A 57,671-nucleotide genomic window follows, 5' to 3' on the forward strand; every position below is an offset into this window, starting at 1 on the left:
CCCCGTTGGCCTCGCCGGCCGGGCGTCGGGGGGCTCCTCCCCCAGACTCCGTCCGGGGGGACCCCCACCCGGCAATCCCCCCGCCAAAAGGGGCTCCGCCCCCTCTGGACTCCCCCGCCCGTATCGGCCCAAGCCCTGGAGTAAGAAGTCCGAGGGGGGCTAGTTCGAGGCCGACATGGGGGGTGGGGGTGGTTTAGGCGACTACTGGGAGGGCTGGGTGTTCGTGGGCTCTTAGCCAGTGGGCGTAGACGGGGCTGGACCAGGCGACCTCTTCGTAGGCTGAGCGCAGGTCGCGGAAGACGGCGTCGCTCTCGGGGAGCAGGGTGCGGCCTGCGCGGAAGCCTACGACCAGGCGGACGCCCAGGGGGTCGCCGCGCAGGGGGACGATGGCCATGCCGGGGCGGGGTTGGGAGGTGGCCTGGCAGGGGGTGACTACTTCGCCGGCCGCCACCAGGTCGCCGGCGGACATGTAGTCGCCGTAGACGATGCGGGGGGCCACGCCCGCGTGGGTGAAGACGCGGCGCAGGCCGTCCCAGTCGCCGTCGACGCTGGGGTCGACCATCCATTGTTCGTCGGCCAGTTCGGTGAGGCACACGTCGCGTCCGGAGGTCGCTGCGGGGTGTCTGGCGGGTACGGCGACGAACTGGGGTTCGCGGTGTACGAGTACGCGGAGTTCTACGCCCTCGGGGACACGGAGGGGTGAGCCCTCCACCTCGTGCACGTAGGCGGCGTCGAGCTGGTTGGCGGCGACCATGCGCAGGAGGGTGTGGGCCGATACGTCGGTCTGGAAGGTGATGTCGGCTTCCGGGAGCCGCGCGTGGAGGCGGCGGAGCCAGCCGGGTACAGCCCTGCTGGCGGTGCTGCCGAGGCGTAGCCGTGCCTCTCCCCCGGCGGCACCGAGGCCGGCTGCGTCCTTGGCCTCGGCTATGAGTTCGGTCATCTGCGTGACGATGGGGCGGGCGCGGGCGAGTACGGAGCGGCCCAGGAGTGTCGGCCTGCTTCCGGTGCGTTCGCGGGAGAAGAGCTGGCCACCGATGGCCTGCTCGATGCGCCGTAGCTGGGTGGTCAGGGACGGTTGCGTCATGCCCAGTTGGCGGGCCGCCTTGTGCACGCTGCCTGTATCGGCGATCGCGCACAGTGCACGAAGGTGCCTCACTTCGAGCTCCACAGGCCGGAGCATAACGGCGGCGTCGCACGTCACACCAGATGTCCCGGGGGCAGCCTTACGGGGTGTGAACGCCCCTGCGGCATCGGGGGATTGAGCCGTCCTATCCCCAGTTGGCATCATCACGGGCCGCGCGGTCTCGAACAGACTCTCCGTCAGCAGGAAACCGTCCGGAGGGACCGGTACCGCCCCCCACTCCCACAACCTGTGCGGTGCCGGTCCCTCGGAACATGAGGAGACCCCCCATGAGATACCGCAGAGCGGCTCTTTCGGCGACGGTCGGCCTGGGCCTGACCGTGGGCCTGGGCCTCGGTGCCGTGCCGGCGACGGCTGCGCCGGACAGCCACGACACCACCCCCCGCAGCACGACGCAGGGTTACACAGGCGAGAACCAGAAGAACAACGAGGCGTTCTTCAAGGCCGTCGTCAAGGCCGCGATGAAGAAGCAGGCGGAGAAGCCCGGCATCCAGCAGGTGACCGTCAACTACCGTGCGAGCAGCGCGCCGACGTTCCGCAGCCAGATAGCCAACAGCACCTCGGTCTGGAACTCGTCGGTCCAGAACGTCAAGCTCGCCGAGGGCGCCGGAGCGACCTTCGACTACCGCGAGGGCAACGACCCGCGCGGTTCGTACGCGTCGACCGACGGACACGGACGCGGCTACATCTTCCTCGACTACGCGCAGAACCAGCGCTACAGCTCCAACCGCGTGGTCGCGCACGAGACAGGGCACGTGCTTGGGCTGCCCGACCACTACTCGGGCCCGTGCTCCGAGCTGATGTCGGGTGGCGGACCCGGCACTTCCTGCACCAACGACAGGCCGAACGCGGCCGAGCGCTCACGGGTCGAACAGCTGTGGGCCAACGGTGTGGCGAGCGTTCTGATGGAGCGTGCCACCTTCGGCTGACCCCCGGGTACGGCCTCCTTCCCCGCTTCCCCGCAGGCCGTACCTCTCCGAGGACGGGCGTCAATGCCTGACCCATACGTCGGCCCCCCGGCTCCCGACCGGGGGGCCGACGCACGCGCGTACCGGCTCAGCGTGCGCCGGCCGCCTCGTCGGCCGCCTGCGCGTTCAGTGCGCGTTCCACTCCGGCCCGCGACTCGGTGACCAGGCGGCGCAGCGCCGCGCTGGGCTCGGCCGAGGCGAGCCAGGCGTCGGTGGCCTCCAGCGTCGCGCGGGAGACCTGGAGCGTGGGGTAGAGGCCGATGACGATCTGCTGCGCCATCTCGTGGCTGCGCTGCTCCCACGCGTCCTTGACGACGGCGAAGTACCGCTCGGTGTACGGGGCGAGCAGCTCGCGCTGGTCGGTCTGGAGGAAGCCGCCGATGACGGCCTCCTGGATGGCGTTGGGCAGGGTGTCGTTCTCCACCACGGCGGTCCACGCCTCGGCCTTGGCCTCGGGGGTCGGGCGCGCGGCGCGGGCCGAGGCGGCGTGCCGCTCGCCGGCCGAGGTCGCGTCCTTCTCCAGTTCGGCGGCGATCTCCGTCTCGCCCGCGCGTCCGGCGGCGGCGAGCCGGTGGAGGAGCGACCAGCGCATCTCGGTGTCGATGGTGAGGCCCTCGACGGACCGGCTGCCGTCGAGCAGCCCCGCGAGCAGGTCGAGCTGTTCGTCGGTGCGGGCAGCGGCGGCGACGGTGCGGGCCCAGGCGAGCTGGTGGTCGCTGCCGGGGTGCGCGGCGCGCAGGTGGTCGAGCGCGGCCTGGGCCCAGCGGGTGAGCCCCGTCTCGCGCCAGGCCGGCGCGGCGTACAGGTCGAGTGCGAGCTTGACCTGCCGCTGGACGGACTGGACGACGCCGATGTCCGACTCCTTGCCGACACCGGAGAGGGCGAGGTCGAGGTAGTCGCGTGCGGGCAGTTCGCCGTCGCGGGTCATGTCCCAGGCGGAGGCCCAGCACAGGGCGCGGGGCAGGGACTCGGCGAAGTCGCCGAGGTGCTGGGTGACGGTGGCGAGGGACTCGGCGTCGAGGCGGACCTTGGCGTAGGAGAGGTCGCCGTCGTTCAGGAGCAGCACGGCGGGGCGCTTGCGGCCCTCGGGCAGCGGCACCTCTGTCCGTTCCCCGTCCACGTCCAGTTCGACGGTGTCGGTGCGCAGCAGCTTGCCGTCGACCAGGTCGTAGAAGCCGACACCCAGGCGGTGCGGGCGCAGTGTGGGTGCGCCCCTGGCCCCGGCCGGCAGCGCGGGGGCCTCCTGGCGGACGGCGAGGGAGGTGAGGGTGCCGTCGTCAGCGGTGGTGATCTCGGGGCGCAGCGTGTTGATGCCCGCGGTCTCCAGCCACGCCTTCGACCAGGTCGTCAGGTCGCGGCCCGAGGTCTCCTCCAGGGCGCCCAGGAGGTCTTCGAGGCGGGTGTTGCCCCAGGCGTGGCGCTTGAAGTAGGCCCGTACGCCCTGGAAGAACTCCTCCATGCCGACGTAGGCGACGAGCTGCTTGAGTACGGAGGCGCCCTTGGCGTAGGTGATGCCGTCGAAGTTGACCAGCACGTCGTCCAGGTCGCGGATGTCGGCCATGATCGGGTGGGTGGAGGGGAGCTGGTCCTGCCGGTAGGCCCAGGTCTTCATCTGGTTGGCGAAGCTGGTGAAGGCGTCGGGCCAGCGGCTGCCCGGCGCGTACGCCTGGCAGGCGATGGAGGTGTAGGTGGCGAACGACTCGTTCAGCCACAGGTCGTTCCACCACTCCATGGTGACCAGGTCGCCGAACCACATGTGGGCCAGCTCGTGGAGGATGGTCTCGGCGCGGCTCTCGTAGGCGGCCTCGGTGACCTTGGAGCGGAACACGTACTGGTCGCGGATGGTGACGGCGCCCGCGTTCTCCATCGCGCCCGCGTTGAACTCGGGCACGAAGAGCTGGTCGTACTTCGCGAAGGGGTACGGGTAGTCGAACTTCTCCTGGAACCAGTCGAAGCCCTGCCGGGTGACGGCGAAGATCGCGTCGGCGTCGAGGTACTCGGCGAGCGAGGGGCGGCAGTAGATGCCCAGCGGCACGCTGCGGCCCTCGCCCTCCCAGCTGCTGTGCACCGCGTGGTACGGGCCCGCGACGATCGCGGTGATGTAGCTGGAGATACGGGGCGTGGCCTCGAAGCGCCAGGTGTTGTCGCTGGGCTCGGGGCTCGGGGAGTTGGAGATCACCGTCCAGCCCTCGGGTGCCTCCACGGTGAACTGGAAGGCCGCCTTCAGGTCGGGCTGCTCGAAGCTGGCGAAGACGCGGCGCGCGTCGGGGACCTCGAACTGCGTGTAGAGGTACGCCTGGTCGTCCACGGGGTCGACGAAGCGGTGCAGGCCCTCGCCCGTGTTGGTGTAGGCGCAGTCGGCGACGACGCGCAGCTCGTTGCGGCCCTCCACAAGCCCTTCAAGGGTGATGCGGGAGTCGGCGAAGACGACGGCGGGGTCACGGGACTCACCGTTGAGTGTGATCTCGCGCACGGTCGGCGCGACGAGGTCGATGAACGTGTCACCGGGCTCGGCCGCGTCGAAGCGGACCGTGGTGGCCGACCGGAAAGTGCCCCCGTCCTGTGCCCCGCTCAGATCCAGCTCGATCTCGTACGAGTCCACATTGAGCAGCCGTGCCCGCTCCTGGGCCTCTTCGCGCGTCAGATTTGTGCCAGGCACTGTGGTGATCTCCCCACTCTCGCGGATCTCGAAGTGTTGTGTCGCAGCCATACTTCCACGCGGTTGCGCCACCCGGCGGCGGGCGTTCCCGCGCTGTTCAGGCAGGGGTCATCCGGGTTGCCAATGCACTCGGGAGGAGGGGGCTCCGCCCCTCTGTTCCCACCCGGGAGACCGTATGTCCCGCAGCTGCCGCTCGCTGTTCCCCGACTCCCCCGCCTCTCCCACCTCACCCGAGGGCTCCCCAGAAGGCTCCCTCGAAGCCCCCGCCGACTCCACCGCCGAGCCCGGCGCCGAGTCCACCGCCGGTGAGTCCGCCGCTCCCCCGCCTCCGGGGAGGACGTGGTACGGGCGCCGCAGGATGCTCGGGCTCGCCGGTACGGCGGGTGCCGCCGCCGCCTTCGGCCTCGTGGGTGCTCCGCGCAGTGCCCCGGCGCGTGAGCGCGTCCGGGCCAGGACCCCGCGCGTCGCCGCACACGGGCCGGCCACGGTGGGCCCGCCGGATTCCGGGACCACCCTCACGCAGGTGGCGACGCCCTCGGGCGACGGACCGTACCGGCGACTGGTGACGGGGCCCGGCTGGGCCCGCGTGGTGCGGACGGAGCTGGCGGACGCCGGGCGGCACCGTGCCGGACGCCGGGTACCGCTGGCCGCCTTCGTCCAGTTCACCGACATGCATCTGGTGGATGTGCAGCACCCGTTGCGCTACGAGTACCTGCGTGCTCAGACGTCGAGCGCGTGGCGTCCGCAGGAGGCGCTGTCCGTGGCCGGCGCCGTCTCCCTCGTCGAGCGGGTCAACGCGCTCGCCGGAGGGCCCGCCACAGGTGCGCCGCTGGCCTGTGTGGTGACCACGGGGGACAACACCGACAACAACTCCCGCGCCGAACTCGACTGGTTCCTCCGCGTGATGAGCGGAGGCCGCATCACCCCGAACACGGGCGACCCGCGACTGTACGAGGGCGTACAGGACAGCGGAATGGCCGACTACTGGCAGCCCGATTCGGATCTGCGCGACACCGACAAGGCCGTCGGCTTTCCCCGTATGGAGGGCTACTTGCGCGCGGCGACCAGCCGGGTGACCAGTCCGGGCCTCGCACTGCCCTGGTACGTGACGATCGGCAACCACGATCTGCTGCCCGGTGGCTGCTTCGCCGCGGGGTCGTCCGGCGGCTTCTTCGCGGACTTCGCGACGGGCGGCAAGAAGCTGATGCGCCTGCCCGAAGCCGCGGGAGCGCGCCTGTGGCACGCCGTCCAGAAGGGCCTGGACCCCAGGGGCGTGCGCTTCGAGGAGCTGCTGCGCACACAGCGCCGCCACATGCGCGAGGTCACACCGGACGCGGCACGGGCGCCGTTCACCGCGCGGGAGTACGTACGGGCGCTGTCCGACCCCGCCGTACGGGGGCGGGGGCCGACCGGGCACGGGTACACGGAGGAGCACGCCGACAGCGGCGCGGCCGACCGGCTGTACTACGCGTTCCGGATCTCCGACGAGGTGAGGGGCTTCAGCCTGGACAGCACGCGCCGGGACGGGCACTACGTGGGCCGGATCGGTGACGCGCAACTGGACTGGCTGGAGGACCAGTTGCGGCGCGAGAAGGACACGTACGCGATCGTCTTCAGCCACCACACCAGCACCACGACCCCCGAGGGCGGCGCCCGTCTGCTGGAGCTGCTGGACCGCACCCCGCACGCGGTGGCCTGGGTCAACGGGCACAGCCACCGCAACAGGGTCACCCCGCACGGCACCTTCTGGGAGATCAGCACCGCCTCGCACATCGACTTCCCCCAACTGGCGCGCGCGGTCGAGCTGGTGGACAACAAGGACGGCACGCTCTCGCTGTTCACCACGCTCCTGGAGTCGGCCGCTCCGCACGCGACCGACTTCACCGACCTGTCCCAGACCGGGCTTGCCGCGCTCTACAGGGAGCTGGCCTTCAACGCGCCGGGCGCCCGCGAGGACCTGGCGGGCGGGTCCGCCGACCGGAACACCGAACTGCTGCTGCGCAAGCCATGACTCAGCCGGCGGCGTCCGGCCCGGCCGCCCCGCCCCTCGGGTCCGACCCGTCCGCCACGTCCGCCAGGAGGGCCGCCACGCACGCGCGCACGGACGGGCTGTCCGCGTGCGCGCGCCAGGCGGCCCGCACCTCCCGGCGCAGGGCGGGGCGTACGGGCACGAAGCGCACTCCGGGAGGGCAGAGGCGCTGCGCCATCTCCGGCACCAGCGCCGCGGTCAGACCGCGGGCCACGAAGGCGAGCTGGGTGGCGTACTCGGTCACGGTGTAGCGCACCTGCGGCTCCAGGCCGCGCACGCGCAGCGCCTGGACAAGCGCCTCGTACGGCTCGGTGCCGGCCGGGCAGCTGGCCCAGACGGCTCCGTCCAGCTCGGACAGGTCCAGCCAGGGCCGCCCGGCGAGGGGGTGGTCCTCAGCGAGCGCCACATGCACGTCCTCGACGGCGAGGGTCCTCAGATGCAGACCCTCGGGCAGGGGCATGGGGCGACTGTGCCAGCTCTCGATGAGCAGCAGGTCCAGCTCGCCGCGCAGCAGCAGGGGCACCATGTCGACGGCCTCGCCGTCCACGACCGTGACGGTGAGCCGGGGATGTGCCCGGGTGAGCCCGGCCAGCACGTCGGGGAGCAGGGCACGCAGGGAGCTGCCGACCCCGCCCAGTCGGAGGGGGCCGAGGATCTCGTCGCCGAGGTCGGCCAGATCGGACTCGGCCTCAGCGAGCTGACCGACGACACGCGCCGCGTGCCCGGCCAGGACGCGCCCCGCGTGGGTGAGGCGGACGCCCCTGCCGTGCGGCTCCAGCAGCGTGTGCCCCGACTCGCGCTCCAGCTTGGCGAGTTGCTGGGACACGCCGGACGGGGTGATGTGCAGGGCGCTCGCGGCGCGCGCGAGGGATCCGTGTACGGCGACCGCGTCCAGGGCGCGGAGCCTCTCCAGGCTGAACACACGAAAGAGGTTAACTCGACAGCAGCGCTCATCAGTACCGGACATAAATCGTCGCTTTTGCTTGTGAGTGCCAGCAGGCACAGTGGCGGGCATGACCACAGAGGGAGCGGAGGCAGGCGGCAAGGTGACGGTTCCGCCGGGCAGCGGACCCGCACACGGCACACCACACGCACGACCCGGAAACGGCGAGGGCGGCCCGCGCGGCGGACGCAGCAGGCAGCACCAGCAGCGTGAACACCGCGAAAGCCGCACACAGCGCAGCCCCGTCGCGCTGGCCGTGATGGGTTCCGCCTGCATCTCGGCCTCGGCGATGTTCGTGAAGCTGTCGGGGGTCGACGCGGGCACGGCGGCCTTCCTGCGCTGCGTACTCGCGCTGCTGGCGCTGCTGCCCTTCGCGCTGGTGGAGCTGCGCAGATACGGCCCGCGCCCGTTCCGCTTCCAGATGCTGGACCTCGCGGCCGGCGCGCTGCTCGGGATCGACTTCGTCTTCTGGGCGCAGAGCATCCACGACGTCGGCTCGTCCATCGCCACGGTGCTGCTGAACCTCCAGATCGCCGTCTTCCCGCTGCTGGCCCTCCTGTTCGGGCGCACCCGCCCCGGCAAGCGCTACTGGCGCACACTGCCCGTGATGGTCCTCGGCGTCGCCCTCGCCAGCGGTGCGCTCGGCAGCCCCGAGCCGGGCAGCAGCCCGGTCTCCGGCGTCCTGTACGGCGCCGTGGCAGGCGTGGCCTTCGCCGGCTACCTCTTCCTCACCCGGCTCGGCGCGGGACACGCGCACACCGTGCATCCCGTATGCGTCTCCACGCTGGCCGCCGGGGTGACCTCCGGCATCCTCGGCTCGCTGTGGACGGGGATCGATCCGGCGCCCGGCTGGGGCCCGTTGGGCTGGCTCGCGATCATGGCACTGTTCGGGCAGGTGTTCGCGCTCATCCTCATAGGACCCGCGCTGGCCCGCCTGGCACCCGTGACGAGCGCGGCGCTGCTGCTGCTCCAGCCGGTGCTGGCCATCGGCCTCGGTGTCGTTTTCCTTGGCGAACGGCCCACCGTGACCCAGTTCGCCGGATGCGCCCTTGTCATCCTCGCGGTTTGGCACTCCAGCAGGAGTGATCACTAAAGTTACGGTCCATGCGCCTGCCGCGTGCCGTCCTCACAGGTCTGATCGCCACAGCAACCGCCCTCGCCCTCTCCGTCGGCTCGTCCGCCGCCGCGGACCGCGGCCACGCCCGCACGCGCGAGGCGATGGACGCCGTCGTCCAGGAACGGCACGCCCCAGGGGTGTTGGGCCACGCCGAGGACGGCGGCGGCGTGTGGAGCGGCAGTTCGGGCACGGCCGATCTGCGGACGCTGCAGCCCCGCATGCCCCAGGACCGCTTCCGCATCGGCAGCCTCACCAAACCGTTCGTGGCGACCGTGCTGCTCCAGCTGGAGTCCGAGGGCAAGGTGCGCCTCGACGATCCGGTGGGCCGCTGGCTGCCGGACGTACCCCTGGGCCGGTACGGCGCGGGCATCGGCGACCGGTCCCGTCCGTCCCGCACCCTCACGGTGCGTCAACTGCTGGGTCACACCAGCGGAATCCCCAACTACACCGCCGACCCGGTCCTGCGCCGTGACTACTTCTCGACACGCTTCCTCACCCGGCGCTGGACCACCCACACCCCCGAGGGACTGAGCGGGGCCGCGCTCGCCCAGCCGCCGCTCTTCGCGCCGGGCACCAAGTGGAGCTACTCCAACACCAATTACCTTCTCGCCGGGATGATCATCGAGCGCGCCACGGGGCACTCCTACGCGCACGAGATCGAGCGCCGTATCGTCCGCGCCCTGAAGCTGCACGACACCTCGCTCCCCGGCACCTCGCCCCGCATACCCGGCCAGCATGGAAGGGCCTATTCCACGCTGTTCGTGCCCAAACGCGAGGCGGAGGTACACGATGTCACCGCTTTCAACCCGTCGTTCGCCGGGCCGGCGGGCGAGATGATCTCCTCGACCCATGACCTCGTGCGCTTCGTCCGCGCGCTGCTCACGGGCGGGCTGCTGCCCCCACGGCAGCTCCAGGAGATGAAGTCCTCGGTCGCCGTACCTGACGGCGACCGCTACGGCCTCGGCCTGACCAGGCGCACCCTCTCGTGCGGCGTCACGGTGTGGGGCCACGAGGGCACCATCCACGGCTCCCGCTCCTCCGCCTTCACCACCGAGGACGGCACGCACACCGCGGCGTTCAACATCAACGGCGACTGGTCGGGCGACACACGGCCCCTGGTCGACACGGAGTTCTGCGGCACCTGACACGGGCGCCTGTCGCGCGGGTACCCGGCTCCGGGGCGCTCTGCTCCGGGCGGCGAGCAGCGGGTGACGGGGCAGGGCCGCGCGGCTCAGGCGAGGTCGGCGGCGGGTGTCGAGACGTCCACGAGCTGCCCGTTGGGGTCGCGGACGAGCATGCTGCGCTGCCCGTAGAACGTGTCACGCGGGGCCTCCACCACGTCGAAACCCCGCTCGACGGCTGTGCGGTGCGCGGCGTTCACGTCGTCCACGACGAAGGTCAGAATGGTGCCCTGGTGCCGCCCCTCGGCCCCCGCGTGGGCGCCGGGAACCAGTTCGTGGTCGCGGCGCCAGATCCCCAGCTCGTTGACGGGCAGGTCAGGGTCCTGGAGGTTCACGAACCAGTCGCTGTCGAAGACGGCCTTGAGGCCGAGCAGCGCGGCGTAGAAGTCACGGGTCTCCTCCATGCGGCCGGCGTCGGCCAGAACGCTGGCGAAAGCGCGGTTCACAGTCATACGGACCACCGTAGGTGCCCCCGGTGACAGCGGCACGTGGAGGGGGGTCAGCGCGGCAGGACGGTGAGGCGCGCCGCGGGCTCGCGCTCCGCCGAGGTCATCAGGGCCGTGCGGACCACGGTGGCCTGCTGCTCCAGCGCGTCCCTGAGCTTGCGCGGGGTGACGTGGACGACGGTCACACCGAAGCGTTCGAGGATGTCGCGCCTGCGCGCGTACTCACTCCAGACGGCAGCCTCCTCGGCGGACTCCGCGGACTCCGCGGACTCGGCCGCTTCGGCTGCCTCGACCGGACCGGCCGCTTCGACCGGACCCGCCGGATCAACCGGGTCGGCCGGCCCCGGGCCCCCGGCGCGTGGTGCGCGGGCGTCGATCTCCACGGCGACGCAGTGGTCGGGCCAGTACGCGTCGACGACGCCCAGCCGGGGGCCGCCCGGCACCCGCAGTTCGACGTTCCAGCAGGGGTCGGGCAGATCGTGGCGCAGCACCATGTCGTAGAGCCGCCCCTCGGCCAGCGCGCGCCCCTCGGCCAGCAGGCTGTCCACGGCGTCCACCACGTGCGCCCGCCCCAGCAGCCTGGCCCTGGCCAGCTCGCGCACCACCGCCTGCGGCTCGCAGTGGCCGCTGCGTACCGACTCCGTGAGCAGCCGCCGTACGACGAGCGCGTCGGCGTCGCCCAGCGCCCGTACCGCGTCGGCCAGCGCGCGGGGCACGGGCGCGACGGGCAGCCCGGTGATCTCCTCGGGCTCGGGAAGGTTCCGGGCCCTGACGATCCGCGCGCAGCCGGTCGAACGGGGCCTGCGCCCGCGCGGTACGAGTACGTCGATCCGGTCGAGCGACGGCAGGGTGGGCGCGGCCGTGAAGCGGTGCAGGGCGAGCGCGGCGAGGCCCGTGATCATCGCGTCCCGGGGCAGTCCCGTGCCGGGCGCGGTGCCAGGCGTGGTGCCGGGCGCGGCGGGCGGCGTGACGGCCGTCGCCGCGTCGAGCGCGGAGTCGGACGCGGAGTCGGACGCGGAGTCGGACGCGGAGTCGGACGCGGAGTCGGACGCGGTGGCCGGTGCGGCGTGTGCCGCCTCCGGTGGGGCGTACGGGGCGCCCGGTGCGGCACACGGGGCGTCCGCCGCCGGGCTTGTCACCGGGTCTGTCGCCGCCTCCGGTGCCGGTGCCGGTCCTGCGGCCGTTCCCGCGGCGGACCTGCCCGGGGCCGCCTGTGGAGGGACCGTCGCGTCCGTCGCGTACAGCAGCGCGGCACGCAGCCGTTCGTCGCTGGTGGGCTCGCCGGTATGGAGGAGGCAGACGCCGGGCAGCAGCATGCGCCAGGGGCCTCCCGGGCGGCAGCGCTCCTGGGCCATGGCCGCGGTGACCCCGTGCTCGCGCAGCGCGCGTGCCGTCATCACGCTGCGGTTGGCCTCGGGGAGGTGGCTGAGGGGGCGGGGCGAGAGGGGAGCGTTGTGCGTCATGGTTCGGCGATTCCCCGCGGAATCACGGCTCCCACGCGTGTGACAGAGCTGTCGACAAAGCCGGACAACTCTGTCCTAAAGCACGGGAGTTCGAGTGCCGAAGGGTGGCCTCGCGCACGACGCGAAAGCGGAGAACGCACCGCCATCCGGCGGCGGGGGAACGCACCGGCACCCGGCGGCGACCGCGCAGGGTGTCCGACGCACGCAGCAGAGCGCCCCCGGCGTGGGGCGCCCTGCTGTGAGAAGTTTTCCGGCTGCCGGCTCCGCCGTCAGCTGCTCTTCTTGCGGGACTTGTCGCCCACCATGACCAGCCCGGCGATGACCAGGAAGAGCACGATCGGTGCGGCGACGTACAGTCCGAGGGTCTCGATGATGCTGAGGCCGGGGCCCGGGTCGTCGCCGTCGTCGCGGGTGAGCGCGAAGGCGGGGGACGACAGGAGCATCATCAGCGTCGCGCCGGCGGTGACCGTTCCGGCGCGCAGGGCGTTCTTGTTGACCTTGTTGCTCACACAGCCAACATATAGGACCGTCGAACAGCCCGCGCGCCGGGGTGGGCCTATCCGGCGGGCGCCTTGCTGAGGTGCAGTGTCACCGGCTTCAGATGGGGTTTCGCGCGGCTCTCCTGGACCTTCACCCGCACCTTGTCGGCCGTCACGGGAGAGGGCAGGGCGAGGATGCGGCGGTGTCCGACGGTGGTGCCCGAGGCGATCTGCTTCCAGGTGCCGCCCGAGCGGGCCTCGACCGTGAAGCGCTCGACGCGCTGCCCCTTGCGGATGTCCTCGCTCACGCCGACGCGGTCGAAGGTGTGAGGGCCGTGGCCACTCCTGCGCAGGTCCTTGCCGTAGATGTCGCGTACGGCCTTGCCGAAGGAGGTCAGCTCGGTGATGTCGGCCGCCGCGATCCTGCCGTCCTTCGCGGGTGGGACGTTGAGCAGCAGCGAGGCGTTACGTCCGACGCTCTGCTCGTAGAGCGACAGGAGTTGGGCCGCCGTCTTCGGCTTCTGGTCGGGGTGGTGGTACCAGCCGGGCCTGTTGGAGACGTCGGCCTCCGCCGGGTACCACTGGAGGTACTTCACGGAGGGGTCGAGGATCTTCTGCCGGGAGCCGATGTCAGGGTCCGTCGAGTCGTTCGGCAGCGGGGCGTGTGTGGTCCACGGGTCGACGGTGTGCGGGGTGACGCTCCACTCGGCCTCGCGTGCGATCCCCTTCTCGTTGCCGACCCAGCGCACACCCTGGGGTCCGCCGAAGACGGGGGTGTCGGGGGAGAGTTCGTGGAACATCTTGAACCACTCGGTGTGGCCGTACTTCTGGGTGATGCCCGCGTCGCGCCAGGGGTTGGCGCCGTCCAGCCACAGCTCGTCCAGGGGGCCGTACTGGGTGAAGACCTCGTAGACCTGGTTGAGGTAGTACGCGTCGTAGTCGTTGACCTTGACCTTGAAGCTGGGGAGCTTGCCGCTGCGTACGTCGGCCGCCCTGTCGTCGCCGGGGACGAGGGTCGGGATGGTGCGCTCGGTCGGCTCGCTGCCGTTGCCGTAGCGGCCGTGGCCCTGCGGCGGGCCGCCGTCCTTGAGCGCGGTGCTCTCGACGGTGGTGAGCGGCTTGCCCGCGTCCTGCTTGGCCTTGATCTCCGCCAGCCACTTCTTGTGCCAGCCGTGCGGGAGTTCGGCGCCGTCGGCCGGTGAGAGATAGACGCCGACCTTGAGCCCCGCCTTGCGCGCGGCCTTCACATAGGCACCGAGGATGTCCTTCTTCCAGGGCGTGTTCTTGACCGAGTGGTCGGTGTAACGGCTCGGCCAGAGCGCGAAGCCGTCGTGGTGCTTGGCGGTGAGCATGACCTGCTCCGCGCCTGCCGCCTTGTAGGCCCGCATCCACTGGTCGAAGTCGATGCTCTTGGGGTCGAAGTTCTTACGGTCCTCGGCGCCCGAGCCCCATTCGCGGTTGGTGAAGGTGTTCATGCCGAAGTGCGTGAAGGCCGTCACCTCCCGCTGCTGCCAGGCGTACTGCCCCTTGGTGGGCACCGTCTTCGCGGCCTTCTCGATGACGCGTTCGGGGGTGTCGCAGGACTCGATCGTCATCTGGGAGGCGGGCTTCACGGGCGACTGGCACCCGGACCCCGCCTGCGCGCTCGTCTGCAGCGGAAGCACCACCGCCCCAGCCAGCCCCAAAGCCAGCAGCAGCCGCACACGCGACCGACGTCTCGCCATGTCTCCTCCAGCTCCCATACCAACATTGGTCGGATCTTTTGCAGGGACATGACGCATGGTGCCGTAGAGGGAGGGAGCCGAGAAAGACATAGGTCCCATCTATTTCCGACCGGTCCCGCGCGGGACCGGACAGCGGCCTGCGCCATGACGGCCGTACGGAGGGCTACGCCGGCGCCGCCTGGAGAGCTACGCGCGCGCCGCCCGACACACACCTCCGGCGGAGGGCGTCCCCAGGCAGCGGGCTCCGCCGACGGAGGAGCCCACGCCGGTCAACAGGAAGTGCGGCGGGCCGCGAAGCGCGCGGTGGGCCGTGTGGTGGTCAGCGGAGCGCGTGGCGGAGGGCGGTGAAGAGGTCGTGCACGCGGGGGGAGGCGGCCAGGTCTTCCAGGGGCAGGGGGCGGCCCTCGGCATCCGCCAGTGGGAGGCGCCAGTTGGGGTACTCCTCGCTGGTGCCGGGGACGTTCTGCGCGCGCCTGTCCCCCACCGCGTCCGGCAGCCATACGCCGACCAGCCGCGCCGGCGTACGGGCCAGGAAGCGGTAGACCGCCCGGATCTCGCCCTCCTCGTCGCCCCTGCCCTCGGGCAGCAGCCCCAGGCACTCGAACAGCCCGAGCCACTCCTCCAGTTCGGCGTTGTCGGCTGCGCGCTCCTGGACAGCGGGAGCGTTCAGCAGGCCGAGGCGGTCGCGCAGCGCGATGTGCTCGCCCGTCAGCCGCGCCGCCGTGCTGGGCAGGTCATGCGTGGTCGCCGTTGCCAGGCAGTCGGCACGCCACTGTTCGGGCCGCAGCGGGACGGCCTCGCCCGCCGGATGCGCCGTCTCGTCGGCAGGGTGCGCCGCCTGCTCCCCGTAGCTCTTCTCGAACCACAGGACGGACGTGCCCAGTACGCGCCGCGCCGCCAGGCCCTCCCGTATGCCGGGTTCGACGGTGCCGAGGTCCTCTCCGATGACGGCGGCACGCGCGCGGTGCGCCTCCAGGGCGAGGACGCCGTGCATGGCCTCGGTGTCGTACCGCACGTACGTGCCCTCTGTCGGCGGCCTGCCTTCCGGGACCCACCACAGCCGCGAGTGGCCCATCACATGGTCGACGCGCAGCGCGCCCGCGTGCCGGAACAGGCCGGTCAGCACCTCGCGGTACGGCTCATAGCCCGCCTCGGCCAGTGCGTCGGGGCGCCAGGGCGGCAGCCCCCAGTCCTGGCCCCGCGCGTTGAACGCGTCCGGGGGAGCACCGACAGTGATGCCTTTCGCAAGGATGTCCTGCTGCGCCCAGGCGTCCGCCCCACTGGGGTGGACGCCGACGGCCAGGTCGTGCACGAGTCCGACCGACATCCCGGCGTCCCGCGCGGTGCGCTGCGCAGCCGCGAGCTGGCTGTCGACGAGCCAGGCCGCCCAGCAGTGGAAATCGACGCGTTCCATGTGCGCGTCGCGCGTACGGGCCGTACGGTCCGAGCGCGGATCGTCCAGACCCGTGGGCCAGGAGCGCCAGTCGGGGCCGTGGAGTTCGGCGAAGGCGCACCAGGTCGCGTGGTCCTCCAGCGCCTGCCCGCGCTCGGCGAGGAAGTCGCAGAACGCCGCGCGCCTTCCCGGACTGAGGGGCACAGCGCGCAGCAGCTCCAGCGCCTCGCGCTTGAGGTCCCAGACGGCGTCGCGCTCGATGTACGCGTCCTTGCGCAGCACGGCCTCACGGAGCGAGGCGGCACGGGAGACCAGCGCGGAGACGCGCGTACGGTCCTGCTCCCCCAGGTACGCGTACTCGGGGATCTCCTCGATGCGCAGATGCACCGGATCGGGGAAGCGGCGCGAGGAGGGGCGATAGGGGGAAGGGTCCGTGCGCTCGCCCGAGGCGCTGGGGACGGCGCTGTGCAGCGGGTTGAGCTGGACGAAGTCGGCGCCCAGCGAGCGGCCGGCCCAGGCGGCGAGTTCGCTCAGGTCGCCGAGGTCGCCCATGCCCCAGGAGCGCGCCGAGAGCAGGGAGTAGAGCTGCACGAGCAGCCCGTGTGCCCGCCCGGCTTCCGCGCGTAGGCGCGGCGCCGGGAAGAGTTCGGGCGCCACGATCAGCGTGCTGTGCGCTGCCCGGTCGTCGGGCGCGTGCACGAACAGGGTGTGGACACCGAGCGGCAGCGCCGTACCAGGGCCCCAGTCGAGGGTCTCCCCGCCGTCCGTGACGACACGGAGGACGGTGCCCTCCGGGAGCCCGGCGAGGGGTCCTGCGGGGAGCGTGGCACGGGGTAATGACCGCGAGGGGTGCCCGGGTCGCGAAGGAGAGCCGGACGACTGGGGGCGTGAAGGAGAGCCGGACTGCGGGGGTCGCGGAGGAGAGCCGGGCTGCGAAGGAGATCCGGGCCGCGCTCCCGTCGGCCGTAAGGGGGCGGGCGGGGGCGTCGTCGGGGCGCCCGCCGCGCCGGAGCGCAGCACGACGGTGGGGGGCAGCAGGCGGAGCCCGTCCCACTCGTGCCGCTCCAGCGCCTCCCGTACGGCGTGCGGCGTGGAAGCGTCCGTTCCGAGGGCCGCGAGCACGTCGACGACCGTCTCCCGGGGCACCTGGACCTCCCGGCCCGGCGCCGGCTCGTAGGAGAGCGAGACCCCGTGCGCCGCGGCGAGCCGCGCGAGGGGGGTCCCCCCGGACGGAGCCTGGGCGGGTGTCGCCCGGGACGGGCCCTGGGGGGCCATCAGATCTCCGCGGGCTCCGTGCCGAATCCGGCGCCGGCCGGCTCGCTGGTCAGGGGTGCTTCGGCGAGCGGGGGCTCGCTGGTCAGGGGGGCGACGTCGGCGAGCGGGGGCTCGCTGGTCAGCGGGGCTTCGGCGCATCCACAGGTGCACGAACCGTCGAGTCCGGAGTCGGGGTGGGACACACCGGACAGGTCTACCGGCTCGTGCCCCCGTTTGCGGTGTGTCCGCTGGCGGGGAAGCGGGGCGAGGGCGGACATCAGAAGTTCAGCGGACGCGGCCACGGTGGGCCTCCGTTCGTTGACGAAAGGATGGACAGAACTGCCCCTTACCCAGTCGGTCCGGGCGCAGACGTATCCAAGGGGGGAACGTGTCCCAGCTCACTTCGGTTCCCCGCGTGGATTTCCCGGAGCGGGGGACGAGCAGGCGAAGATGTGCGGGACTTTTCGGGCATCTCGCAACAGGATTTGCGTATCCCCCGGCGTGCCCCGCCTCCGCCTCCCCGGCACCCCGCGCCCGGCCTCCGGCCACGGGTTTCCGGGCGGCCGACTGGCCGCGAAAACCAGCGAAGGGCGGGCCCCGAACTCCTAGAATCTGGGCGTGCGTTCCGGTTCGGCGGCGTGGCCGGGTGCGGGGCGCGGATACGGTCGCGCGTACCGGTTCCGTTTGTGGCCTGTCTGTGGCAACCCTTGGTACATGCCGGGTGACCACCGCACCTAGGGTTCTGGCGGGGCCCGGACGCGTGCGCTGCGGGACATGTGCCCGTACGGAGGCAGAACGCACACCAAGCGGGACGCGCACCAAGCGGGACGCACATCAGTGGTACGCACATCCGGCGGGACGGCGAACAGCCCGGAGGGCCCCTCCAAACGGGGCGCGGGCGACATCGGGGAGGAAGCGGTGGGGACAGCGGCGCGCGGCGGCGGCGAGCGGGAGGCGCCTTCTGGAGGTGTGGGGGCGCGGGTCCGTGAGGTTCCGGGCGGCCGGGGCCGGATGAGCGCCGCCGTACTGACGGCCGCGGTCGTCGGCGGGCTGCTCGGCGGCACGCCCGCCGCGCACGCCGCTCCCCCGCCCTCGCCCGACGACCCGTCGGCAGGCAGCCCCGACGACGACAGCGCACGCGGGAGCCTGCCTCCGGTCTGGCCGCGCCCGCAGTCGATGCGCGAGCAGGGCGCGTTCACACGCGTCGGCCCCGAAGTGGTGCTCGTCGCCGACGAGGACGCCGACCGGTACGCGCTGGACGTCCTGCGGGGGACCTTGCGGGACGCGGGCGTGCGCACCGTCCACGAAGCGCACCCCGGCGACACGCTGCCCGGACAGCCGCGCGGGAAAGGCCAGTCGGGCCGGGAGAAGCGGGCGAACGGGCAGCAGCAGGACGGCGACAGGCAGTCGGGGCAGTGGGGCGGTGGCCCCGGTGCGCACAGCGTGGTCGTGCGCGTGGGCGAGAAGTCGGCGGGCGCGGCGCTGCGCGCCCTGCGCGCACCCGAGCGGGGCGACCTGCCCCGTGGCGGTTACCGGCTGGCCACGGGCACGCACGACGGGCGGGACACCGTGGCGCTCGAAGGCGCCGACGGGGAGGGGCTGTTCTACGCCGCGCAGACCCTGCGGCAGCTCCTCACGGAGCGCGGCGGCTCGCACGGCTTTCCCGGAGTGGCCGTACGGGACTGGCCGACCGCGGCGGCGCGCGGTACGACGGAGGGCTTCTACGGACAGCCCTGGTCGCACGAAGAGCGCCTCTCCCAGATCGACTTCCTGGGGCGCACCAAACAGAACCGCTACTTGTACGCACCGGGCGACGATCCCTACCGCCAGTCGTCCCGCTGGCGCGACCCGTATCCGGCCGCCGAGCGCGCCGCCTTCCGGCAGCTCGCCGAGCGCGCGAAGCGCAACCATGTGGTGCTCGGTTGGGCCGTCTCGCCCGGACAGGGCCTGTGTTTCTCCTCCGAGGAGGACAGGAAGGCACTGCTGCGCAAGGTGGACGCCATGTGGGCGCTGGGCGTGCGCTCCTTCCAGCTCCGCTTCGAGGACGTGAGCTACAGCGAGTGGCACTGCGGGGACGACGCCGACAAGTACGGCTCAGGCCCCGAGTCGGCGGCACGCGCCCAGGCGGAACTCTCCAACGCGGTGGCCGAGCACCTGTCCTCGCGGCATCCGGAAGCGGAGCCGCTGTCGGTGATGCCGACGGAGTTCTACCAGAAGGGCAGAACGGCCTACCGCAAGGCGCTCGCAGGTGAGCTGAACGACCGGGTGCACATCGGCTGGAGCGGCGTCGGCGTGGTGCCACGCACCATCTCGGGCGGCGAACTGGCGGGGGCGCGCGCCGCTTTCCCGCACCACGGCCTGGTGACGATGGACAACTACCCGGTCAACGACTTCGCGCAGGACCGCATCTTCCTCGGCCCCTACCGGGGCAGGGAGCCCGCTGTCGCGACCGGTTCGGCCGCGGTGCTCACCAACGCCATGAAGCAGCCGACCGCCTCCCGCATCCCGCTGTTCACGGCAGCCGACTACGCGTGGAACCCCCGGGGTTACCGCCCGCAGGAGTCCTGGAAGGCCGCCATCGACGAGGTCGCGGGCGGGCCGGGCGCCGCCCCCCGTACGCGCGCCGCCGTGCACGCGCTGGCGGAGAACGACGCCTCCTCCGTGCTGGACAGCGAGGAGTCGGCGTATCTGCGCCCGCTGCTGGACGCCTTCTGGAAGGCGTACAAGGGCGGCGACGGCGCGAGCCTGGAGTCGGCGGGCCGGCGGCTGCGCGCGGCCTTCGGAACGATGCGCACGGCGCCCTCACGGGTCCCGGCCCAGCTGGCAGGGGAAGTACGGCCCTGGCTGGAGGAGTTGGCCCGGCTGGGCGAGGCGGGCGAGCGGTCCGTCGACATGCTGCTGGCGCAGTCCAGGCACGAGGGCGCAGCGGCCTGGGAGGCCCAGCTGGACGTGCGGCGGCTGCGCGGCGAGAGCGCACGGGCGAAGGCCACGGTCGGCAAGGGTGTGCTGACGGACTTCGCCGACAAGGCACTCCGCGTCTCCGACGAATGGACGGGCGTCACCGAGAAGTCCCCGGGCGGCAAGCCGAAGAACCGGCCGGAGAGCGAGGGCGAGAGCAAGAAGAAGACGGAGGAGAAGGGCGGCGAGAAGAGCGGCAAGAGCAGCGAGAGCGGCGGCGCGACCCGGGGCGGTGGCGGCCCCGACGGGAGCGGCGGCCGGGACGCGTTGACCGTGACCGGCACGCCGGACGCACTGCCGGGCTCGCCCCTGTCGGCCGTCGTGGACGGCGACCCGGACACGGTGTACCGCGCGGCCGGCACCCCGTCCACCGCGCACTTCCTGCGGGAGCGCCCGCCCATGCTGGTGCCCCCGAACCAGGCGGACGGGGCGCACACGCGGGCTGCCGGGGACACAGGGGCAGCCCGGGAGGAGACCCGCTCGGCGCTCACCGTGCGGCTGCCCGAGCCGCGTCGGCTACGTGCCGTCACGGTGCTGTCGGGCCCCCGTTCCGGCACGAGGGCACATGTGGAGGTGCACCTTCCCGGCAAGGGCTGGAAGCGGCTCGGCGCCCTGTCGGACACCGGCTGGACACAGCTGCCCAGCACCACAGCACAGGCCGACGCCGTCCGTCTGACCTGGGCGAACAACTCCGAACCGCCCGTCGTGCACGAGGTCACGCCCTGGTACGCGGACGGCCCCGACACCTCGCTCGCGCTGCCCCGTACGACCGTGGACGCGGCCATCGGCGGCGGCCCGACGCGGGCGCACGCGCGGCTGACCGGGCACCGGCCGGCCGACGCGCGGGGCAAGGTCACGGCCAAGGCGCCCAAGGGCTTCACGGTCCGCACACCCCTGCGGACGACCGTACGGCAGGGCAGCACGGTGGACGTGCCGCTGCGGATCACGGCGGACAGCTCGGTCAAGCCCGGGAGTTACGGGATTCCGGTGTCCTTCGACGGGGAACGCACCACGCTCACCGTGCGGGCCTACCCACGTACGTCAGGGCCCGACCTGGCGCGGGAGGGCAGCGCGAAGTCCTCGGGTGACGAGACCGACGACTTCCCCGCCTCCGCTGCCATCGACGGCAAGCGCGGCACACGCTGGTCCTCGCCGGCGAAGGACGGTGAGTGGGTGCAGGTCGAGCTGCCCGAACGCACGCGCGTCGGCCGGGTGGTGCTCCGCTGGCAGGACGCCTACGCCTCGCGCTACCGCGTCCAGGTCTCGCCCGACGGCAAGCGGTGGCGCACGGCGGCGACCGTACGGGAGAGCAAGGGCGGGCGTGAGTCGGTGCGCATGGACTCACCGCGCGACACCCGGTTCGTGCGCGTCCAGGGCGACGAGCGGGCGACGCGCTTCGGTATCTCGCTCTACTCGTTCGAGGTCTACGCCGTCGACACCGGCAAGGGCGCGCACGCGGGACAGCGCTCACGCCCGGAGAACGAACGGCCGGGGAACGAGCGGACGAAGGCGCGTACGGGCGACGGCACGGGGAAGGCACGGCACGCGCGGCGCACAGGCAGCGGGCGCGGGGAATGAGGCGGCGGGCCGGCCCACCGACCGTGCCACCGACCGCCGCCCTCCCGTCGACCGCTGCCGTGCCGCCGACCGCCACCGTGCCGCCGGGCACCGTGACCGGCGCCGCACCTGCGGGCGTGCCCACAACAAAGCCCGGCTCTCAGGCAGAGGATCTGCCGTCGATCCGGGCGAGGTCGTCGTCCGCGCCGTAGGGCTGGAGGTAGGGCAGCCAGCGCGGATCCCTATGGCCTGTCCCGATGATCCGCCAGGCCAGCCCGGAAGGTGGCGCGGGTTGATGGCGCAACCGCCAGCCCAGCTCGGCCACATGGCGGTCCGCTTTCACATGGTTGCAGCGGCGGCAGGCCGCCACGACGTTGTCCCAGGCATGGGGGCCTCCCCTGCTGCGGGGGATGACGTGGTCGACGCTGGTTGCGACGCCACCGCAGTACGCGCACCTGCCGCCGTCCCTGGCGAACAGCGCGCGGCGCGTGAGAGGAACAGACCCCCGAAAGGGCACCCTCACGAACCGCTTGAGACGGACGACACTCGGGGCGGGTATGACTCGGGTCGCGCTGTGCATCAGGGCGCCGGAGTCCTCCAGGCTGATCGCCTTTTCGTTGAGGACGAGGATGAGCGCGCGGCGTAGCGGTACGACGCCGAGCGGCTCGTACGACGCGTTGAGGACCAGGACATGCGGCACGGTGCCTCCTTGTACGTCGGCGGCGCGTGGCTCGCGCCGGGACGATCTCCCCTCAGTGTGTCCCGTGCCCTGGTGACTTCGCCACCACGACCGGGTAACCCACTGAGCGTGTTTTGGACCACATCACGTCCGTCACCTGTCGCAACACCGTTCCCGCCCGGTCACTCGCGGCCTCCGGTCGGGTGGCAGGACCGGGCTCATATTGCTCGTTGGCGCCGAATGTGAAGGCCCTGCGCCGTTAGTGTGGTCGCGGCATCCGCACCCCTGCCTTCGGGTGCCGCTCGCACGGAAGGTCACACCCCTGTGTTCTGGCTGATCAGCGCGTCTCCGTCGCCCGAAGGACCCGACCCGGCCCGCTCCCTGGAGGACGCGCAGGAGCGGGCCGGCGAGGCTGCCGGATGGCTGGGCGAGAACTGGTCGCACTGGCTGACTTCCGGCCTCCGCATCCTGTTCATCTGCGTCGTCGCCGTGGTGCTCCGCTACGTGATACGGCGGGCCATCACCCAGCTCATAGCGCGGATGAACCGCAGATCCGAGGTCGCGGACAGCGGCAACGCGCTGCGCGGACTCCTGGTCAACGGCGAGCGCAGAAGGCAGCGCTCCGAGGCCATCGGGTCCGTGCTCAGGAACGTCGCCTCGTTCGTCATCCTCGGCACGGCGGCACTGACCGTGCTGTCGGGCCTGGGCATCAATCTGGCCCCGCTGCTGGCCAGCGCCGGTGTCGCCGGTGTGGCGCTCGGCTTCGGCGCGCGCAACCTGGTCACCGACCTGCTCGCGGGCATGTTCATGCTGCTGGAGGACCAGTACGGCGTCGGCGACCACGTGGACGTGGGCGAGGCGTCGGGCACGGTGATGGAGATCGGACTGCGCGTGACGCAGCTGCGCGGCGACGGCGGCGAGATCTGGTACATCCGCAATGGCGAGATCAAGCGGGTCGGAAACCTCAGCCAGGGCTGGGCGATGGCCTCACTGGACGTGCAGGTGCGCTCCAGCGAGGACCTGGTCGAGGTGCGGTCGGCCATCACGGCGGCGGGCGAGGAGATGAGCAAGTCCAGCCCGTGGGACGAGGTTCTGTGGGAGCCCGTCGAGGTGCTGGGCCTGGACGAGGTGACGCTCGACTCGATGATGCTGCGGGTCTCCGTCAAGACGATGCCGGGCAAGGCACTGGGTGTCGAACGGGAGTTGCGCTGGCGCATCAAGAAGGCACTGGACCGGCGGGGCATCCAGATCGTGGACGACCACTCCCTCGCGATCGAGGCCGGCCGCCCCGTGACCACCCTCGACAAGGGCGAGGGCATCCCCTTCCAGCGCTGAGCGCTCCGCACGCGGGCGGTCCCGGCGGGCCGGCGGTTCACCGACTCACCGACCCGCCAGGTCGCCGACTCACCGGGTCGCCGGGTCGCCGGGTCGGCAGCCTGGAAGCCCGGCAGCAGGCGCGTCGCGGCGGACCGGGAGGGCGGTTCCCCCGCCCCCTCGGTCCGCCCAACCGGTGGGCGTGCGCCGCCCATTGACGGTCCCCGGGCGGGGGCCTACGGTCCCACATAATGGGAAACCTTCCTAACAGTTAGCTATGGAGGCAGCGCCGATGGCCGGGACGACTCCGGGGACGCCACGCGTGCTGCGGGCGATGAACGACCGGGCCGCGCTCGACCTCCTGCTCGCGCACGGGCCGCTCTCTCGCGGGCGCATCGGCAAGCTGACGGGCCTGTCCAAGCCCACGGCCTCCCAGCTGCTCGTCCGCCTGGAGGCGGCGGGGCTCGTCGTCGTCACCGGAAAGAGCGAGGGCCGGCCAGGACCCAACGCGCAGCTGTACGCGGTCAATCCGGACGCCGCGCATGTCGCGGCGATCGATGTCACCTCACTGCGGCTGCGCGCTGCCGTGGCCGACATCACGGGCCGCACCGCGGGGACGTACGAGGTGCCCACGCCGGGACGGCGCTCGGCGGGGACCGTCCGGCAGGTGGCTGACGCGGTGTACGGCGCAGCGAAGGCGGCCGGAGTGCGCACGGAGGACCTCCAGCGCCTCGTCATCGGTACCCCGGGGGCCTTCGACCCCAGCACGGGACGCCTCAGGTACGCCTCCCACCTGCCGGGCTGGCACTCCCCCACCCTGCTGGACGAGCTGGCAGCCGCGCTGCCGATGCCGCTGGAGTACGACAACGACGTCAACCTCGTGGCGCTCGCCGAGCAGCGCCTCGGCGCGGCACGCGACCACGACGACTTCGTGCTGTTCTGGAACGAACAGGGCATCGGTGCGGCGCTCGTCATCGGAGGGCGTATGCACCGCGGCTGGACGGGCGGGGCCGGCGAGGTCGGCTTCCTACCGGTCCCCGGCACCCCGCTCGTCCGCAGGCCGGCGCAGGCCAACAGCGGCGGGTTCCAGGAACTCGCGGGCGCCAACGCTGTGTTGCGGCTCGCCGGTGAACTCGGCCTGGAGTACGACCCGCAGGCGGAGATGAAGGACGCGGCGGCCGGGCTGCTGGCCCGGGCCACGGCGGACGACAATGTGCCGGACGAGGGCCCGTACGCGGAGTTGCTGCGCCGCTTCGCCACCGGGGTCGCCGTCGGGCTTGCCTCGCTGGTGGCCGTGCTGGACCCGCAGCTCATCGTGCTGTCCGGGGGTGTGCTGGCCGCCGGAGGGGAACAGCTGCGCGAGCTGGTGCGCGCCGAGCTGGCTGAACTCGCCGTTCCGCGCCCCAGGTTGGTGCTCGGCACCGTGACGGAGCACCCCGTACTGAGCGGGGCGCTGGAGAGCGCGCTGGCGACGACCCGCGACGAGGTGTTCGACACCTCACACTGAGGGACACCGCACACCTCGGCGTCCCCGGCATGTGGCGAACGCCACGTCCGGTTCCCCGGGCCCTGAGGCTCCGGGGAACCGGACGTGGCGTTCTGCGTTCTAGGCGCGGTGCAGCGTGATGGTCGTCCAGGCGCCCACGTGCACGCGGTCACCCTCGGTGAGGGGCACGGGTACGTAGGGCTGGATCGGGTCCTCGGCACCGTTGATGGTGGTGCCGTTCGTGGAGTCCTGGTCCACGACGGACCAGCTGCCGTCGGGCTGCTGGACCAGAACGGCGTGCTGGTGCGAGACGCCGGGGTCCTCGGGCGGCCGGCCCAGGTCGATGTCGGGGGCCTCGCCCGTGGAGGCGCGGCGCCGGCCGATGGTGATCTGGGACCCGCTGAGCGGAAGCTGCTGCTGCGGGGAGTACGCGGGCAGGTTGAGCGCCGCCGCCTCCGGGCCGCTACGACCCATCATCGCCTGGAAGTAGGCGCGGTCGGGAGCGATCAGCGCGACCCAGGGGCCACCGTTCTGCGGGGCACCCTGCTGGCCGTAGTCCTGCTGTTGGCCGTAGTCCTGCTGCTGCCCGTAGTCCTGCTGCTGCTGTTGCTGCCCGTAGTCCTGCTGCTGGTGGCCGTACTCCTGCTGCCGTCCGTACTCGGGCTGCTGGCCGTAGTCGGGCTGGTACTCGCCGGGGTGGCCCTGCTGGCCCGGCTGCTGCGGCCGGCCGTCGGGGGCGTGCGGCTGGAGAGGGTGGGGCGGCGCGGGCGGCATGCCCGGGCCTCCGCGCTCCTGCTCGCGCTGCGCGCCTCCGGGCGGGGAGAGCACCCAATCGTCGGCGGACCCGCCGGACTGCCCGTGGCCGCCCTGCCCGCCGCCGTACGGCGAGCCGGGGTCGAGGGGTTCGGCAGGACGGTTCATCTGCGAGGGGCGGGAGCGTTCGTAGTCGAGCCCAGGACCGCGTTCGCCGGGGCCGCCCTCGGGCCCGTTGGAGTAGGGCTGCATCGGCGGCTGCGCCTGCTGGCCCTGCTGCCCCGGGAAGCCGCCCTGCCCGCCGGGACCCTGCTGGCCGCCAGGACCCTGCTGGCCGCCGGGCGCACCCGGGTGCTGCGGCGTCGGCGGCACGTAGGTCGTGGGCGAGTGGGTCAGGAAGTTGTAGCGGCACTCCTCGCAGAAGGGTGCCTGCACCTCGCGCGGCGTCCCGCACTGCGGGCACAGCTCGGGCTGCGCCTGGCCCGGGCCCTGTCCGGGAACGGCCGAGCCGGGGCCCGGGTAGCCGTAGCCCTGTCCCGGCGCTCCGGGAGGCCCTTGCGCTGCGGAACCCGGAGGGCCGGGATAGCCGTAGCCTCCTGGCGCACCGGGTGGCGGCGGCGGGGGCGGCGGCACGGCACCAGCGGGTGCGGCGGGTACGCCGTTCATGCGGTGACCGCAGACTTCGCACCAGTCGTCGGCCGCCGACTGGTGACCGTTCGGGCAAGTCGGCATGGTGAGTGCCTCCCCCTCCGTACTCCTGATCTTCCGTACCTGGTCGGTGACGCTGTGCTTACTTCTTCACGCGGACCGTCTTGGTGGACCGCGTCTCCAGCGTCATCTCGTCGGCTTCGGCGACCTTCGCCTTCAGTCGAACAGTACCCGCCGCGGCATCCACCACGTCGACCACCTTCGAAAGCAGTTTCGCAGTATCCGCGTTCCCGGATTCGTTCGCCAACTGCACCGCGCGCCCGAGTTTGGCCGTCGCACCCGCTTCGTCCCCCGATTTGCGCATATCCAGTCCCGCCTGGATCGCCTGGGCCAGTTCTGCCTGTCCCGTATAGTGCGCGACCTGCGGATTGATGGAGGTCGTCGCGACCATGTCGTCGGTCCACACGGCCCGGATGAGCCCCTGCGAAAGCGTCTGCGGTGTGCCTCCCTCGGGCGCCGGGAGGATCAGCGAAACGCGCGCCGCGAGCATCTCCTGGCCCACCTCGGCCGACGGCACCTCCACACATACGTGGTAGTCGCGCGACTCGTCGCCCCATGACCCCGTCGGGTAGTCACCCGCGCGGGGACCGGCCTCCGTACGGCGTCCTGTCAGCTCCTCCACCGCCGGCGCGACCTGCTTGACGAACTTGATCTCCGAGCCCAGCGGGGTCCACAGGCGCAGCGCCACATCGGCGACCTCCTTGCCCATGGCGCTCTCCATCATCTGCGTGAAGTCCTCGGCCAGGCCGCCCGGATCGGCCACGATGTCGGCGGTGCCGAGCAGCGCGGAGGCGATCCCCGTGACCTCCTTGACCTCCCAGTCGGTGCCGACGCCCCGCGCGTCGCAGGTGAAGCGTCCGGCGCACGCGTCGAGCGCCGCCCTCAACTCCTCGGGCTCCTCATGCTCGTTGCGCCCGTCGGTGAGGACGATGCCGTGCCGGATGGCCACATCGGCCGAGCCCAGCAGCCTGTCGGCGAGGGTGAGCCAGGTGCCGATCGCGGTGCCGCCGCCCGCCGACAGGCCGCGCAGCGCGTCCTTGGCCTCGGCGCGTGTTCCGGCGTCGGCCGTGGCGAGCGCGCCGTTCCCCGGATAGACCTCCTTGGCCACGTGCGTACCGGCGACGACGGCGAAGGCGACACCGTCCCTGAGCGTGTCGATGGCGGCAGCTGTGGCGTCCCGCGCGTTGCGCATCTTCGTCGGCGGGTAGTCCATGGAGCCCGAGCAGTCGACCATGATGACGACGCCCGCCTCGGGCCCGTCATGGAGGGTCGCGCGCGCCGGGTCGGTCACCGGCAGGGGCATGCCGCCCGTGGTGCCGCCGCCCGTCGAGGTCACGGTGACGATCGCGTTGACCTCACGCGCGCCCTCGGGCAGGTACTCGTTCTGGTAAACGTCCACCGAGAAGCGCGGCGCGTTGGACTTGGAGAAGTTGGCCATCTTTTCCGCTCCTGATTGCTCTACAGCGACAAGTAGACAATGGGGCGGGCCGACCTGTATTCGTTCTCGCGCCGCTGCCCCCGGTGGTCCCCGCCCCGCATCTTCCCCCCGAAAGACTTCTCAGGGCCGCCCTGTTGGGGCTGCCCGTACGCGCATCAGGCCGATCCTGCCCCTCCGGGCGCAGCGGGGAACGGGACCACCGCCACTGTTACGTTGTCGTGGCCCCCGCCATCCAGCGCGTAACCGACCAGGTGCTGTGCGGAGTGAAGGGGCCGCGCCAGCGCGTCGGACGGCACCGCTGCCGCCATCTCCTCGGCCGACTCGGCGTAGTTCCACAGCCCGTCCGTGCACACCACCACTACACCGGGCCTGTCCGGCTTGAAGGAAGCCGTGTGCGGGTCGAGTTCGTACGCGTCGGCGCCGAGCCAGCCGGTGATGGCGTGCGCGCGGGAGTCGGCGTACGCCTCCGCCTCGTTCATCAGCCCCGCAGCGACCATCTGCGCGGCCCAGGAATCGTCCTCGGTCAGCCGCGCCGAGGGCGCTGTCCTGTCGTCGGGCACCCAGTAGGCGCGGCTGTCACCGACCCAGCCGACGGTCAGAATCCCGTCGGCCGTCAGGGAGCTGACGATGGTGCAGGCGGGCGCGTTCCTCGTCGGGTCCGAAGGGCCCTCGTCCGCGAGGACGTTGACCGCCTCGGCAGCCGCGACGAGCGCGTCGTGCATGGACTGCTGCGGGTGGCTGCCGCGCGGCACCGACTCGCACAGCGAGGCACTCGCCGCCTCGGCCGCCGCCGCTGACGCCTCGTCGGGGCGCGTGGCGGAGGAGACGCCGTCGCAGATGACGGCGATCGTCGCGGGCGAGCCCTCGGCCGTCGTCGTCTCGGCCACCGCGAAGAAGTCCTCGTTGCGGTGGTGGCGCAGCCCGCGGTCGCTGGCGGCGGCGACGGAGCCCAGCGCGTACTCCATGTGGTCACGCTCACACGGCTGTTTGTGGCCGCAGTGCTCGCAGTAGCCGTCGTTGTCGATGGTGCCCGTGCCGCACGCGACACAGCGCGGCCCCAGCGGCTCGGGCCCGCTGGACACCCCGCCGACTGCCGTGCCCTGCCCGGCTTCGTGCGCGGGCGCCTCGTCCAGCACCGTACGGGGATCACTCGTACGGGGATCGGGCGTGGAAGGCGCCCCGGCCCCTGCGGGGGCCCCGGCCGCTGGTGGGCCCGACGGGAGGGGTGGCGTGCCAGGAGGGGGCGTCGTCGCCTCGCGGGAGGCGTCCGGGCGCTCGTCGGGCGCCGCCGCCCCGTTGCCCGCCTGTTCGGGCAGCGCCACGGCGGGCGGCAGCGCGAAGTCGGGCTCCGTGGGCGTGTGCGTGGGCGTGCTCGCGGGCGCGGCCGTGTGCGGAGGCGCAGGGGTGCGCGGAGGCGTGGCCGGGGACGCGTGTGGGCGCGCCGCTTCCCGTGCGCCCGGCCGGGACTGGTCGCCGGGTGCCGGTGTCACGGGCAGCGCATCGGGGCGCGGCGGCACACCGTTGACCGAGGCTGGGGGGCCTCCGGCGCCCGGCGCCGGATCCCTCAGGGCAGCCTCAAGGTCGGTGCCGCAGGCGCCGCAGAAGCGGTCGCCCTCCTCCAGCGGCTCCTCGCAGCTGGGGCAGGTGGACAGTTGGTCGAGCTGCGGCATGGTCACACCCACGTCCTGGGGCGGAAGCGGTTGGCGCGTTCCACCAGTTCGATCCTCTCGGTGCCCGACTGTGCGAGCCGGGCGAGCAGCCGGTAGGAGCGCTCAAGGCCGAAGCGCAGCCCTTCCTCGGTGAGCGGACTGTCGAACAGCCGCACTCCGGATCCGTGCCGCGCGCTCTGTGGCCCGCCGACGACTCCACCGGGCGGAGCCGCGCCCCGCACTGTGGTGCCCGGCGCTGCTCCCTGCCCGGGAGCAGCCTGGCACAGCATCCAGTCCAGCGCGCAGCCGAGGACCTCCGTGATCAGTTCCTCACGGCGCACCGCGTCCAGTCCGACGTGCTGGAGTTCCTGCACCTGGCGGGCCGCGGCCTGGAGGTCGTCCAGCAGCGGATCGTGCGGCGAGCGCTGCCGGAGCCGTGCCCGTACGGCGGCGACGCGCGCGGCCGTGTAGTGGATCGACGCCTCGGGAACCGACTCCAGCGCCGCCACGGCGCCGGGTCTGTCACCGGCGGCCAGCCGTACCCGTGCGAGCCCGAACGCGGCGCTCACGTACGAGGGATCGGTGGTCCACACCAGCCGGTAGTACTCGGCCGCGTTGTCCAACTGGCCCAGCACCTCGGCACAGATGCCCAGCGCGAGCTTGGGAGCCGGCTCGCCGGGAAAGGCGTCGTAGACCGCGTCGAAGGAGAGCGCCGCCGTCTCCTTGTCGCCCGTCGCCAGCGCGGACAGGCCCCGGTACCAGACCACACGCCAGTCGTCGGCGTGCCGGGCCTCCAGCGCGTCGAGCGCCTCGTCCGCTGCCCGCACGGACGTACCGCCGCCCCCTCCGGACGGCTCCCCCGTCTCCAGGTGCGCGCGCAGCTCGCGCAGCCGCCGTTCGATGGAGTCGGTGGGCGCGTTCTCCAGGGCCGCGATCAGCTCCGCCGGAGCCGCCGCCATCAGCCCGGCGAGGAACCCCGCGTTGGGGTCGGCCGGATCGACGCGGGGTACCGGCAGCGCCATGGCGGTCTGACGGGACTTGAGCGGGACCAGCGAGACCCCGTGCGCCGCCTGAGTGCCCTGCGCGGCCTGCCCGTTGGTCCCCGCCGGTACGCCGGGAGGTGCCGGCGGGGCGGGGGCGCCTGGTGCGGTGCCGGGCATGGCGGGCCCGGGGCCGGTACCGGGTCCCGCACCGGTGCCCACCTGCGCGGGCAGCGGTACGGAAGCGGGTGCGGGTGCGGAGCCGGACACGAGTGCGGAGCCGGCCGCGGAAGCGGGTCCCGGCGCCGGCACCGGGGCGCCTGCCGCCAGTTGCCCGGGGCCGGGTGCGGGTGCGGGCACGCCGCCGTGCACCTGTGCGAGTACGGCTGCCCGTACGGCCGGTGCGGAGCCCGGGGTGAGCGCGGGCGCGCGTGTGCTCCGGCGTCGTCCGTCCGTGGTGCGGGCGCCCAGCAGCGAGGCGTCGCCCGTGTGCCGGGCGACCAGTTCGGTGTCCACGACGCGGAGTTCGGGCCCGAACAGGGTGGACAGCGCGGGCCGCGGCTTGCCTGTCTGCAGCGCGACGACCTCCCGCAGCACACCGAGCAGCTGATCAGCCATCTCCTCGGCCGAGGCGAAGCGGCGCTGCGGATCCGGATCGGTGGCGCGGACCAGGAAGCGGTAGAAGGACTCGTACTTCTGGAAGACGTCGATGTTCTCCGGCTCGGGGAGGCTGTCGGCGAAGACGTTGGTGTAGCCCTGGAAGTCGAAGGTGAGGATGGCGAGCGTCCGCGCGACGGTGTAGAGGTCGGAGGCCACGGAGGCGCCCTCCTCGGCGACCTCGGGCGCCTGATAGCCGACGGTGCCGTAGATGGCGCTGTCCTCGTCGTCCATCCTGCGGACGGCGCCGAGGTCGATCAGCTTGAGCTGGTCGGACTGCTGTATCGCGTTGTCGACCTTGAAGTCGCAGTACAGCAGGTTGCGGGTGTGGAGGTGGCCGAGCGCCTCCAGCGCCTCGATGCCGTAGGCGCACGCCTGCTCGACGGGGAGCGGATCGCGCTTCCCGTCGGGCGTACGGCGCTCGTTGGCGATCTCCTTGAGCGACTTGCCGCCGACGTACTCCATGACGATGTAGCCGTCGAGGCTGCCGGTGCGCTGGTCGAGGTGCTCGACGAAGTTGTAGATGCGGACGATGTTGGCGTGCTCGATCTCCGCGAGGAAGCGGCGCTCGGCGATGGCCGCCGCCATGGCGTCCTCGTCGCCGGTGTCCAGGAGGCCCTTGAGCACGACCCACCGGTCGGACACGGCGCGGTCGACCGCGAGGTAGACCCAGCCGAGGCCGCCGTGTGCCAGGCAGCCGGAGACCTCGTACTGCCCGTGCACGATGTCGCCCGGGCGCAACTTGGGCACGAAGGAGTACGGGTGGCCGCACTTGGTGCAGAAGCCCTCCGTACGCCCTGGGCGCTCACCGCGCGAGCGGCCCACGGGTGCCCCGCAGTCGCTGCTGCTGCAGAAGCGCTTGCGCTCGGGCACCTCCGGGTTCTCCAGCACGACCGTGGCCGGGTCCGGCCTGGGCACGTCGGGGATCTGCACGAGCCCGGCGCCCAGCCTGCCGCGCGCCGAACTCGCCGCGCCCGAACGGCCGCTGCGCACGGATACGGAACGGGCCGAGCCCTTCCCCGACAGCGAGCGCGAGAGCCGCCCGGAGACCGACCGCCGCGAGGACTGCGACCTGGACGAGGATCGCGAGGAGGCACGGGAGGACGATCCGGAACGCGCCGAGCCCGAGGACCTGCTGTCGCGGCCCGCGCTGGTCATGCCGGTCGGCGTTGAGCCGAGCACACCGCCCGGTGCGACGACGGGCGCGAGCCCGCACGTGTCGCAGTACAGCTCGCCCCCGCCCATGTCCTCGTAGGTGCCCTCGCACGCCGGCCGCTGGCACGGCTTGTTCAGCGCGCTCGTCTGCTCGCTCACTCTGCCCCCATGTTCATCGCTCCGTCAGCTCCCCCGTGCTGCCGTGGCGCGAGCGCCTCCTGCGCGGCGCGCTGATAGCGCAGCACCGCGTCCTCGGCGGCGCGCAGGTCACAGGGCGCGCTCCACAGCATCCGGCGTGCCACGTCGTACCGCTCGATGAGAATCCGGTCCTCCGCGTGCCCGAGCTGGGCGACCTTCGCCTTGTAGGCGTCCAGCCTGCCGCGCAGCTCAGCGCGCACCGCCAGCGGCGCCGTGACCGCCGACAACTGGGCTCGCGCGCGCTCCAGTTCGTCCTCCGCGCGCTGCTCCAGGCTCTCCAGCAGCGGGGAGAGCCGGTGCCACTGCGCGTGCCTGCGGTAGTCGGCCGCCGTGGCCAGCTGCTCCTGGAGCGCCGTGGGCGGCCCGCTGACGGCCGGCACCTCGGAGGCGGCGATCTTCGCCAGCACCTCCCCGCGCGCCGAACGGGCCTCGGCGAGCGTACGGTCGGCGCGTGAGAGCAGGTCTCGCAGCTTCATCAGCCGCTGCTCCGCGTCCTGCCTGACGGTGAGTACGGCGTCGATCTCGCGGCGCACGTCCTCCAGGGCCCGTGCGGCACTGTCGTAGCGCGAGGTGTCCGGCCTGCCGCCGCCCGGCGCGCTGCTGCCTCCGGTCGGCGCCCAGAAGGCGAGCGGGTCGGAGACCACCTCGGCCCGCAGGGTGGTGAGTTCGGCCGTGGTGCGCTCCAGGTCGTCGCCCGCCGGGTGTTCGCCGGGGCGCACCCCGACGGAGTGCGCCAGCGACCGTACGCGCTGGAGCTCGGCAGCCAGCAGGTCGATACGGGCGGGCAGCGCCGACCACACGGAGTCGGCAGCGGCGACGACGTCCAGCGCCTGCGCGTACCACTCGTTCATGCGCTCGACGAGCTGGCCGAGGGTCATCTCCTCGGCCAGCTTGGGCCCTTGGGTCAGCCGCGCCCCCTCGGTGCCGCCCGACGCCTGTCCCGACAGCGCGCTGCCGGCGACGGTGAGGGTGCCGCGCAGCAGGCGGGTCAGCTCGGTGAGGTCGTCGCGGCTGGGCCAGCGGCGGCGTGCCCGCAGCTCGCGCGCCGTCTCCAGGGTGCGCGAGTAGGTCTCGAACGCGTTCCACAGCAGGGTGATGGCCGCCTCGGCGCGCGCCCAGCGGTGTTCGGTGGTGCCGGTGAGCGTGGCGCCTTCGAGGAGGCGGCGTCCGGCGTGGTCCTGGAGCGCGAGGAGCGACGACTCGACCGCCTCGTGCTCGGCGTCGAGCCGCTCCAGAGCACGGTCGGCCTCCTCCCGGCTCATCACCGGTCCGGTGGGTCCCGCGGGCCCCATCGATCACCCCTCTGTTCCTGTCGTTCTCCGGTACGGATGTCAGTCGCGGTAGCGCGCCTTGGGCGGTGCGGGCTTCTCCTCGTCCTCCGTACCCATCCTGTCGTCGCCCAGCCACTTGTCGTAGGCGGGCCTCCACTTGGTCTTGCGGAAGCTCTCCAGAACCTTGTTGACCCTGCGCACCAGATCCTCGTCCTTGAGGTTCATCGCGACGCCGTAGGGCTCCACGGTCTCCGGCTCGCCGATCAGTTCGACGGAGGGGTCCTGGGCGGCCTGTCCCGCGCCGAGCGCGCTGTCGGTGACGGTGGCGTCCGCCTCGCCGAGCTGCAGGCGTACGAGGCAGTCGAGCTGGTTGGGAACGACCACGGGGCGTGCGCCAAGTGCCTTGTAGTTCTTGGACTTCATCATCTTCTCGGCGGTTGAGCCCGACGCGTAGCAGATCTTCTTGCCGCGCATGCTCTCGTCGAAGCCCTTGACCCTGTCCTCGTCGTCCCCGGAGGCACCTGCGCCCGGGGAATCGCTCTTGTCCTTCTCGTCCTTCTCCTTGGGCACCAGGAGCTGCTGGCCCGCCTCGAAGTAGGCGGTGGAGAAGGCGACCTTGTCGATGCGGTCGCAGGCGATGGTCATGGTGCGTACGACCATGTCCACGTCGCCCTTCTGGATGGCGGGGATGCGCTGGTCGGTCGGGATGGTCTTGTACGTGATCTTGTCCGGGCCGTCCCCGCCGACCAGGTCCCGCGCGATGGCGCGGACGAGTTCGATGTCGAACCCGTCGATGTCGCCCGTCGTAGGGTCTCGGTAGCCCCACAGGTAGCTGTTCTGGTCGACACCGACCGTCAGCTTGCCCTTCTCCTTGATGCGCTTGACAGCATCGCCCGCGTCTTCCGAGTCCTTCGAGGGCCGGAGGCTGGCGGCGGGGTTGTCGCCGTTCTCGCACTTCTCCGGCTTGGGCTCCTCGCCAGGGCGGTCGGCTGAGGCCGGGTGCCCCTGCGCCACACCGCGCGGGGCGGTGTCGCCCGCGCCGTCGGTGCCGCCGGTGCCCGTCGAGGACAGCACGGTGGAGACGAGCACGCCGGTGACGACGGCCAGCCCTCCCACGGCGACAGCGAGCGGCTTACGGTGCGGCGTCCACTTCGACGGCGCTGGCACGGCCTGCGGTTCTTCCCTTCCCATGCCTGCCTCCTCCCCCCTCACCTGTACTCCGCGAGCCTGCGTCCGATGCCGAGCACAGCGGCTGCCGCTCCGAGCACGGCCAGCACCATCGCGCCGATGGAGAGGCCGCTGAACCAGCCGAGCCCGTCGTTCGCAGCGGACTCGAACTGCCCCTGCTCGTGCCCGCTCGCCTTGTCGAGGCTGTCGTCGACCTTGTCGAAGCTCTCGCCCGTACTCTTCTCCGCCCCGATCACCATGTCGACGGCCTCGTCGTAGTTTCCGCCGTTGTCCTTGCCGCGGGCTTCGGCGTGACGTTCCTTCCACGTGGTGACCGATTTCTCGGCCGCCTGCACGGCGGAGCGTCCCGCGGGGTCGTCCGCGAGAGAGAGCGCGTGCGCGAGCCCACCTGCCTTGCCGCTCCCCGTGACCGCTGCCATCTGCTTCTTGTAGCTGTCCTCGTACGCCGCGCCGCCGCCGCGTGCCACCAGCGTCATGTTCTCGTCGCCGCGTGCCTGCAGCGCGCTGATCCACGTCTCGTTGAGCGCCTGGAGCGAACGTGCGCCCGTCTCCTCCGACTCGCCCAGCCCGGAGCGCGCGAGCGCGTGCCCGCCGACCAGCCACACCAGGACGGCGACGGTCGCGGCCGTCGCACCCAGCAGCCCTTGGTTGAACACCCTGTTGGTACGGCGGTAGTTGCGGCGCTGCGCCCAGCCGAGCGCGCCGAGCGCCAGGACGCCGACGCCGATGGCCAGGAAGGGCCACGACTTCGCGTCGCCGTAGTCGCTGTCCAGGCGCGCGGTCTCCGCCGTGTAGAGCTTGCGTGCCGCGGGCAGCAGTTCGCCGCGCATCTTGTCGTCCGCGTACCGCAGATAGGCACCGCCCAGCGGCAGGCCCTGGCGGTTGTTGGCGCGTGCCGACTCGACCAGGCCCGTATAGACGGGCAGTCCGCGGTTGAGTATGGCGATCTGGCGCTGCGCGCTACGGGAGTTGTCGGAGTTGGCCGCCGCCGTGGCCAGCAGCTCGGCGGAATCGCGGATGTCCTTCTCGTACCGCTGACGCACCGCGCGCGGCTCGTCGCCACCGGCCAGGAAGCCGCTGGCCGCCGAGGTGTTGGCGTCGGCCAGCGAACGGTAGACGCGCGCCGCGTCGGCGCTGAGCGGCTGGCTGTGGTCGACGACGGCGACGGCGGAGTCCTTGCGGTCGGCGACCTGCCACGCGGTCACCGCGCCGAACAGCACCAGAAGCGCGGCCAGTACGGCACCGATCGAGCGCAGGCGGCCGGGCTCGGTCGTGGCAGCGGCTCGTATTCGGTGCACGCCCTCGGACCACGCGGTGCGCCGCGAACCGCCGGGCTGCGGCATCCCGTGGACATCGCCCGGGCCCGGGCCCGAACCCCGTACGGGCGCTGGCGCTGGCGCGGGCGGTGGCGCAGGCGGCGCCGGTGGCGCGCTCGGCGGCTGTGTCACGGCTGGAGACCTCCCCCTCGGTCGCTGGCAGGGACGCTGCCCTGTGCTCGCACGCTGTCACGCCAGGGCAGTGCCTCGGCCAGCAGTATGGCCGGAGGGACCGGCCACCACAGTGACTTGACCGGGATCTTGTTCGGATCGGGACAAGAAAATGCGGCGACCAGAACGCGAAGCCTGCCCGGAACGCGGTGCGTGTCCGGCCGCTCATTCTGCCCGGAGACGGCGCTGTCCGCGCGGGCCTGTGGATAACCGGGGACCGGCCATGGCACGAACGGTCACCGCACAACCTTTCGTTCTTCTCTCACGCACCCCGCTCGCCTGCGGTTCCCCGCGTACCCTCGCCGGCCCCGCCCCCCTCGTCCAGCAGCCAGGTGTACGGGCCCTCCGGGTCGTCGAGCCAGGCCCACTGCCTGCCGTCCCGCACCGTCACGCCGTACCGCTCGCGCCCCGGGCGGCCTTCCGCCTCCCACAGCGAGAACGCCTCGGAGGGCTCCAACTGTCCACCCGTGAGGGTGAGCAGGAAGCGGAAGGCGTCGTCACGCAGTGCCCGCCGGGGCACACCGCGCGGTACGGGAGGCGCGGGCCGCACCCCTCCCGTACCGCGCAGGGAGACGAAGAACGCCGGTGTACGCGTGAAGTGGCCCTGCGCACACCCGTCCTGGTCGGTCCGCAGCGCCAGCAGCCCCGTCGCCAGCGGGGTGAGGACCAGCGCGCCGGGAGAGCACTGCGCGATCCACGCGCGGGGTACCTCCGGCACCGCACACGTGGCGATGACGCGGTCGTACGGCGCGTGCGCGGGGCAGCCGCGCGCACCGTCGCCCGTGATCACCCGTGGCCGGTGTCCCGCGGCAGCGAGGTGCGAGCGCGCCGCGTCGGTGATGTCGGGGTCGAGGTCGACGGTGGTGACGTGCGAGTCGCCGAGCCGGTGGCTGAGCAGCGCCGCGTTGTAGCCCGGCCCTGTGCCGATCTCCAGCACGTCCATACCGTCGCGCACGTCCAGGTACTCCAGCATGAGGGCCATCAGCGAGGGCTGGCTGCTGGAGGAGAGCAGCTCACCGTCGCGCATGCGGGTGGCCAGTGGCTGATCGGTGTAGACGCCCTCACGCCAGCGCGCGCGGCGCCCCGGGTCGGGGTCGTCGCGCCAGAGCCGCTCGTAGTCGCCACCGGGCACGGCCGAGTAGAAGAACGGCACGAACAGCTCGCGCGGCACCTCCTCGAAGGCAGCGCGCCAGGCGGGGTCACGGAGCCCTCCTCCGGCGACCATCTCCCGCACGAGCTGGTGGCCGGGACCAGACGAAGCAGCCATGTTCCCAATGTGCGGGCAAATATCTGATCACGCGAGACCGGAAGGGGAAACTCCGGCGTTAGCCTCCGCCCATGCCAGAGAACGCGATCAGAGCCGAGGGACTGCGCAAGCGGTACGGGGAGACGCAGGCCGTCGACGGGGTCTCCTTCGAGGTGGAGCACGGTGAGTTCTACGGGATCCTCGGTCCGAACGGCGCGGGCAAGACGACCACGATGGAGATCGTCGAAGGGCTCCGCGAACCCGACGAGGGCACGGCGCAGATCCTCGGCCTGCCCTCCTGGCCCCGCGACCGGGGCCTGCTGCGCCGTATCGGCGTACAGCTCCAGGCGTCGGCCTTCTTCGAGCGGCTGACGGCGCGCGAGCAGATACACACCTTCGCCGCGCTCTACGACATCCCCGCCTCCCGCGCCGACAACATGCTGGAGACCGTCGGCCTCACCGACAAGGCAGGCACCCGCGAGGACAAGCTCTCCGGTGGCCAGGCACAGCGCCTGTCGATCGCCTGCGCGCTGGTGCACGACCCGGAGCTGGTCTTCCTGGACGAGCCGACCACAGGGCTGGACCCGCAGGCCCGCCGCAACCTGTGGGACCTGCTGCGGAAGATCAACTCCGAGGGCCGCACGGTGGTGCTCACGACGCACTACATGGACGAGGCCGAGACCCTCTGCGACCGGGTGGCCGTCATGGACAACGGCAAGGTGCTACGGGTGGGGCCGCCGCAGGACCTGGTGCAGGAGCTGGGAGTCAGCACCCTGGAGGACGTCTTCCTTCAGCTCACGGGGCGGGAGTACAGAGAGTGAGACCTTTCCTCAGTCTGTCGGCCGCGATGACGCGCGGGCTGCTGCGCGACCGCTCGGCCGTGTTCTTCATCCTGATCTTCCCGCTGATGTTCCTGGTGCTCTTCGGCGCGCTCTTCAAGGACACCAGTACCGATCAGGCGAAGATCGTGCAGGTCGGCGACGTCAAGGTGCTCGACGGCATCCCCGCCAAGGAGCGGGAGGAGCTGCGCGAGGTACTGAAGATCGAGAAGACCGACGGTTCGGCGGAGGCGCGGGATGAGGCGCTGACGAAGGTACGCAAGGGCGACACCGACGCGGCCGTCTTCGAACGCGGGGGCAGGATCGAGCTGCGCTACTCGGCGGCCGACGAGGTGCGCGCCGGCAATGTGCGCGGCGTCCTGAACTCCATCGTGCAGCAGGCCAACCAGCGCGTCACCGGGCAGCCGCCCGCCTTCCGTCTGAAGACGGCCACTCTGGCCGACCAGTCGACCAAACCCATCCAGTTCCTCACCCCGGGGCTGCTGGGCTGGGCCGTGGCGATGGGCGGCGTCTTCGGCTCGGCGTTCAACCTCGTCAGCTGGCGCAAGAAGCGGATTCTGCGCAGGCTGTGGCTGGCCCCCGTGAGCCCGGCCGCCGTGGTCGGCGCACGGGTGGGCGTCAACCTCGCCACGGCCTTCGCGCAAACAGCGATCTTCCTCGGGATCGCCTCCCTGCCCTACTACGGGCTGGAGTTGACCGGTCACTGGTGGCTGAGCCTGCCACTGGTCGCCTGCGGAACGCTGGCCTTCATGTCGATCGGCCTGCTCGTCGGCTCGTGGGCGAAGACGGAGGAGGCCGCCAACGGGCTGGCGCAGATCATCGTCCTGCCCATGGCGTTCCTGTCCGGTGCCTTCTTCCCGCTCGACGGAACGCCGTCGTGGGTGCGCGCCATCAGTGACTTCATGCCGCTCAAACATCTCTCCGAGGCGATGCAGGACGTACTGTCGCGCGGCGAGAGCTGGGGAGCCGCGCTTCCCACCATGGGCGGCCTGCTGCTGTTCGCCGCCGTCCTGACGGCCCTCGCCTCCCGGATCTTCCGCTGGGACGCGGCGTAGGCGGTCCCCCGTGGCTCGGTTCGGTGACGCATGCGCGGTGCCCTGTGGGCGGCGAGGGGCGGTGACGCATGCGGGGTGCCCTGTGGGCGGGCGTGCCGGGGCCGGGCCCCGGGGTGTGGTCCTAGGTCCAGGGGTCTCCTCCGGGGCGTCTGAGACCATGGAGAGGTGATGGAGATTCCGCGCGGCAGCTTGCAGACGCAGACCTTCTACGAGCAGGTCGGCGGCGAGGAGACGTTCCGTCGACTCGTGCACCGCTTCTACCAGGGAGTCGCAGAAGACCCCGTGTTGCGGCCGATGTACCCCGAGGAGGACCTCGGCCCAGCCGAAGAACGCTTCGCGCTCTTCCTGATGCAGTACTGGGGTGGACCCCGCACCTACAGCGACCAGCGCGGCCACCCCCGGCTGCGCATGCGGCACGCGCCCTTCAAGGTCGACCAGGAAGCCCACGACGCCTGGCTGAAGCACATGCGGGTCGCCGTTGAGAGCCTGGAGCTGCCCACCGAGCTGGAAACACAGCTCTGGGACTACCTGATCTACGCCGCCGGATCCATGATCAACTCCGCGGACTGACCAGACCGGCCGACCCGGCAACCCCCTCGCTCTCCCCTGCGGTTGAGGGATGCGCGCCGCACGGCGCGTGAACAGGACACGGTCGCCGAACCGGGCGCCGCCCTCGCACCCCTGGCCGTACCTGGCACCCGGGCGACGACGAAAGGGCGGGCGCAAGCGCGCACCAAAGGCCGGGTACAAGCGCACACGAAGGCCCCGGGCACAGGAACGAACGTGCCCGGGGCCTTCGTGACGGATACACCGCCGGCTACATCAAACCGGCGTGACGCTGAGCCCACCCGCGCCCGAACCGGAGCCCCCGCGCCGGACGGCCACGGAACCGTAAGGCGTACGCAGCCGCAGCCAGGCACCCGCCTCCAGCAGGCTCACCGGCCCCTTGCCGCGCAGGAACCCGAGCGCGTGCGCAGCGTGCGCGGCACGCAGCGGCAGGCCCGTACGGCCCAGCGGCCTGGACCAGATCTCCTCGGCGAGCGCGTCCAGCGCCTCACGGCCCCGCTTGTCGGGCCCCAGCCGCTCGGCACGCTCCTTGAACTCGCCGACGGCGGCGGCAGCCACCGAACCGATCGCCTCCACGGGCGCCTTGGCGTACTCGTGCCACCCGGCGCGCGGCGGCAGCAGCCCCGCCCACGAGGGCCCTGTCACCTCCGACGGCACCCCGACGGCCTCGCGCTTCTCGTCGACGCGCTCCAGCAACTCCCCCGCCGAGACGGTCACATCCAGCTCGGCGGGCTCCAGCAGCCTGCCGGTGCGCACGGCCAGCACCTCGAACCGCGCGGGCTTGGCGAACACCCCCGCCACGCCGTCGCCCGCCTGGATACGGACGGCGGCGCTCTTCTCCCAGCGCAGCAGCCGCCCGAGGAAGGCGGCGAGCCCCGCCGACTCGCCGGGGTCCGCGAAGACCAGTTCCCTAGCCACGGTGGCTGTCATCGAAGTACCTCTCCAGGAAGGCCCGTTCCCCGCCGGTCAGCCGCCGGGGACGCTCCTCCTTCAGGTTGTACGGCACCACGACGGTCTTGGCCCGCACATACGGCCTGACGTCCGCCCCGGGCACCGCGGTTTCCCTGATCTCGTAGGCGAACGTGACCGAGGCCGCGTTGAGCTTCGTCACCCACAACTCCACGGTCACAGGGTTGTGCTGGTGCACCAGCGGGCGCAGGTAGTCGATCTCATGGCGCGCAACGACGGTCCCGCCCGTGAAGCTGTCCGAGTCGGCCTCCCGCGCCGGCCGTGTCATGAAGTCGATCCGTGCCTCCTCCAGATAACGGAGGTAGACCGCGTTGTTGACATGCCCGAAGGCATCCATGTCCGACCAGCGCAGGGGGCACTGATAGCTGTGGCGCACGCACTCAGCTCCGGGTGAGCTTCTTGTACGTCGCCCGGTGCGGGCGTGCCGCGTCGGCACCCAGCCGCTCGACCTTGTTCTTCTCGTACGACTCGTAGTTGCCCTCGAACCAGAACCACTTGCTCTCGCCCTCGTAGGCGAGAATGTGCGTCGCCACGCGGTCGAGGAACCAGCGGTCGTGGGAGACGACCACGGCGCAGCCCGGGAATTCGAGCAGTGCGTTCTCCAGCGAGGAGAGCGTCTCCACGTCGAGGTCGTTCGTCGGCTCGTCGAGGAGCAGCAGGTTGCCGCCCTGCTTGAGGGTGAGCGCGAGGTTGAGACGGTTGCGCTCACCGCCGGAGAGCACACCGGCCGGCTTCTGCTGGTCCGGGCCCTTGAAGCCGAACGCGCTCACGTAGGCGCGCGAGGGCATCTCCACCTGGCCGACGTTGATGTAGTCCAGCTCGTCGGAGACGACGGCCCACAGCGTCTTCTTCGGGTCGATGTTCGAGCGGCTCTGGTCGACGTAGGAGATCTTGACCGTGTCGCCGACCTTGATCGAACCGGAGTCCGCGTCCTCGAAGCCCTGGATCATCTTGAACAGCGTGGTCTTGCCCGCACCGTTCGGACCGATGACGCCCACGATGCCGTTACGGGGCAGCGTGAAGGACAGGTCGTCGATGAGGACCTTGTCGCCGAACGCCTTGCTGAGGTTCTGGACGTCCACGACGATGTTGCCCAGTCGCGGACCCGGCGGGATCTGGATCTCCTCGAAGTCGAGCTTCCGCGTCTTCTCCGCCTCGGCTGCCATCTCCTCGTAACGGGTCAGACGTGCCCGGGACTTGGCCTGCCGCCCCTTCGCGTTGGAGCGGACCCACTCCAGCTCGTCCTTGAGGCGCTTTTGCCGCTTGGCGTCCTTCGCGCCCTCCACCTTGAGCCGCGACTGCTTCTTCTCCAGGTACGTGGAGTAGTTGCCCTCGTAGCCGATGGCACGGCCCCGGTCCAGCTCCAGGATCCAGCCCGCGACGTTGTCCAGGAAGTACCTGTCGTGGGTGATGGCGACGACGGTGCCGGGGTACTTCGCCAGGTGCTGCTCCAGCCACTGCACGGACTCGGCGTCCAGGTGGTTGGTGGGCTCGTCGAGCAGCAGCAGGTCGGGCTGCTCCAGCAGCAGCTTGCACAGCGCGACGCGGCGCTTCTCACCGCCGGAGAGGTTGGTGACCGGCCAGTCACCGGGCGGGCAGCCGAGCGCGTCCATGGCCTGCTCCAGCTGAGCGTCCAGGTCCCACGCGTTGGAGTGGTCGAGCTTCTCCTGAAGCTTGCCCATCTCCTCCATCAGCTCGTCGGTGTACTCGGTCGCCATCTGCTCGGCGATCGCGTTGAACCTGTCGAGCTGCTGCTTGGTCTCCAGGACACCGTCCTGAACGTTCTCCAGCACCGTCTTCGACTCGTCCAGCGGCGGCTCCTGCAGCAGGATGCCCACGCTGTACCCGGGTGCGAGCATCGCGTCGCCGTTGGACGGATGCTCCAGCCCGGCCATGATCTTGAGCACGGTCGACTTGCCGGCGCCGTTGGGACCCACGACACCGATCTTCGCGCCGGGCAGGAAGCTCAGGGTGACGTCGTCGAGGATCACCTTGTCGCCGTGCGCCTTGCGCGTCTTGCGCATGGTGTAGATGTACTCAGCCAAGAGGAACCGTCCGGCAATCTGTAGGTATTCACATGCGGCCAGGCCGCGCTGGTCGTGTTGCGGCAGGCGCCGCGAGGTCGAGGGGCGGCACCGCCGCGCGGATCGAGGCACGGCCATGCCGCGTAAGGCATACGCACCCCATCTTGCCGCACACGGTGCCACGCGCGGAAACGGGTTCCCTGACCCCCGCGACGAACTCCGCCGGATTCCCTCAGGAACGCCGGCGTACGACGGTCAGGACAGCGCCGCCTATCGCCACGAACGCGGCGGCCACGGCCGCGAACAGTGGAGCGTTGCTTCCGCCGGTCTGCGCGAGGTCCTGGCTGCCGCCCATGACCGTGTCCCCGCCACCGCTTCCGCCACCGACCGTGGCGGGACGCTCGGCGCGCGCCGGTGCGCTCCGCTGGTCCAGCCCGCCCGCGGCTGCCGAGGTGGCGCAGTCGAGAACTCCGCTGAAGGTCCGCTCGTATCCGTTCGGTCCCGTGACCGGTATCCGGTAGGGCTGGTCCTCCTTGACCGGCACCGTGAGCGTCCCCTTGTCGCCTTGCTCGACCTCGTCCTTCTGACCGCCCACCCGGAGCGGGAACGGGGCGTCCCCGCTGTTGTCCACGGTGATGTCCACGCCCCCCTTCGCGCAGTTCTCCTCGGCCGTGGTGGCCGGTACGGGTCCGCCCTCGGCCCAGTTGACCGCCGCCGCCGAGGAGACGGTCGACTGGCTCGATCCGGCGAGGACCTGGGTCTGGCTCTTGCCCCGGCCGCCCGACCCGGTGAACACCCGCCCGACCGGGATCTTCGTCGCCGCCTCCGCCGTCAGCGAAGCCGTTCCCGGGTCGATGTCCTCGGGCAGCTGGAAGTACAGCTCGGTGCCGTTGACGGCGGAGTCGACCGGCTCGCCCTTCTTGTCCACGACACGCACGCCCTGGGAGGTGGCGTGCGGGTCGGGCGCGAGGCTGACGGCGGGCGCGTTGGTCCGGACCGTGACGGGACCGGGCCGTTCACCGTTCCTGCCGGAGACCTCAGCCGGTTCGAGGGTGAGCGACGCCTTCGGCTCGGACATCCGCTTGGCCGCCTTCACCAGATGGTCGGCGAGCTTCTGGGCCGCCGGGTCACTGGCGGTGATCCGTACATGCTCCCGCGCACTGCCCTTGTGTGCGGCGTCCGCGCCGGTGCCTGCCCCCGCACCTGCCCTGCCGGCACCTGCCCGGGCGTCCGGCCCCTCTTCGGAGAACCGCCATATCGCGACCTGGGTCCCCGCAGCCGCGGTCTGCGGGGTGAGCCGCTTGGCGCCCGCCGCCTCGGCGAGGGCCTGGAGGTCGTTCATGCGGGGGTAGGAGTGTTCGAGGACCCAGCGGATCTTGCCCGCGTTCCGGTTGCCGTACAGGGACGAGGACTTCCACTCTCCTTCCTCGTAACGCGCCTGCTCCTGTATGGGGTTGAGCATGTCGACGCCGTAGGTCTGCAGGGTGCCGCCACCCTCGACCGTCATCTCGAAGAGTCCCGCGCTGATCTCCTGTCTCTCGCTGCCCGTGCGGATCACCGCCTGGTCATGGGTCCTGAGCCCGTCGAGCGTGGCGCTGGCTCCGCCCCGCTGCCCGGACACGCCCTCGCCTGGCGCACCGCCGGCGGCGGCGGGGGCAGCGGTCGCCGCCATCCCCGCGGCACACAGTCCGGTGGTCGCCGCGACAGCAGCGAGACGGCCGGTCATCCGCCCGCGTACAGAAGTCATGGTCTTCCCCTCTTGGCCGGGGTGGCCCGCGCGTGGCCATCTCCCTGCCGCAAAGCTCTAACCCCCCGTCAGTACGCGACGGATAGTAGAGACGGAGGCACACCTCAGTCCCCAGGAACCCCGTCTGCCACGCGTTCCGAATCGGAATCGTTATCGCCGAATCCGACGGACCGGGACGATCACGGCACGGGCCGCTGACCTGGAATGTCTCCTTCCGCTGAGGCTCCCTCCTCTCCCGTGACCGTGCCGGCGGCGGTTCCGAGTGCGGTCCCGGTGGCGGCTTCACGACCCCTGCCGACGGTGGCGGCGACCGGCTCCGCGCTCACCGCCCATGGGTCGGTCCCGTCGGCGGCACCCGTCGCGTGCGTCCAGCTCCCAGCCACTACCGGCTCGCCTCCGGCCCGTGCGGCGCGCATGAAGACGGCCGTGCCGCGCGACAGGTCGTGCCCGACCGACGAGGCCGTCAGATCCGCGGCGAGAAGGCGCCTACCCTCGCGCTCCTCCTCCAGGATCCTCAACTGCCCCCGCACGATGACCGGCTCGCCCCGCGAGACCGACGACGCCACGTTCGTGGCCAGCGAGCGCCATGCCCACACCGTGTAGAAGCTGGTGAAGGCGTCGGTCCAATTCCCCCTCTGCCGGTCGAAGCGCCGCACCGTACTGGCGAGCCGGAACCTCGCCACCGGTACACCCGACGACGACGTCCGGTAGTCGACCGGTGTCGCCACATTCCCGGCGACCGTCGTATGTGTCTCGTTCATACCAACCACCCCCTGGCTCCCGTGCCTTCGGAACCAGAATGCGGCCGGGAGCGGATCTCCGGGGAAACGCCCTCAGATCTGTGGATTACCTGAGCGTTGTGGACAACCCGGCCCCTCGTGTGGGTGACCGGGATGACCGGCCGCCCCGGTCACCGACGGGACGAAGACACCGTCCCAGCGGCTCCCGTCACACCACCTGACCAGCCACTACGCCCCTACGCCCGCACCACTCCGGCAGCGATGGCGTACTGTTCGCGCACCTCGCGGTAGCGCATCAACTCGGTGGCCACCGGCTCCAGCACCCGCGTCCTTCCGCAGCCCGCCGCCAGTCTCCGCAGCCTGCGCTCCTCCTCCAGCCCGTAGGCCCGCGCAGGCCCGCGCGCCATCGCCCGGCATCCCCACGCCAGCAGCGGTCCGCCCGCCGTCGCCGCGAGGAACAGCGCACACGGCGCCAGCGCCCCGCCGAGGTTCCCGCCGCCGAACGCCACCATGGCCACCGCCCACACCACGCTCAGCACCTGCGTCCCCAGCAACAGCCCCTGGCCCACGCGCGCCGCCGTCCACCACGGAGGACGCGGTGGGCGCGACGGACGTGCGGCGCCCGCGGCACGCGGTGGCCGCAGCACGCGCGGGGCCCGCGGCGTGCCCTCGCCCCGAGGCTGCGCCACACCGTCAGCGTCGCCAACACCGGCACCGGCACCGGCACCGGCACCGGCGTGAACGTCAGCACCGGCGGCATCGCCCGGCTCAGCACCGTCGTCCCGCGATGCGGAACCAGGCTGAGGCACGGGCTCCGGAACGGCGCCCTCCGGCCCCTCCGCCCGGCCCGTGTGCGCGGCCCGTTCCGCCTGTCCGCCCCGTGCGCCCTCTCCCCTGCCCGCGCCGACCGCCCCCACCTCCATGACCGCGTCCAGCGCCTCCGGCAGTCCGGCCGCACCGCGCCGCGCCGACTCCCGTACGGTCCGCGCCCAGGCGTCCGGCAGGCCGTACGCGGCGGCGTCCGCCAGTTCCCGTACCGCCTGCGCCACTACGGGCCGTGCCGCGCGGGCATGTTGCAGGCTCTCGCGCGGCCTCGCCACCCGGGAGACCGTTCCGCGCGCTTCGGCCCGTGTGCACGAAGCCCCGCCCGCCGCCGAACGGTCCCGCGCCGAACCGTCCACGGCCGCACGGTCCCCCGTCGCCGTACCCGTGGCGTCCCCCCGTACGGCGTCCTTTCGTAGCGACTCATCCCGTACCGCCTCACCCCGTACGGCGTCGTTCCTGGACAGGGCCGTGCGGGCGCTGTAACGGCGGAGCAGTCGTACCCATGGGGTCGCGGAGGCGTGTCCGGCCTGGCGGAGCCAGGCGCGTTCCGCGGCCTGCCCCGCCGCTGCCGCGCCGACGGCGATGGCGAGGCGGTCCTCGAAGTCCTCCCGCGCGGGTTCGGTGAGTCCCGGCGCCCCGCCGATACCGGGGTCCGCGTACACGGGCTGGAGCCGTTCCATCGCTCCGTCCAGGTCGGCGTTCAACCGGAGAACGGCGGCGCGCTGGGCCGTGACGAACTCGCCCAACTCCTCGCGGAGCAGGGCGACGCCCTCTCCCGTGAGCGCGGAAGCGGAGAGGACGGCGGCGCCCGGCTCGCCGTGTTCGCCGAGTGCCATGCCGTCCTCGTCCAGCAGCCGCCGCAGGTCGTCCAGAACGGCGTCGACGGCGTCCGAGGTGAGCCGGTCGGTCTGGTTGAGGACGATGAAGGTGACCTCGGCGTGTCCTGCCAGCCGCCGCAGGTACTGCTCGTGCAGCACGGCGTCGGCGTACTTCTCCGGGTCGACGACCCACACGACGGCGTCGACCAGTTCCAGCATCCGGTCGACCTGTTCGCGGTGGTCCTTCGCCACGGAGTCGTGGTCGGGCAGGTCCACCAGTACGAGGCCGCTGAGCGCGCCGTCGCGGGTCCTGTGGCGCGCGTGAGCCGGAATGCCCAGCCTGTCGAGCAGCCCGTCGGCCCCGTCGGCGCCAGCGGCCTCCCACGTGCAGGAGACCGGCGCGGCCGTGGTGGGGCGGCGCATGGCGACCTCCGAGAACCGCGCTCCCGTCAGGGCGTTGAACAGGGAGGACTTGCCACTGCCCGTGGCCCCCGCGAGCGCGACCGTCGTGTAGGCGCGGGGCAGGCCCCGGCGTGCGGCTGCCGCGTCCAGCACTCGTCCCGCCTCGGCCAGCACCTCGCCGTCGAGCCGCGTACGGGAGAGGCCGACCAGTTCGCGCAGCGCGCCGAGGCGCTGGCGCAGCACGTCCTCCCCGGCCTTCCGCTCAGTCGCTTCCCGCTCGGGCCGCTCGGGCCGCCCGACCCGCTCCGGCCGCTCGGCCGGGCCACTGTGCTCGGCCGTCTCGCTCCGCCCGGCCCCTTCGATGTCCAGGGCCACCGCTTCGTGCCCGTCCGCCCGCTCCCCCACGTTCGTTCCTCCTTGGCCCTCGGTTTCGGCGCACGGGATGGTGGCTGCGTAGTGGTGCGCCGGATGCTGCGCACGCCGCTCGGTCAGTGGTGCGTTTCCGGACATGGGAGCGGGCGCCGCGGGCCGGACCACCGGCGCTCTACGGGCAATCAGTCCGTCGCCCCAGGGGGTCCCACGGGTCTCGCCCTCACCTGGGGAGGTGCCCGGCGCGCTGTCGGGGCGTGCGTCGTCCCCGGCTTCGCACACGGCGTCCTCGGCGTCCTCGGCGTCCTCGGCGTCGCGCTCCCCGTCCCCGCCTCCGTACGCCGCCGCCGGGTCTGTGTCTACCGGTCCGCCCTTTTTCAGGGGCGGCGGTGCGGCGCTCCATTGGGTGTCCGGATCGTCTGAGTGCGCGCCCGGTGCGTTGTTTCCTTCGGCTTCGACGGGCGGTACGGGCGGTGCGCTCGGCCCGGTATGCGGTTCGCTGTGCCGTGTGCACAGTCCGGCATCGGTGGAAGCCACCATGGTCACCTCTCCCTCTGCGCGCTCTCCAGGCCGCGCGCCCTGTGCGTCGGCTGGAGGGTGCGGGCCGCCTCCGCCTTGCTCAGCAGGGAGAACGCGGCAACCAGTTCCATCTGTGGTTCCGGGCCCGCGTCGAGCGCGTCCAGGGGGGCGAGGCGCCTGTCGCGCTCCCCGTAGAGGACACGTTCCACGCACCCGTTCAGCAGTTCCGCGCAGCGTTCCCGTAGTGCTCGCGCGGACTCCTCGCCGAGGAGGGCGGACAGCGCCGCTTCCGCGCCCTCCGCGCGGCGCCCGCCCAGGAGCGCGGCGGCCAGGAGCCCGGCCACTCTTTCCGTCTCGCCGTCGGGACCGCTGGAGGCGCGACCTGTAGCGCGCAGTTCGTCGTCGGCCAGTTCTTCCACGCACCGCCGCCACCTGCGTACGAGTACGCCGATCCGGCCGTGCCCCTCCGCGCCCGCCAGCGCGGGCGGTACGGGGAGATCGAGCGCGGGTTCGCCGCGCCGTACGGTGGCGATCCGTTCGTCGGCCGCCGCGACAGCGCCAGTGAGGAGCGCGGTGAGCCCCTCGGTGAACGCGTCGAAGAGTTCTTCACCGCCGCTGTCCCGGGGAAAACCGCGCCAGTGCGCCTCGGCATCGCCTGCCAGTAGTTCGCCGTCCGCGATGCGCACCTGTAGTCGCTCACCGGCTCTCTCGTAGGCCGCGTCCACTTGCTGGGCGAGACGCAGCGCCGCCGCGTACTGCGCTGCCGAGGCCCCCGCGAGCGAGGCGATACGGGAGCGGAGCGAGTCGACCGCGCCGGCAGCCGTACGGCCCGCCGCCTCGCTCCTGGCCTCTACGGTCCTCGCCCTGCGCTCCAGCCACTCGCGCAGCCCAGCGACCGCAGAGACGGGCAGCAGGCCCGAGCCGCCCGCGGACTCGGGCAGCTCGGGAATCGTGAACCGGGGCACCTCACCCAGCCCTTCGCGCTCCAGCAGCAACCGGTACTGGCCCGCCACCTCGGCCGCGACCTGGTGGGGTACCCGGTCGAGAACGGTGGCGAGAGTGACGTCGTACTCCTTGGCCGTACGCAGCAGATGCCAGGGAACCGCGTCCCCGTAGCGCGCAGCTGTTGTGACCAGGACCCAGATGTCGGCCGCGCAGATCAGTTCGGCGGCGAGGTCACGGTTGCGGGCAACCAGGGAGTCGATGTCGGGAGCGTCGAGCAGCGCGAGGCCGCGGGGCAGACCCGAATCGATCTCCAGCCGGAGCGCGCGCCCACCGGACTCGGCCTCACTACCGGAGCCGCAACCGATGCCCGAGCCGGTGAAGGTGCCGGTGCCGGAGTCAAGATCGAGGCCGAGATCGAGATCGAGGTCGGGCTCGGTGCCGAGATCGAGGCCGCTGCCCGCCTCCGTGTTCACCGCGTGTGCGTGTGCGTGTGCGTACGCGTACTCGTCCGTGTCCGCGTACGTCAGGGGACCCGGCGCCTGTCCCTGTCCGCCGTCCTGACGGCGCGAGTACGGGTGGGGCCCGGGATACGGGCGGGTGTCCGGGGAGGAGGGAGAGCCCGGGTAGGAGCGGGCTCCGGGGTACGGGTGCGCGCCGGAGCCCGCTCCGGGCGCCTCGGGGGAGCCGCCGGGAGTGCCGACGGGGCTGGTCTCCTGGCGGGGTACCCACACCCGTTCCAGGCGGGGCAGCACACGTCGGCCCACGAACCACGAGCGGTCGTCCGGGTGACAGACCAGCACCGGCGTGTGTGTTGTCGGCCGCAGAACGCCCGCCTCGCTGACTCTGCGGCCCACGAGCGAGTTCACGAGCGTCGACTTGCCCGCGCCCGTCGAGCCCCCGATCACCGCGAGCAGCGGGGCCTCGGGGGTGCGCAGGCGCGGAACGAGGTAGTCGTCGAGCTGCGCCAGCAGTTCCGCCCGGGAACGACGAGCGCGCTCGGCCCCCGGAAGCGGGAGCGGAAAGCGGGCGGCGGCGACACGCTCGCGCAGTGCGGTGAGCGCGTCGAGCAGGTCGGGCCGTACGTCCAAGATCGCCACATGTGCAGAATGCCCAATTTTGAGGCGTTTTTGAAGCCTATCCACGATGGATCCCTGCGAAAAAGGTGGCTTTCGCCAGGCAATGGACCTGTTCACCCCGCATGACCCACCTGCAACCCGGCCGCACCCATAACGACTGAGCAACACCCGCACCGCACACCGCCAAAAGCAATGCGTAAATCGCACCCGCCTGCGATTATCGGGACCGCTTCACTGAACCTCCACATGGCATCGCGGAGGTGAAGCGAGCAGGACGAGCCTCCCGGCCCCCTATCCTTGACCCCGCCATGGTCACTCTGGGGGCGAGCCCGCCCACCGCGACGGAGACCGGCCCCCGTAGCTCAGTGGATAGAGCAGGTGCCTTCTAAGCACTTGGCCGCAGGTTCGAGTCCTGCCGGGGGCACACTCACAGCCTCACCAGCGAAAGCGCGGGTGGGGCTTTCGTATGCGCGCACATTCCGGTCCTCCGGTGGGTCCATCCGGTCCTGCGGTGAGGCCGTGCGCTGTGCTCTCGGCCGCGTCGGCGCACGGCGCCGTGCGCATCGCTGAGACGGACAGGGTGGCCGAGGGGTCTGGTGGCGGCCCGGGTGACCGGCCCTTACCGTGGCTGAGGGGGATCTCTGATCAAAGAGGTGTTTCCCGTGGCGGACAAGCCCGCAGTTGTTCTGGTGCACGGTTTCTGGGGCGGCGCAGCCCACTGGGCGAAGGTCGTCGTTGAATTGCGCAAGCGAGGGTTCACTTCGCTGCAGGCGGTGGAGAACCCGTTGACCTCGCTGGCCGACGACGCCGAACGCACCCGGAAGATGGTCAGGCAGATCGAAGGGCCGGTGCTGCTCGTCGGGCACTCCTACGGCGGCGCGGTCATCACCGAGGCCGGTGACCTGCCGAACGTGGCCGGGCTGGTCTACATCGCCGCGTTCGCACCCGACGCGAACGAGAGCCCGGGGCAGATCAGCGAAGAGAAGCCGCCGGCGGCGTTCGAGAACATCGCCCCGGACTCCGACGGCTTTTTGTGGATCGCGCAGGACAAGTTCCACGAGAGTTTCTGCCAGGACCTGGCCGCCGATGAGGCACTGGTCATGGCGGTGACCCAGAAAGCTCCGCTGAGCCCTGCCTTCGGCGACAACGTGACCGCACCGGCCTGGCGGTCCAAGCCCGTCTGGTATCAGGTCTCCGCAGCCGACCGGATGATCCATCCGGACAACGAACGTCGCATGGCCCAGCGGATGAATCCCCGCAAGACCATCGAACTCGACGCCAGTCACGCCTCACTCGCCTCTCAGCCTGTCCCGGTCAGCGACCTGATCGCGGAGGCCGCGAACGACCTCGCGGGGTAGCGCGAACGACCTCCGGGGGGAGTGCGAACGACCTCCGGGGGGAGTGCGAACGACCTCGTGGAGCACGCGAATGACCTCGTGGAGCAGAAGAGGGCCTCCCCCGCCCTGCACGTGACTGCGCCCCGCCTCTCCTCCCGGAGAGCCGGGGCGCAGTCGTCGCGCCGGAAAGGGGCACCTGTGCGGCATGTGTGCGGGGCCGTTACGCCCATTCCGGGCGAGGGCCTGGCGCTTCCGCCACCGGCGGCAAGGGGCAAGTGCGGGGCTGCTCCGGACCGTTAGGCGGTGTTGTGAGGGCTGGAGTCGTGGGGCCCGGTGTTGTGGGCGAGGGCGCTGGGGGTTCGGCAGCCGACAATGGCCGGGGCCTCCTGGACGAGGGTGTCGTTGGTGAGTGCTTCCACCATGAACAGGGCGAAGTCCACCCGGCGCGTCAGGTTGCCGGCCAGTACCGGGTCGCCCACGTGCCCGCTCCATACGGGCAGGCCCTGGCTCTCGCCTTCCTCCAGGGTGCTGCCGCGCACCACGGTCCACCGGGTGTCGCTGGCGAACACCCGGCGGCACGCCTCCACCTGGTCGCCGATCTCCACGGCGCGCACGAGCTTGCCCAGTACGGAGGCGACGAGGACGCCCATGGTGAACATCCGCGAGTACTGGTCCTTGCCGTCGCGCGTGATGTGCCATCCGCAGGAGAAGACCAGGCGCGCGTCCGGCGGTGCGTGGTCGAGCACCGCCTGCGCCGTGCCCGACGCGTACTGCTGAACGCCCCAGGGCACCAGCACCGTCAGCACCCCGTCGCACCCGGCGACCGCCCGCCGGATCACGTCCGGATCGTTCGTGGGCCCGGGGACGACGGTCATCCGGCCCTCGAACGCGGCCAGTTTGGCCACACTGCGCTCCCGGCACACGCCGACCACCTCGTAGCCGCGTTCCAGTGCGTGCCGAACCATGTACTGCCCGAGCTTCCCCGAAGCCCCGACGATGCAGACCTTCTTCACGCGATCCGTGCCCATGGAGCAGCCCTTTCGCCGGCGTGCTTACCTTATGCCGTAAGGTAGCCTTATACTGTAAGGCGGTCAAGGGGAGCGAGAAAGAAGGGAAGGAGGAGTGCATGCGTGAGGGAGGCAAGGGCCGGCGCGGCGCTGCGGCGCGTACCCCGCTCAGTCGCGAGCGCGTGATCCGTACGGCGTTGGCGGTGGCCGACGAGAAGGGGTCAGCCGCGCTCACCATGCGGGCCATCGCCGAACCGCTGAGGGTCGAGGCGATGTCGCTCTACCACCATGTGGCGGGCAGGGAGGACATCCTCGACGGCATGGTGGACGCGGTGTTCGGAGAGATCGAGCTGCCACCGCGCGAGGAGGACTGGAAGAGTGCCATGCGCCACCGCGCGGACTCGGCGCGCGCCGTCCTCCGGCGCCATCCGTGGGCCATCGGCCTCATGGACTCCCGCTCCCGGCCCGGCCCGGCGACCCTGCGCCACCACGACGCCGTCATCGGAGCGTTGCGCGCCGGAGGATTCTCCGTGCCGATGACCGCGCACGCCGTCTCGCTGATCGACAGCTACCTGTACGGCTTCGTACTGCAGGAGCTGAGCCTGCCGTTCAGAGGTGCGGCGGAACAGGACGAGGTCGCGGGCGCCATCATGCGCGACATGCCGGCCGACACCTACCCCCACCTCACCGAGCTGGCCGCCGAGCACGTTCTCAAGCCCGGCTACGACTACACCGACGAGTTCACCTTCGGCCTCAGCCTCATTCTCGACGCACTCCACCCGGACGAGACCACGAGCGGCTAGCCCGGGCCCGAGGCCCGGGGGCCGGCGCCAAGTACGGGCAGCTGAAGCGGCGTTCGCCGGGCGTCCGTCCCGGTCAGGCCGTGAACTGGCCCAGAGCTTGCATCACCAGCAGCAGGGCGACCAGTACGGCCACGCCGATACCGCCCACGCGGGCGCCGCCCCGGGGGAGGAACGTTCCGATCACCGTTCCCAGCGTGGTCAGCGGCACCGCGATCCAGGCGACGGCGACCAGTGCGGCGTCGAAGCGCAGCGGACCGCGAATGCCGTCCTGGCAGGAGTCGCAGGCGACGGCGAGCAACGGCCCGAACAGCCCCGCGAAGGCGCCCAGGACCAGAACTCCCGCCGCGAGAAGCACCAGCCCGGCCCAGTCCAGGGCGGTACGCCCGCCGCGCGCGTGAAGGCGCTCGGAATCGGAGCCGGGGTCGGGGTCGGGGACTGTGGGAGCGGTGCTGGTCTTCTCCATGTGGCGAACGCTATGGAGCCTGCTCGCGGGCCGGTACCCGCCCGCGTACTCAGATCGGCGGGGCGCCGGTCCGAGTCGGTGCCCTGGCCCCGGGTCCGGGCCCAGCCTCGGTGCGGTGCGGTGCGGTGCGGTGCGGTGCGGTCACGCAACAGGGCCCGGATCCTTGAGGATCCGGGCCCTGTTCACAGTAGCGGGGACAGGATTTGAACCTGCGACCTCTGGGTTATGAGCCCAGCGAGCTACCGAGCTGCTCCACCCCGCGTCGGTAAACCTCACTCTACGCCCTTCCGGCACCCACCCGTGACCACTTTTCCGCGCACCGTCCCCGAGCCGTCCCGCGAGCCATCCCCGTGCCGTCGTACGAGCCGCCCCCGAGCCGCGTCATTGCGGGCGGAGGGGGCGCCAGCGGCGTCGGGTCGTGTACGCCTCGTACGGCTGGGGGTCGGGGTAGGTGATCAGTTCGAGGGTGCTGCCCCAGGGCGTGCGTGTGTAGGTCATCCGGTTGCGCGGGCCGGCCTCGACGCCGGGGAGCGGCCGGGGGCCGCCCACCGGGAGTCCGCCGGCCTCCTCGACACGGGCGAGGGCCCCGTCGAGATCGTCGACGTACACGGCCAGGTGCTGCCAGCCCAGACCGGACGGCGGCACGGGCCCTCCTTGGCCGGGGGCGCGGAACTCGAAGAGTTCAAGTCCCGGGCCGTCCGGCAGGGCGAGCATGCGCACGGCCACCTGCGCGGTGCCTTCCGGAACGCCCAGCCCCTGTTCCAGGGACGGGCCGGTGCGGGGGCCGTCCTCGCGGCGGAGCGTGTCGTAGAGGACTTCAGCGCCCAGCGCACGGCGGAAGAAGACAGTGGCCGTTTCGATGTCGGGGACGGTGACCCCGACGTGGTCGATGCCGCGGACGCCCGGCATCTCAGGACCCCGGGGTGCGGGGAGTCGTGGCGCGAGGAGTCGTAACACCTGGAGTCATAGCGCGCGGCGGTTCGCCGTCGGACGCAGGGTCAAGGGCAGGCGCCGGGGCAGCACTCGCAGGGGCAACGCTTCGGAAGGCAACTTCGCCGATGTCCATCTGCCGCTCGTTCCTCTCGGTCCCCGACCTCTGGCGTGGAGGTCAGCTGCACCTTGGCAGGGCGGGCCGAAGGGGATGAGGAGGCGTGCCCCCGCCCGTGTGCCGGTCGCCCGGTCGGCCCCGTTGCCGCGCCGCGTCCGTTTCGGAGCTGCCCGAAACACCTGCCGCCGTCGGAGCCCGGTACCCAACATGGGCATGGCGACGCCGTACGGCCAGGGCCCCGCTCGGTGGAGGCCCGCGCGGGGCGAGCGACCGACCGAGCGCACAAGGAGTACGAGTCCGATGACGTACGCACTCCCACCCGATGTGACGGCGACCAGGACCGAGGGCGGCATGGTGCTGCTCCAGGAGACGACGGGGCGCTACTGGATGCTCAACGGAACCGGTGCGGCCGTGGTCCAGCTCCTCACCGAGGGCAGGACCGTGCCCGCCGTCTCAGCGGAGCTGAGCGCCCGCTTCGGCCAGGACCCCGCCCGGGTCGCAGCCGATGTGCGGGCGCTGCTCAAACAGCTCAGCGACGCACGGCTGGTGACCCCATGAGGCTTCCGGCCGAGCCGAACAGCGCAGCCCGGGTGTGCTGTTCGGCCTGCGGTCGTTGAACGCGGGTGCGTCACGGGGTCCGTGCCGTCGAGCCCGGAGAGCGGGACGCCGAGCCCGCCCCGGGTCGTTCCCTCGTTCGGGGTGAGCGGCAGACCGGGGCGCGGGCTCGGGACAACAGGCGGTCAGTTCGTGGAGTGGGCTGCCTTGTTGATGAGGCGGGCCACGGCGTCGGGGTGGGAGACGGTGACCGCGTGGGACGCGTTGATCTTGACCGTGCGGGCGTGGGCGCGGTCGGCCATGAAGGTCTGCGCCTTGAGGGGGATGTTGCGGTCCTGTGTGGTGATCATGGACCAGGACGGGATCGTCCTCCAGGCGGCGGCTTCGGCGCCCTCGTCAAGTGCCGCACTGGTGACGGGCCGCTGAGTGGCCGCCATCTGCTGCGCCGTGGAGCGGGACACGTCGGCGGCGAACTGGCGGTGGAACTTGCCCTGTTCGATGTACAGATCCGTCACCTTCGAGCCGTCGGGCAGAGCTGTGGGGACCTCGTTGAGCGTGGAGCCGAGGGTACTGCCGGGGAACTTCGCGGACAGCTCGGACGCGCTCTCGCCCTTGTCGGGGAGGAAGGCGGCGACGTAGACGAGGGCCTCGACGTTCTTGTTGCCTGCGGCGGCCTCGCTGATGACGGAGCCGCCGTAGGAGTGTCCCGCCAGGACGACGGGGCCTTTGATGCCGGCGAGTACATCGCGGAGGTAGGCGGCGTCACTGCTGACACCGCGCAGCGGGTTGGCGGGCGCCATGACCGGATAGCCCTCCCGCTTCAGCCGCTTGACCACACCGTTCCAGCTGGAACCTTCGGCGAAAGCGCCGTGGACCAGGACGACGGTCGGCTTGGGGCCGTGGTGCCCCTTCGGCACCGCCTTGAGGGTGCTGTTGGCCTTGTCGGCGCTGCCGCCGCTGTCCGCCTTGCCCGCGTTGGCAGTGCCGGTGGCCGTGAGGACGAGCGCGACAGTTGCGGCGGCGCCGAGAGCGGCCAGGGTGAGCTGCGAGCGACGGAGCGGCTTGCGGTTCGGCATAGGAATCTCCTGATGTGGGGTGTTGCGCGCGCGGTGTTGCGTGCGGGGGTGAGTGCGGTCCTGCGTGCGGTGTGTATACGGCCGGTGCTGTTCGGCCCTCATGGGCGGGCCGCCGCGACGGCGGGGCGCACGATGGTCCGTGGAACACGGATGAGGTACGTGTGGGGGCGCGGCATGCGCGCTCGCGCAGTGGCTCCATGCAGCCAGGCGGCAAGGGCGTTGGCGACGTAGGTGCCGTCCAGGTCGGCAAGGGAGAGTCCGGCCGAAGCGGCCGAGGATTCAGAGGTTTCGCGGCGGAAGCGATTCAGAGGTTTCGCGGCGGAAGCGGGGCTCGTCGGTCGTCGCCGCCTCGACCACGACCGTCGCCACGTCGTCCGGGGGTGTCTGCGCGACCGGCATGGCCGCCATGGCGAATCGGCCGGATTCCTCGCTGAGTTCGCGGTAGGTCCCACCGGGGGTGGAGAGCGCCTCGACGTCCATGTTCCCGGTGACGTTCGTCCATGTTCGCGGTGACGTTCGTCGCGACGTACGGGGGTTCGGCCACGCTGACCGCGCCCCCGGAACGGACGGCGACCGGCTCAAGTGACTGCGTCAAGCCTTCCCGTGCGGACTTCGAGGCGGAGCACGCGTCGAGGAACGGCCGGCCGTGGGTCGCACCGTCGCTGGTGACGGTGACGGTGACGGTGCGCCCGGCGCCGACCTCCCACACCGGCGGAAACACATGCCGTATGAGCCTGGCGGCTCCCCAAATGGACTCCCTGGGTCGTGGCCCCGTCCAGCAGGGCGTCTGCCTTGCCGGTGCCCCGCGTCGCCGCGACGACACGTATGTTCCTGTGGACCGCCAGGCCCACGTCGGTGTACAGGCCGATCCCGCTCGACGTTCCCGTCACGACCGCGAGCCGGGGTTGGGTGGTCATCTCGGACTCCTTCATGAGCGGGGGCGTGTGGGCGTTCGGTCCGGCGTGG

The 57,671-nt window shown here is 71.8% G+C and carries 43 protein-coding genes and 2 tRNA genes; 14 read left to right on the top strand and 31 right to left on the bottom strand.

Annotated elements, in window-relative coordinates; all coding sequences use genetic code 11:
• Positions 1–193 precede the first annotated feature (193 nt).
• Positions 194–1,180 carry a LysR family transcriptional regulator gene (locus NMN56_RS32495; protein WP_274043946.1) on the bottom strand — a complete coding sequence of 329 codons (987 nt, stop codon included), beginning with the start codon at positions 1,178–1,180 and terminating at the stop codon, positions 194–196.
• Between the two features lie 230 nt (positions 1,181–1,410).
• On the opposite strand from NMN56_RS32495, the gene snpA reads away from it, so the two are divergent.
• Positions 1,411–2,070, top strand: a complete 660-nt coding sequence (gene snpA, locus NMN56_RS32500; RefSeq protein WP_274043945.1) for a snapalysin — start codon at positions 1,411–1,413, stop codon at positions 2,068–2,070.
• 127 nt (positions 2,071–2,197) lie between these two features.
• On the opposite strand, the gene pepN is transcribed toward snpA, so the two are convergent.
• Positions 2,198–4,768 (bottom strand): aminopeptidase N, encoded by a 2,571-nt coding sequence (gene pepN, locus NMN56_RS32505; protein ID WP_283742531.1) that lies wholly within the window; start codon positions 4,766–4,768, stop codon positions 2,198–2,200.
• A 358-nt stretch (positions 4,769–5,126) separates the two neighbouring features.
• On the opposite strand from pepN, the gene NMN56_RS32510 reads away from it, so the two are divergent.
• Complete coding sequence (locus NMN56_RS32510) at positions 5,127–6,779, top strand: TIGR03767 family metallophosphoesterase (protein WP_430542770.1); 1,653 nt, start codon at positions 5,127–5,129, stop codon at positions 6,777–6,779.
• Between the two features lies 1 nt (position 6,780).
• On the opposite strand, the gene NMN56_RS32515 is transcribed toward NMN56_RS32510, so the two are convergent.
• On the bottom strand, positions 6,781–7,719 hold the full coding sequence (locus tag NMN56_RS32515) for a LysR family transcriptional regulator (RefSeq protein ID WP_274043943.1): 939 nt from the start codon (positions 7,717–7,719) through the stop codon (positions 6,781–6,783).
• Between the two features lie 91 nt (positions 7,720–7,810).
• Between NMN56_RS32515 and NMN56_RS32520 the strand changes: the two genes are divergently transcribed.
• Both NMN56_RS32520 and NMN56_RS32525 read left to right on the top strand, forming a co-directional pair.
• On the top strand, positions 7,811–8,833 hold the full coding sequence (locus tag NMN56_RS32520; RefSeq protein WP_274043941.1) for a DMT family transporter: 1,023 nt from the start codon (positions 7,811–7,813) through the stop codon (positions 8,831–8,833).
• 11 nt (positions 8,834–8,844) lie between these two features.
• Positions 8,845–10,002, top strand: a complete 1,158-nt coding sequence (locus NMN56_RS32525) for a serine hydrolase domain-containing protein (protein ID WP_274043940.1) — start codon at positions 8,845–8,847, stop codon at positions 10,000–10,002.
• An 86-nt stretch (positions 10,003–10,088) separates the two neighbouring features.
• On the opposite strand, the gene NMN56_RS32530 is transcribed toward NMN56_RS32525, so the two are convergent.
• The 6 genes from NMN56_RS32530 to NMN56_RS32555 all read right to left on the bottom strand — a co-directional run bounded on the left by NMN56_RS32530 (position 10,089) and on the right by NMN56_RS32555 (position 17,099).
• Entirely contained in the window at positions 10,089–10,490 is a 402-nt protein-coding gene (locus tag NMN56_RS32530; protein ID WP_274043939.1) for a VOC family protein, read from the bottom strand.
• A 47-nt stretch (positions 10,491–10,537) separates the two neighbouring features.
• On the bottom strand, positions 10,538–11,947 hold the full coding sequence (locus NMN56_RS32535) for a hypothetical protein (RefSeq protein ID WP_274043938.1): 1,410 nt from the start codon (positions 11,945–11,947) through the stop codon (positions 10,538–10,540).
• A 269-nt stretch (positions 11,948–12,216) separates the two neighbouring features.
• The gene (locus tag NMN56_RS32540; RefSeq protein ID WP_274043937.1) at positions 12,217–12,456 is read right to left on the bottom strand and encodes a hypothetical protein; all 240 of its coding nucleotides are present in this window, start codon (positions 12,454–12,456) and stop codon (positions 12,217–12,219) included.
• A gap of 47 nt (positions 12,457–12,503) precedes the next feature.
• Positions 12,504–14,150, bottom strand: a complete 1,647-nt coding sequence (locus tag NMN56_RS32545; RefSeq protein WP_274043936.1) for an alpha-L-fucosidase — start codon at positions 14,148–14,150, stop codon at positions 12,504–12,506.
• A gap of 319 nt (positions 14,151–14,469) precedes the next feature.
• The gene (gene malQ, locus NMN56_RS32550) at positions 14,470–16,818 is read right to left on the bottom strand and encodes a 4-alpha-glucanotransferase (RefSeq protein WP_274043935.1); all 2,349 of its coding nucleotides are present in this window, start codon (positions 16,816–16,818) and stop codon (positions 14,470–14,472) included.
• A complete protein-coding gene (locus NMN56_RS32555; protein WP_274043934.1) occupies positions 16,818–17,099 on the bottom strand; it encodes a hypothetical protein in 282 nt (93 codons plus the stop codon). Before NMN56_RS32555 ends, malQ begins: the two co-directional genes overlap by 1 nt.
• Before the next feature lie 709 nt (positions 17,100–17,808).
• Between NMN56_RS32555 and NMN56_RS32560 the strand changes: the two genes are divergently transcribed.
• Entirely contained in the window at positions 17,809–21,333 is a 3,525-nt protein-coding gene (locus NMN56_RS32560; protein WP_274044000.1) for a glycoside hydrolase family 84 protein, read from the top strand.
• 139 nt (positions 21,334–21,472) lie between these two features.
• Here the strand turns inward: NMN56_RS32560 and NMN56_RS32565 are convergent, their stop codons facing one another.
• Positions 21,473–22,012 carry an HNH endonuclease gene (locus NMN56_RS32565; RefSeq protein WP_274043933.1) on the bottom strand — a complete coding sequence of 180 codons (540 nt, stop codon included), beginning with the start codon at positions 22,010–22,012 and terminating at the stop codon, positions 21,473–21,475.
• A gap of 303 nt (positions 22,013–22,315) precedes the next feature.
• Here NMN56_RS32565 and NMN56_RS32570 point away from each other — a divergent pair, with 303 nt between their 5' ends.
• Positions 22,316–23,326: a mechanosensitive ion channel family protein gene (locus NMN56_RS32570; RefSeq protein WP_274043932.1), complete on the top strand. Its 1,011-nt coding sequence runs from the start codon at positions 22,316–22,318 to the stop codon at positions 23,324–23,326.
• A 271-nt stretch (positions 23,327–23,597) separates the two neighbouring features.
• The gene (locus NMN56_RS32575; protein ID WP_274043931.1) at positions 23,598–24,812 is read left to right on the top strand and encodes an ROK family transcriptional regulator; all 1,215 of its coding nucleotides are present in this window, start codon (positions 23,598–23,600) and stop codon (positions 24,810–24,812) included.
• 99 nt (positions 24,813–24,911) lie between these two features.
• On the opposite strand, the gene NMN56_RS32580 is transcribed toward NMN56_RS32575, so the two are convergent.
• The 8 genes from NMN56_RS32580 to NMN56_RS32615 form a co-directional block, all read right to left on the bottom strand.
• The gene (locus tag NMN56_RS32580; RefSeq protein ID WP_274043930.1) at positions 24,912–26,276 is read right to left on the bottom strand and encodes an FHA domain-containing protein; all 1,365 of its coding nucleotides are present in this window, start codon (positions 26,274–26,276) and stop codon (positions 24,912–24,914) included.
• Between the two features lie 58 nt (positions 26,277–26,334).
• Entirely contained in the window at positions 26,335–27,690 is a 1,356-nt protein-coding gene (locus NMN56_RS32585) for a vWA domain-containing protein (protein ID WP_274043929.1), read from the bottom strand.
• A gap of 155 nt (positions 27,691–27,845) precedes the next feature.
• Positions 27,846–29,360 (bottom strand): PP2C family protein-serine/threonine phosphatase, encoded by a 1,515-nt coding sequence (locus tag NMN56_RS32590; RefSeq protein ID WP_274043999.1) that lies wholly within the window; start codon positions 29,358–29,360, stop codon positions 27,846–27,848.
• A gap of 2 nt (positions 29,361–29,362) precedes the next feature.
• Positions 29,363–32,269, bottom strand: coding sequence for a serine/threonine-protein kinase (locus NMN56_RS32595; protein WP_274043998.1), 2,907 nt, complete (start codon positions 32,267–32,269; stop codon positions 29,363–29,365).
• A gap of 17 nt (positions 32,270–32,286) precedes the next feature.
• On the bottom strand, positions 32,287–33,621 hold the full coding sequence (locus NMN56_RS32600) for a coiled-coil domain-containing protein (RefSeq protein WP_274043928.1): 1,335 nt from the start codon (positions 33,619–33,621) through the stop codon (positions 32,287–32,289).
• 39 nt (positions 33,622–33,660) lie between these two features.
• Positions 33,661–34,791 carry a glutamate ABC transporter substrate-binding protein gene (locus NMN56_RS32605; protein WP_274043927.1) on the bottom strand — a complete coding sequence of 377 codons (1,131 nt, stop codon included), beginning with the start codon at positions 34,789–34,791 and terminating at the stop codon, positions 33,661–33,663.
• A 17-nt stretch (positions 34,792–34,808) separates the two neighbouring features.
• Positions 34,809–36,086: a hypothetical protein gene (locus NMN56_RS32610; RefSeq protein ID WP_274043926.1), complete on the bottom strand. Its 1,278-nt coding sequence runs from the start codon at positions 36,084–36,086 to the stop codon at positions 34,809–34,811.
• A 451-nt stretch (positions 36,087–36,537) separates the two neighbouring features.
• Positions 36,538–37,542 carry a methyltransferase domain-containing protein gene (locus tag NMN56_RS32615; protein WP_274043925.1) on the bottom strand — a complete coding sequence of 335 codons (1,005 nt, stop codon included), beginning with the start codon at positions 37,540–37,542 and terminating at the stop codon, positions 36,538–36,540.
• A 71-nt stretch (positions 37,543–37,613) separates the two neighbouring features.
• Between NMN56_RS32615 and NMN56_RS32620 the strand changes: the two genes are divergently transcribed.
• From NMN56_RS32620 to NMN56_RS32630, 3 genes are all read left to right on the top strand, one after another.
• Positions 37,614–38,342, top strand: coding sequence for an ABC transporter ATP-binding protein (locus NMN56_RS32620; protein WP_274043924.1), 729 nt, complete (start codon positions 37,614–37,616; stop codon positions 38,340–38,342).
• Positions 38,339–39,415 carry an ABC transporter permease gene (locus NMN56_RS32625; protein WP_274043923.1) on the top strand — a complete coding sequence of 359 codons (1,077 nt, stop codon included), beginning with the start codon at positions 38,339–38,341 and terminating at the stop codon, positions 39,413–39,415. The genes NMN56_RS32620 and NMN56_RS32625 overlap by 4 nt, the downstream gene beginning before the upstream one ends.
• 168 nt (positions 39,416–39,583) lie before the next feature.
• Positions 39,584–39,985, top strand: coding sequence for a globin (locus tag NMN56_RS32630; RefSeq protein WP_274043922.1), 402 nt, complete (start codon positions 39,584–39,586; stop codon positions 39,983–39,985).
• Positions 39,986–40,237: 252 nt separating this feature from the next.
• Here the strand turns inward: NMN56_RS32630 and NMN56_RS32635 are convergent, their stop codons facing one another.
• From NMN56_RS32635 to NMN56_RS32665, 7 genes are all read right to left on the bottom strand, one after another.
• Positions 40,238–40,912 (bottom strand): DUF8185 domain-containing protein, encoded by a 675-nt coding sequence (locus NMN56_RS32635; RefSeq protein ID WP_274043921.1) that lies wholly within the window; start codon positions 40,910–40,912, stop codon positions 40,238–40,240.
• Positions 40,893–41,327, bottom strand: coding sequence for an acyl-CoA thioesterase (locus tag NMN56_RS32640; protein WP_274043920.1), 435 nt, complete (start codon positions 41,325–41,327; stop codon positions 40,893–40,895). The genes NMN56_RS32635 and NMN56_RS32640 overlap by 20 nt, the downstream gene beginning before the upstream one ends.
• Positions 41,328–41,331: 4 nt before the next feature.
• Positions 41,332–42,996: an energy-dependent translational throttle protein EttA gene (gene ettA, locus NMN56_RS32645; RefSeq protein ID WP_274043997.1), complete on the bottom strand. Its 1,665-nt coding sequence runs from the start codon at positions 42,994–42,996 to the stop codon at positions 41,332–41,334.
• Between the two features lie 211 nt (positions 42,997–43,207).
• Complete coding sequence (locus tag NMN56_RS32650) at positions 43,208–44,722, bottom strand: TQXA domain-containing protein (protein WP_274043918.1); 1,515 nt, start codon at positions 44,720–44,722, stop codon at positions 43,208–43,210.
• Between the two features lie 179 nt (positions 44,723–44,901).
• Positions 44,902–45,483 carry a single-stranded DNA-binding protein gene (locus NMN56_RS32655; protein WP_274043917.1) on the bottom strand — a complete coding sequence of 194 codons (582 nt, stop codon included), beginning with the start codon at positions 45,481–45,483 and terminating at the stop codon, positions 44,902–44,904.
• A gap of 215 nt (positions 45,484–45,698) precedes the next feature.
• Entirely contained in the window at positions 45,699–48,416 is a 2,718-nt protein-coding gene (locus NMN56_RS32660) for a GTPase (RefSeq protein ID WP_430542769.1), read from the bottom strand.
• 2 nt (positions 48,417–48,418) lie between these two features.
• On the bottom strand, positions 48,419–50,428 hold the full coding sequence (locus NMN56_RS32665) for a GTPase domain-containing protein (protein ID WP_274043995.1): 2,010 nt from the start codon (positions 50,426–50,428) through the stop codon (positions 48,419–48,421).
• A gap of 339 nt (positions 50,429–50,767) precedes the next feature.
• Here NMN56_RS32665 and NMN56_RS32670 point away from each other — a divergent pair.
• Together NMN56_RS32670 and NMN56_RS32675 are read left to right on the top strand one after the other, a co-directional pair.
• Positions 50,768–50,840 (top strand) — tRNA-Arg (locus NMN56_RS32670).
• Positions 50,841–51,078: 238 nt separating this feature from the next.
• On the top strand, positions 51,079–51,774 hold the full coding sequence (locus tag NMN56_RS32675) for an alpha/beta hydrolase (RefSeq protein ID WP_274043916.1): 696 nt from the start codon (positions 51,079–51,081) through the stop codon (positions 51,772–51,774).
• A 275-nt stretch (positions 51,775–52,049) separates the two neighbouring features.
• Here the strand turns inward: NMN56_RS32675 and NMN56_RS32680 are convergent, their stop codons facing one another.
• Positions 52,050–52,781 (bottom strand): NAD(P)-dependent oxidoreductase, encoded by a 732-nt coding sequence (locus NMN56_RS32680; RefSeq protein WP_274043915.1) that lies wholly within the window; start codon positions 52,779–52,781, stop codon positions 52,050–52,052.
• A 98-nt stretch (positions 52,782–52,879) separates the two neighbouring features.
• On the opposite strand from NMN56_RS32680, the gene NMN56_RS32685 reads away from it, so the two are divergent.
• Positions 52,880–53,563, top strand: a complete 684-nt coding sequence (locus tag NMN56_RS32685) for a TetR/AcrR family transcriptional regulator (RefSeq protein ID WP_274043914.1) — start codon at positions 52,880–52,882, stop codon at positions 53,561–53,563.
• 73 nt (positions 53,564–53,636) lie between these two features.
• On the opposite strand, the gene NMN56_RS32690 is transcribed toward NMN56_RS32685, so the two are convergent.
• From NMN56_RS32690 to NMN56_RS32700, 3 genes are all read right to left on the bottom strand, one after another.
• On the bottom strand, positions 53,637–54,026 hold the full coding sequence (locus tag NMN56_RS32690; protein WP_274043913.1) for a hypothetical protein: 390 nt from the start codon (positions 54,024–54,026) through the stop codon (positions 53,637–53,639).
• A gap of 188 nt (positions 54,027–54,214) precedes the next feature.
• A tRNA-Met gene (locus NMN56_RS32695) sits at positions 54,215–54,288 on the bottom strand.
• Between the two features lie 119 nt (positions 54,289–54,407).
• Entirely contained in the window at positions 54,408–54,935 is a 528-nt protein-coding gene (locus NMN56_RS32700) for a VOC family protein (protein WP_274043912.1), read from the bottom strand.
• A 439-nt stretch (positions 54,936–55,374) separates the two neighbouring features.
• Between NMN56_RS32700 and NMN56_RS32705 the strand changes: the two genes are divergently transcribed.
• Positions 55,375–55,632 (top strand): lasso peptide biosynthesis PqqD family chaperone, encoded by a 258-nt coding sequence (locus NMN56_RS32705; RefSeq protein WP_274043911.1) that lies wholly within the window; start codon positions 55,375–55,377, stop codon positions 55,630–55,632.
• A gap of 182 nt (positions 55,633–55,814) precedes the next feature.
• Here NMN56_RS32705 and NMN56_RS32710 read toward each other — a convergent pair whose 3' ends face one another.
• Together NMN56_RS32710 and NMN56_RS32715 are read right to left on the bottom strand one after the other, a co-directional pair.
• Positions 55,815–56,705, bottom strand: coding sequence for an alpha/beta hydrolase (locus NMN56_RS32710; protein ID WP_274043910.1), 891 nt, complete (start codon positions 56,703–56,705; stop codon positions 55,815–55,817).
• A gap of 279 nt (positions 56,706–56,984) precedes the next feature.
• Positions 56,985–57,185 (bottom strand): hypothetical protein, encoded by a 201-nt coding sequence (locus NMN56_RS32715; RefSeq protein WP_274043909.1) that lies wholly within the window; start codon positions 57,183–57,185, stop codon positions 56,985–56,987.
• Between the last annotated feature and the right edge of the window lie 486 nt (positions 57,186–57,671).

The sequence above is a fragment of the Streptomyces iconiensis genome (assembly GCF_028657195.3).
GTDB lineage: Bacteria > Actinomycetota > Actinomycetes > Streptomycetales > Streptomycetaceae > Streptomyces > Streptomyces iconiensis.

Coding starts and splice junctions, on each gene's coding strand:
- NMN56_RS32495 (WP_274043946.1), bottom strand. CDS start 1,180: ATGCTCCGGCCTGTGGAGCTCGAAGTGAGGCACCTTCGTGCACTGTGC.
- snpA (WP_274043945.1), top strand. CDS start 1,411: ATGAGATACCGCAGAGCGGCTCTTTCGGCGACGGTCGGCCTGGGCCTG.
- NMN56_RS32510 (WP_430542770.1), top strand. CDS start 5,127: ATGCTCGGGCTCGCCGGTACGGCGGGTGCCGCCGCCGCCTTCGGCCTC.
- NMN56_RS32520 (WP_274043941.1), top strand. CDS start 7,811: ATGACCACAGAGGGAGCGGAGGCAGGCGGCAAGGTGACGGTTCCGCCG.
- NMN56_RS32525 (WP_274043940.1), top strand. CDS start 8,845: ATGCGCCTGCCGCGTGCCGTCCTCACAGGTCTGATCGCCACAGCAACC.
- NMN56_RS32530 (WP_274043939.1), bottom strand. CDS start 10,490: ATGACTGTGAACCGCGCTTTCGCCAGCGTTCTGGCCGACGCCGGCCGC.
- NMN56_RS32535 (WP_274043938.1), bottom strand. CDS start 11,947: ATGACGCACAACGCTCCCCTCTCGCCCCGCCCCCTCAGCCACCTCCCC.
- NMN56_RS32545 (WP_274043936.1), bottom strand. CDS start 14,150: ATGGCGAGACGTCGGTCGCGTGTGCGGCTGCTGCTGGCTTTGGGGCTG.
- malQ (WP_274043935.1), bottom strand. CDS start 16,818: ATGGCCCCCCAGGGCCCGTCCCGGGCGACACCCGCCCAGGCTCCGTCC.
- NMN56_RS32560 (WP_274044000.1), top strand. CDS start 17,809: ATGAGCGCCGCCGTACTGACGGCCGCGGTCGTCGGCGGGCTGCTCGGC.
- NMN56_RS32575 (WP_274043931.1), top strand. CDS start 23,598: ATGGCCGGGACGACTCCGGGGACGCCACGCGTGCTGCGGGCGATGAAC.
- NMN56_RS32580 (WP_274043930.1), bottom strand. CDS start 26,276: ATGCCGACTTGCCCGAACGGTCACCAGTCGGCGGCCGACGACTGGTGC.
- NMN56_RS32585 (WP_274043929.1), bottom strand. CDS start 27,690: ATGGCCAACTTCTCCAAGTCCAACGCGCCGCGCTTCTCGGTGGACGTT.
- NMN56_RS32590 (WP_274043999.1), bottom strand. CDS start 29,360: ATGCCGCAGCTCGACCAACTGTCCACCTGCCCCAGCTGCGAGGAGCCG.
- NMN56_RS32600 (WP_274043928.1), bottom strand. CDS start 33,621: ATGGGGCCCGCGGGACCCACCGGACCGGTGATGAGCCGGGAGGAGGCC.
- NMN56_RS32605 (WP_274043927.1), bottom strand. CDS start 34,791: ATGGGAAGGGAAGAACCGCAGGCCGTGCCAGCGCCGTCGAAGTGGACG.
- NMN56_RS32615 (WP_274043925.1), bottom strand. CDS start 37,542: ATGGCTGCTTCGTCTGGTCCCGGCCACCAGCTCGTGCGGGAGATGGTC.
- NMN56_RS32620 (WP_274043924.1), top strand. CDS start 37,614: ATGCCAGAGAACGCGATCAGAGCCGAGGGACTGCGCAAGCGGTACGGG.
- NMN56_RS32630 (WP_274043922.1), top strand. CDS start 39,584: ATGGAGATTCCGCGCGGCAGCTTGCAGACGCAGACCTTCTACGAGCAG.
- NMN56_RS32635 (WP_274043921.1), bottom strand. CDS start 40,912: ATGACAGCCACCGTGGCTAGGGAACTGGTCTTCGCGGACCCCGGCGAG.
- NMN56_RS32650 (WP_274043918.1), bottom strand. CDS start 44,722: ATGACTTCTGTACGCGGGCGGATGACCGGCCGTCTCGCTGCTGTCGCG.
- NMN56_RS32655 (WP_274043917.1), bottom strand. CDS start 45,483: ATGAACGAGACACATACGACGGTCGCCGGGAATGTGGCGACACCGGTC.
- NMN56_RS32660 (WP_430542769.1), bottom strand. CDS start 48,416: ATGGTGGCTTCCACCGATGCCGGACTGTGCACACGGCACAGCGAACCG.
- NMN56_RS32680 (WP_274043915.1), bottom strand. CDS start 52,781: ATGGGCACGGATCGCGTGAAGAAGGTCTGCATCGTCGGGGCTTCGGGG.
- NMN56_RS32685 (WP_274043914.1), top strand. CDS start 52,880: ATGCGTGAGGGAGGCAAGGGCCGGCGCGGCGCTGCGGCGCGTACCCCG.
- NMN56_RS32690 (WP_274043913.1), bottom strand. CDS start 54,026: ATGGAGAAGACCAGCACCGCTCCCACAGTCCCCGACCCCGACCCCGGC.
- NMN56_RS32700 (WP_274043912.1), bottom strand. CDS start 54,935: ATGCCGGGCGTCCGCGGCATCGACCACGTCGGGGTCACCGTCCCCGAC.
- NMN56_RS32705 (WP_274043911.1), top strand. CDS start 55,375: ATGACGTACGCACTCCCACCCGATGTGACGGCGACCAGGACCGAGGGC.
- NMN56_RS32710 (WP_274043910.1), bottom strand. CDS start 56,705: ATGCCGAACCGCAAGCCGCTCCGTCGCTCGCAGCTCACCCTGGCCGCT.
- NMN56_RS32715 (WP_274043909.1), bottom strand. CDS start 57,185: ATGGACGTCGAGGCGCTCTCCACCCCCGGTGGGACCTACCGCGAACTC.